The organism is Pseudomonas koreensis, from assembly GCF_024169245.1.
In the GTDB taxonomy this organism is placed as follows: Bacteria; Pseudomonadota; Gammaproteobacteria; order Pseudomonadales; family Pseudomonadaceae; genus Aquipseudomonas; species Aquipseudomonas koreensis_F.
In genome coordinates this window covers 511,162-567,689 of the sequence record NZ_JALJWP010000001.1, presented here as the reverse complement: position 1 = coordinate 567,689, position 56,528 = coordinate 511,162, and the positions used below count along the sequence as shown (strand labels likewise).

The window sequence follows — 56,528 nt, the reverse complement described above, 5'->3', positions numbered from 1 at the left end:
CGCGAAATCTTCGTTGACGCTGCCGATGTTCAAGCCCTGCGGTTCGAGCAGCACGCTGTAGTCGGCGTTGTCCGGAATGGTCCCGCCACTGGTCACGGCGGTCAGCTGCGCGCCACGCCGGCCGCGCAAAGTGCGGCTGACGGCGTCGCGGTGCAGGTAGGCGCTGCGGATGCCCTGGCGACCGTTGTAGCCTTCGGCGAGCATGCTCAGCAGGGCCTGATAGTGTTTTTCATCGACATCGCGGTATGGCCAGGCGCGACGGAACATCGCCAACAAGGCATCCTCCGACCATTCCTGACAACTGACTTCGGCAATGATCTGCTGCGCCAGCACGTCGAGCGGTTTTTCCGGGATGTGCAGCATATCGAGCTCGCCGCGGCGCACGCAGTCGAGCAGAGCGGCGCATTCGATCAGGTCGTCGCGGGTGGTGGCGAACAGACGGCCCTTGGGCGTGCCGCCGACCTGGTGCCCGGAACGGCCGACCCGTTGCAGAAACGCGGCAATCGAGCGCGGCGAGCTGATCTGACAGACCAGATCGACTTCGCCAATATCGATGCCCAACTCCAGCGACGCGGTGGCGATCAACACTTGCAGCTCGCCGCGCTTGAGCCGTTGTTCGGCGTCGAGGCGAAATTCCTTGGCGAGGCTGCCATGGTGCGCCGCCACCGCCTGCTTGCCGAGACGTTCGCTCAGATGCCGGCTCAGGCGTTCGGCGAGGCGTCGGGTGTTGACGAAAATCAGTGTGGTGCGGTGCTCGCGAGCGAGCTCGGCGAGGCGGTCATACACCAAGCCCCAGACATCGGTGGCCATCACCGCCGACAACGGCACCGGCGGCACTTCGATGCCCAGATCCCGAGGGCGGGCGTGGCCGATGTCGACGATTTCGCAGGGGCGATCATGACCGACCAGAAACTGCGCCACCGCCTCGACCGGTTTCTGTGTGGCGGACAGGCCGATCCGGGTCAGCGGCTCGGCGCAGAGTGCTTGCAAACGCTCCAGGCTCAAGGACAGATGACTGCCGCGCTTGCCGGCGGCCATGGCATGGATTTCGTCGATGATCACCGTACGCGTGGTGCCGAGCATCTTGCGCCCGGATTCCGAGCCGAGCAGCACGTACAGCGATTCCGGCGTGGTCACCAGTATGTGCGGCGCGGTCTTGCGCATGGCGGCGCGGTCTTTCTGCGGCGTGTCGCCGGTGCGTACGGCGGTGGTGATGGTCAGCTCGGGCAGGCCCATTTCGCGCAATTGCGCGGTGATGCCGGCGAGCGGATTCTGCAGGTTGATCTGGATGTCGTTGGACAGCGCTTTCAACGGCGAGACGTAGACCACCAGGGTTTCGGCGGGCAGGCCGTCGGGGTTTTCCAGGCCGCGGTGCACAAGCTCATCGAGCACGGCAAGAAACGCGGTCAGGGTTTTCCCCGAACCCGTGGGCGCCGCGATCAGCGTCGACCGGCGCTGGCGGATCAACGGCCACGCACGGGCCTGAGCGGCAGTGACCGCCGGGAAAGTCTTGCTGAACCAGGCGCTGACGGCGGGGTGAAAGCCGGCCAGAGCGCTGTCGGCGGGGAGGGGCAGATTCATGACAGAAGTTATGCGGGCGGGGGCGGGAAGATGCAAGTACCGCTGGGGATCTTCAGCGGCTGGCAGAGCCCCTTCGCGAGCAAGCTCGCTCCCACAGGGGAACGCATCTCACTTGTGGGAGCGAGCTTGCTCGCGAAAGGGCCAACCGGAGCGCTGCAAATCTGCGGATCTACACTTTACGGATGACGGTTGCGCACTAAACCCGCAAAATGCAACGATTCCGGCAATGATCGACCACGGCGCCATGCGTGCCGTCGTCAAAGCCATCGTTCCAATCAGACTGGGCCTGCTGACTCTATGCGAATGCGCCTTATGTTACTGGGCGGCGGAAATGCCCTTGGGCAGGCGCTGATTCGCCTCGGTGCGGAAGAAGACATCGGTTTCCTCGCCCCCCGCCCGCCCGAAAACGGCTGGGATGCCGCGAGCCTCACACAACTGCTCGACGACACCCGTCCCGATGCGTTGATCAACCTCGCCTACTATTTCGACTGGTTCCAGGCCGAGAGTGTGAGCGAAAGCCGCATGACCGGCCAGGAACGCGCCATCGAGCGTCTGGCCGAACTGTGCCAGCACCACAACATCGTCCTTGTGCAACCATCCAGCTATCGCGTATTCGATGGCTCGCGGGCCACGGCTTACAGCGAAAAAGACGAACCGGTGCCGCTGGGCCTGCGCGGTCAGGCCTTGTGGCGCATCGAACAAAGCGTTCGCGCAACCTGCCCGCAACATGTGCTGCTGCGCTTTGGCTGGCTGCTCGACGACAGCCCGGACGGCACTCTCGGACGCTTCCTCGCTCGTGCGGAAAAACCAGAAGAGTTGCTGCTGGCCGATGACCGTCGCGGCAATCCCACGCCGGTCGATGACGCGGCGCGGGTGATCATTTCCGTACTCAAGCAACTCGACTGCGCCGCGCCGCTGTGGGGCACTTATCATTACGCCGGCCACGAAGCGACCACGCCGCTGGCGCTGGGCCAGGCGATTCTCACCGAAGCACGCAGCCTGCATCCGCTAGCGATCGAAGCACCGACCGCGCAGGCACACGCCGCGCGACCGGACGCTGCCGAAGAGCCACAACACGCGGTGCTGGCCTGCAAGAAAATTCTCCACACTTTCGGGATCAAGCCGCGCGCCTGGCGTGCCGCACTCCCTGGCTTACTGGACAGGTTCTACCGACATGGCTGAAGGAACGGTTTTAATCACTGGCGGAGCCGGATTCATCGGTTCGCACCTCACCGATACCTTGCTCGCCAAGGGCTATTCGGTCCGGGTGCTCGACGACCTGTCGACCGGCAAACGCAGCAATCTGCCGCTGGACAATCCCAGGGTCGAACTGGTGGTCGGTGATGTTGCCGACGCCACATTGGTCGCCCGCGCCATGCAAGGTTGCAGCGCTGTTGCGCATCTGGCGGCGGTGGCCTCGGTGCAAGCCTCGGTGGACGATCCGGTGAAAACCCACCAGAGCAATTTCATCGGCACCCTGAATGTCTGCGAAGCCATGCGCCTGGCCGGGGTCAAACGTGTGGTGTATGCCTCCAGCGCGGCCGTGTATGGCAACAATGGCGAGGGCGAGTCGATCGATGAAGACACCCCGAAGGCGCCACTGACACCGTATGCGTCGGACAAACTGGCCGGTGAGCAGTACTTCGATTTTTACCGTCGCCAGCATGGCCTCGAGCCGGCGATTTTTCGCTTCTTCAATATCTTTGGTCCACGCCAGGATCCGTCCTCGCCGTACTCCGGGGTGATCAGCATCTTCAGCGAACGCGCGTCGAAAGGTTTGCCGATTACCGTGTTTGGCGATGGCGAGCAGACTCGCGATTTCCTCTATGTCGGCGACTTGGTCGATTTGCTCGTACAGGCGCTGGAAAAGCCCGAAGTGCAGGAAGGCGCGGTCAACGTTGGCTGGAATCAGGCGATGAGCCTCAAGCAGATGCTTGAAGCGTTGAAATCGGTGGTCGGCGAGCTGCCACCCGTGAGTTACGCGCCGGCACGTTCGGGCGATATCCGCCACTCGCGGGCGGATAACCGGCGTTTGCTGCAGCGCTTTGAAATGCCGTCGCAGACGCCGATGAGTGTGGGCTTGGCGCGCTTGCTAGGGCGCTCCTGAGAAGCCCCTCACCCTAGCCCTCTCCCAGGGGGAGAGGGAACTGACTGAGGTGTTTGTGAGAAGTACCCCGACTTGCGATACCCAGTCGAACTCAGGTTTTGAAGAACACATAAATCGGCTCCCTCTCCCCCGGGAGAGGGCTGGGGTGAGGGGCCTGGACCTAAAACGCACCACCAATCCCCAGACATGAAAAAGGCGCCCTTCATCAGGCGCCTTTTTCACGGCCGGAATATCGCTATCCCTGTGGAGAGGGAATGTTATCCCCCGATCAACTGCGTACGGTCGTCGTCAGGTCTGTGCCCGCCCGCCACCAAGCCTCATTCACCACCACGTGAACGTTCGGTATAAATCGACTTAGAACTTATAGCCCAGACCGACCATGTAGATGAACGGATCGACGTCTACATTCACGCGCGCGCGGGTGCCCGGTGCGACGGCGTTGTTCTCGACGGTCGCGCGGGTGTCGATATCGATGTAGCGCACCTGGGCGTTGAGCATGATGTTGTCGGTGATCATGTAGTCGGCGCCGACCTGCCAGGCCAGGCCCCAGGAGTTTTTCGCCTTGAAGTTGCTGAAACCGTTGGCGCTGGCTTCGCTGCCGACGTGTTCATCGTAGATCCAGGTGTAGTTGATGCCGCCACCGACATAGGGCTGGAACGGCGATTTCGAATCCAGTGGGTAGTAGACGACGCTAAGGGTCGGCGGCAGGTGTTTCAGGGTGCCGAGCTTGCCGTTGGCGGCGGGCAGGGCGGTGCCCTTGAGCTTGACGTCATGCTCGAACGGCGTCGCCGCGAGCAGCTCGATACCAATGTTGTTGGTGAGCATGTAAGCGAAGTTCAGACCCAGTTGGGTGTCGCTGCTCATGGTCGCCTTGCCGCCCAGGTTGGCGCCGCTCAGTGGGCCCTGATCGACCTTGACGCTGGAGCTGTCGGCCTTCGGGTTGACGGTGATCGCGCCGGCGCGCACGAGAATGTCGCCAGCCTCGTGGGCGTGGGCGAGCGGGGCTGTGAGCGCGAGGGCAAACAGCGAGGCGCTGAGCAAGGACTTGTTCATGGGGGCTCCGAAAGACATGAAAATATTCGATGTCCAAGGGTACGAAGCCGTCTGATACGGTGTTTTGACTCAGCTCAATGAAACAGTGATGCCCCCAAAAAGATCGCAGCCTTCGGCAGCTCCCACAGTTGAAATGCGATCCCATGTAGGAGCTGCCGAAGGCTGCGATCTTTTGATCTTGAAATCTACCGGAGTCTACTCCGGCAGCTCATACGCATAAATCTTCTCCGCCTCCATCTGATACCCGGCATCGGCCAGCTCACTGCTCGAGGCTTTCACCTGTAACGGTCCTTCAACCCAGTACGGCTGATACAGCTCATCGAGCTTCACGCCGAGTTCGCTTTTCACGTGGACGATCTGGTTCGACGGCGGTGGCGGTACGTGGATGCAGGCGCCGAAGTACGGCACCAACAAGAAGTCCGTGGTGCGTCCCTCTTCGCTGACTTCCAGGGGCACGATGTAACCCGGCAGGCGAATGTTCTGCCCGTCGAGGCTCTTCACTACCGGCGCGTTCGGCATGTCCTGCTTGGCCGCCGGCGCGGATTCGGCGGAGAGTGCGTCGCCCATCTTCGACAGGTCGTGCAGTGGGGTCATGTTCGGCACTTCCGGCGCGGCGTCCGGCGGGATCATTTCCGACCAGGTCAGGTCTTTCGGCGCCGCGGCCCACACGGGCAGGGCAACCAGCATCAGCAGCGCAAGGAGGGCGCGGGGCATGGTGAACATCCTCATAAACGAATCGACAGGCCATCGGCCAGGGATTGGCGATACGCGCGCCAGGCCGGCACGCTGCCCATCAGCAGCGCGGCCGCCAGAATGCCACCGAGCAGCGTCCATTCATACTCGCTTGGCCACGCCAGCGGCAGGAACAAACCATAGTTGGCCTGCACGTAACCTTGCGCAGCGGCGATGCCGACGTACAGCAACGCCAGCCCGGCAATCACCCCGGTCAGCGCCAGGGCGAAAGCTTCCAGCACCAGCAGACTTGCGATGTGCCACGGCCGCGCGCCCACCGAACGCAGAATCGCCATCTCGCGGCGGCGCTCGTTGAGGCTGGTGAGAATCGCCGTGAGCATGCCGATCAACCCGGTCAGCACAACGAACAGCGAGACCACGAACAGCGCTTTTTCGGCGGTGCTCATCAGGCTCCACAATTCCTGCAAGGCCACGCCCGGCAGGATCGCCAGCATCGGCTCGCCGCGGTATTCGTTGATCTCGCGTTGCAACGCAAAGGTGGAGATCTTGCTGTTGAGACCGAGCATGAACGCGGTGATCGCTTGCGGCGTCAGGTCCATGTTGCGCGCCTGATCAGCGCTGATCCTGCCGTTGCCGCGCGCCGGCACACCGTTGTGCCAGTCGATGTGAATCGCCTCCATGCCGCCGAGGCTGATGTGCAGCGTGCGATCGACCGGCGTGCCGGTGCGCTGGAGAATGCCGACCACGGTGAAGGGTTTGTCGTCGTGCTTGACCAGACTGATCGCCGCCACGCCGTGGGCCAGCACCAGTTTGTCACCGAGCTTGTAATGCAGCGCATCCGCGACCTCGGCACCCAGCACCACTTCGAAAGGATCTGTCGCAAACGCGCGACCGTCGGCCAGCGCCAGGTGTTGTTGGCGCCCGTACTGGTAGTGCTGGAAGTAGGCTTCGGTGGTGCCCATCACGCGATAGCCGCGATGGGAATCGCCGAGGGACATCGGGATCGCCCATTTCACTTTCGGGTTGCTGGCGAAGTGTTCGAAGCTGTCCCAGCGAATGTTGTTGGTGGCGTTGCCGATGCGGAACACCGAATACAACAGCAGATTGACCGAGCCGGAGCGGGCACCGACGATCAGGTCGGTGCCGCTGATGGTGCTGGCGAAACTGGCCTTGGCTTCGGTGCGCACGCGCTCGACGGCCAGCAGCAGGCACACCGAAAGAGCGATGGCGAAAGCGGTGAGCAATGCGGTGAAACGGCGGTTGGCCAGACTGGCCATGGCCAGACGAAACAGATACATCTCAGACCTCGGCAGACGTGGCGGCGCGGTTAAGCTCGGCCAGGGACAGGTGACGGTCGAACAGCGGCGCCAGGCTCTGGTCGTGGCTGACGAACAACAGACTCGATCCGGCCTCGCGGCATTCGGCGAACAGCAGGCGAATGAAGTTCTCGCGGGCGTCGTAATCCAGCGCCGAGGTCGGTTCGTCGGCAATCACCAGTTCCGGTTGGCCTATCAACGCCCGGGCAGCGGCGACGCGCTGCTGCTGGCCGATGGACAAGGAATCGGCGCGGCGACCGAGCAGGCTTTCATCCTTCAGGCCCAGGTGCGCGAGCAGAGTGGCGGCGGCTTGATCGACGCTGCCGTGGCGCTGTTTCGCCCGTTGCGCGCGCAGTTTCGAGAAGTGACACGGCAACTCAACGTTCTCGCGCACCGAGAGAAACGGCAGCAGGTTGAACTGCTGGAAAATGTAGCCAGTGTGATCGACACGGAACGTATCGCGCTTGCCGGCAGAAAGCTGGGTCAGCTCCTGGCCGAGCAGGCGAATGCTGCCGCGACCGGGCTTCTGCACCCCGCCAAGCAGGCCGAGCAGCGTGGTCTTGCCGCTGCCGCTGGGGCCTTTGAGAAACAGGGTTTCGCCGGCTTCCAGACGAAACGCCGGGATGTCCAGCAGCGTCGGGTGACCGGGCCAGTTGAAGCCCAGGTCGGAAAGTTCGATGAGTGCTTGGGTCATGGCACCGATTTCATGGTTGGTCATGGGCCTTGTAGGAGCTGACGAGTGCAACGAGGCTGCGATCTTTTGATCCTGGTTTTTTACAATCAAAAGATCGCAGCCTCGTTGCACTCGTCAGCTCCTACAGAGGCTCTTCATTCGCTTCAGAATTTCAGCGCAGCCGATTTCGCCGTCACTTCCGTGCCTTGCTGGCCGGTTGCGCTGATCAGTTGTACCTGAATCTTCTGCGTCGCCGGGAAGGTCTTGAAAATGTTCGCCAGATTCAGCGTGTTCAGCGCACCCGGTGTGGCGCAGGAGAGCTGGTAATGCGCATGAATTTCGCTGTGGTCGTGATGATGCTCTTGACCGTCCTTGTCCGCTTCGTCTTCGTCGTGATCATCGGTGTCCGGCTTGTCGCCGAACAGCGGGCTTTCCAGTTCCTGGCTGACCACTTTGCAATCGGCCGCAGCGGGCAGGCTGAAAAGGGCCAGCGGTTTTTCCAGTTGCGCACGAGCGGCGGCGACTTTGGCCTTGTCGGCGTCCGACGTGGCCGCGTGTTCAAAACCCACCAGATTCACCGCCGGGCTTTCCAGCTCCAGCTCCAGGGTCTGACCGTCGAGCGCGGCATTCAGGCGACCCACGCCATGCTCGTGGGCGCCGAGGCTGCCGTGCTCATGATCGTGATCATGCTCATCAACCGCATGGGCAGCGGCCAGCGGCAACAGGGCAAACGGCAAAACAAGCAGCAAACGACGCATGACGAACTCCGAAAAAATGAAAAGTTTGTTATGTGATCTTATAACGAAAGTGCGCAGAGTGTGCCCGTGCACTTGGGATTGCGCAAGACATGGCTAAGCACCGCCCGGGATGAGTTCGCGGGCGGTGCTGGGATTGGATGTCATGCTTGCAGAATCAGAAGCCTGCGCCGGGATAGTCGAACCAATAGCGTCCCGAAAGAACATCGTTGATCAGATTTGCGTCGAGCACGCTCGGGGCATCGCGACTGAAACGCTGTCGCCAAGCCGGAAGCCACCAGTAGTTGATGGCTGTTCCGCGCGGAAATACCACCAGAGTCAGCACCTCCTTATCCATTTTGCCCTGCGTGTAGAGTTGATGACTGCGATCCATCAGGGCCATGTACTGGTCGATTGGCAGTCTGAACATCAGTGCCATGGTGAAGATTTTTTCACTCTGACTGAACGCCGGACTCTGCAGTACCCGCAATGCTTCGCAAGTGTGTGAATTCGGTTGACTCGCTATGCTCTGGCCTTCGGGGGTTGAAAGTATGTCGAAACGATCATCCATGTCTCGCCAGTCGGTCCGGCTATTGCGCTCAAAGTAATCACGAATAACAAGGGTCAGTGGACCTGCAGTTTCCCCGTCAGCGGGACAAGCCGAAAGATCGGCAGGCAACCAGATGCGCCATGCCACGATGAGCAAGAGTGGGGTCATCAATAGGGCGTAGTAACTTCGTTTCATTACAGGGTGCTGTGAGAAAAAGGACACTGTAGATGAATGCTCGATAACCGCCACACTGGACAACGTTACTTGGCGTTGCACAAGTCCCGTGGGAGCATGCACATCAGAAAATTGCAGGAGCGAACTCGATGTTGCGGATACGCGGAACGGTCGGCGAGGTGCCGGTGGATTTGACGGTGGAGCTGGATGACAGCGATTGGGCCAGGCTCGGTTCGGCGCTGAACGGGCAGGCGCCGGTTGCGCAGTCTGAGGCGGATGCGCCGGCTCCGGCGGCGAAGCCGGTGAATCAGGACGATGCGTTGTGGCAGGTGGCCAAAGACTTGTTGCGCAAGGCCGGGCAACTCAGCGGGCCGGATCTGCTCGATCAGTTGGAAGCGCTGACCGGCAGTGCTGCGGCGGGCAAGCGTTTGCTGGTGCGCCTGCGCCACAGTGCGGACGTGAAAGTGGTGAGCGGCGGGGATACGCCGCTCTACAGCTGGATCGAGTGAACCGCAAAAGATCGCAGCCTGCGGCAGCTCCTACATTGGAATGGAGTACACCCCTGTAGGAGCTGCCGAAGGCTGCGATCTTTTGATCTTAATAAAGCGCAGCAAACATCTTGCGGCGATACACCGTCACCAGCGGATGATCATTGCCCAGCAGCTCGAACACCTGCAGCAAGGTCTTGTGCGGCAGGCCTTCGCCGTAGCTGCGGTTGCGGATGAACAGTTTGAGCAAGGCGTCCAGCGCCGCTTCGTATTGCTGGCGCGCCAGTTGCTGGATCGCCAGTTGATACACCGCTTCATCATCCTGCGGATTTTGCGCCAGGCGACTCTTCAGGTCAGCGGCGTCCGGCAGGTCGCGGGCGAGGCCGAGGAACTGGATCTGCGCCTTGGCACCAGCGAGTGCGGCTTTGTGCTCATCGCTCTTGACTGCGTCGAGCACGGTTTGCGCTTCGCCCAGCTCACCGCGTTCGGTCAGGCAGCGGGCGTAAAGGATCAACGCCCTGGCATTGGTATTGTCTTCATTGAGCATGGCGGCCAGCGCCGCTTCGGCCTCGGCGAAGCGACCGTCGTCGAACATCGCCTGGGCCTGTTCGAACGGGTCGGCAGCGGCTGGCGGGGGCATCTGCACATGCGGTTCGAGCAGGGCGCGCACGGCGGATTCCGGTTGTGCGCCGGCAAAACCGTCGACCGGTTGCCCGTCCTTGAACAGCACCACGGTCGGCAGGCTGCGAATGCCGAAGCGGGCGACGATGTCCTGCTCGAGGTCGCAATTGACCTTGGCCAGCAGCAACTCGCCCTGATAGCTCTCGGCAATGCCTTGCAGCATCGGCATCAACGCCTTGCACGGCGCACACCATTCGGCCCAGAAGTCCACCAGCACCGGTTTGTTGAAGGAGGCTTCGATCACTGACTGGTCGAAATCGGCAGTCGTGGCGTCGAAGATGTACGGCGTTTGCTGACTCATGGGGGATCTCGTCGAAGAAGCTTGAATGGAGCAACTATACGGCTTGGTGGGGGGTGGCCGGAAGCGGGCAGCTTTTGAGGAACGTATTGCCTGAGCGGATGCCTTCGCGAGCAAGCTCGCTCCCACAGGATTGAGGCCATCCGCAGATTGTGTGGGTCACCCAAAGCACTGTGGGAGCGAGCTTGCTCGCGAAGCTTTTGGCTAGCGCCGCGCATGGTAGAGGCTGACATGTCTGAATTCCTCAGGCTCGGCCAGATCCGGCAAGGTCATCGCCTCGAGCATTTCAATGCGCTCATACAGCGGATGACGAAAATCCCGCACCCGCGAGTCCGCCACCAGCGCCTCGCGCCCTCGACTGAGAAACGCATCGAGCAGCGGCAGATTGGCCCGGTCGTACAACACGTCGGCGACCAGGATCAGATCGAAGCGATCGGCCTCGGCAAAGAAATCCGTCGAGTAGTTCATCTGCACAGCATTGAGCTCGGCATTCGCCCGGCACGCGGCGATCGCCAACGGATCGAGATCGCAAGCCACCACTTCCAGCGCCCCGGCCTTCACCGCCGCGATCCCGGCAATTCCGGAACCGGCGCCGAAATCCAGCACCCGCTTGCCGCGAACCCATTCGGGAAACTCCGCCAGATAGCGCGCCACCGCCAGACCACTGGCCCAGCAAAAACTCCAGTACGGCGGTTCGTGCAGGATGCGCTGGGTTTCTTCCTGACTGAACTCGCGGGCCATGTTGTCGCCGTCGATCAGCCACAGCTGCAAATCAGTGCCCGGCAACGCGCAGGCTTTCAGTCTGGCGTCGCCGAGCAATTCGCCCAAGGCCTGTTGCAGGTCGAGCGGTGCCGTCATGGCGCTTTGACGAATTGCAGCTGGCCCAACGCCTGGGTGGTCGGTTGGGTGATGGTCTGGGACGGCAGGTGCAGTATCAGTTGCCCGGACTGGCTGGCCCGACCACGCAGTTCAACCCGTGCGCCGACTGGGAACGCTTCGGGATTGAAACGCAGGTGAAACGGCAGGATCTGGTTGTTGCCGATCAGGCTGGAACTGGCGAGCAGTTGCTGCGGGCGGTCCTTTTCGTCGATCACCAGCAGCGCCAGTTCGACTTCGGCGCCGGCCGGCACGCCTTGCAGGGTGCCGCTCAATTCGCGCTGATGCGCCGGCAGCGGGCCGAGTTCGGCGGCCTCTTTGGCTTTTTTCTGCGCCTGCTGTGGCGCGGGGCCTGGCGTCGGCGGTTGCGGCTTGGGTGCGTCGCTGCCACAGGCCACCAGCAGGCTGAAAAGACTGAGCAAAACGAGCGGACGTAACGGCATTGGAGGCTCCGGCAGAATGAATTCCATGGATCAGACGATCATGCCGTTCTGTATACCGCAAAGCCTATGGCTTGTCTTGCCACGGGGATGCGCTACCATGGCCCTCCCATTTTTTGTTGCCAGCCACCATGCACTGTCCCTTCTGCGGTGCCAACGACACCAAGGTCATCGACTCGCGTCTGGTCGCCGAGGGCGAACAGGTGCGCCGCCGGCGTGAATGCCTGGCCTGCGGCGAACGTTTCACGACATTCGAGACGGCCGAACTGGTGTTGCCGCGCCTGATCAAAACCGACGGCAGCCGCCAACCGTTCGACGAAGAAAAACTCCGCGCCGGCATGCAGCGCGCGCTGGAGAAACGTCCGGTCAGCGTCGAGCGCCTCGAATCCTCTCTGGTCCACATCAAGCACAAGCTGCGCGCCACCGGCGAGCGCGAGGTCAAATCCCTCGTGGTCGGCGAACTAGTGATGGCCGAGCTGCAAAAGCTTGATGAGGTCGCCTATATCCGTTTCGCTTCGGTGTACAAGCGCTTTCAGGACCTCAACGAATTCCGCGAAGAGATCGACCGCCTCGCCCGCGAACCGGTGAAAGAATGACCACCGCCGCCGAGCAGGCGATCCTCGACGCGCATTTCATGGCCCGCGCGCTGGAGCTGGCGCGCAAGGGCCACTACACCACCCATCCCAATCCGCGGGTCGGTTGCGTGCTGGTGCGTGACGGACAGATTGTCGGTGAAGGCTGGCATGAGCGCGCCGGCGAACCCCATGCCGAAGTCCACGCCCTGCGCGCGGCCGGTGAACTGGCCCGGGGCGCGACGGCGTACGTGACCCTCGAACCTTGCAGCCACCACGGGCGCACGCCACCGTGTGCCGATGCCTTGGTGACCGCTGGCGTTGCCCGGGTCGTGGCGGCGATGCGCGATCCCAATCCGCAAGTCGCTGGACGTGGTTTGCAGCGCTTGGCCGAGGCCGGTATCGCCACGGAAAGTGGGGTGCTGGAAGCGGAAGCACGCAAGCTCAATCAAGGTTTTCTGAAACGCATGGAACATGGCTTGCCGTTCGTGCGGGTCAAGTTGGCCATGAGCCTCGACGGGCGCACGGCGATGGAAAGCGGCGAGAGCCAGTGGATCACCGGCACGGCGGCGCGTTCTGCGGTGCAGCGTTTGCGTGCCGAAGCGGCAGTGGTATTGACCGGCGCCGACACGGTGCTGGCCGATGGCGCACGGCTGACCGTGCGCGCTGACGAACTCGGTCTCGACAGCGAACAAACTGCGCTGGCCATGAGTCGCCCGCCATTGCGCGTGTTGATCGACGGCCGTTTGCGGGTGCCGCTGGATGCGCCGTTCTTCAAGGCCGGGCCGGCGCTGGTCGCCACCTGTGTTGCGGTCGAAGAGCAATACGCCAACGGCCCGGAATGCCTGATCGTGCCGGGTGACGACGGCCAGGTCGATTTGCATCAACTGCTGATCGAACTGGCCAACCGTGGCACCAACGAGGTGCTGGTCGAGGCTGGTCCGCGTCTGGCCGGCGCCTTTGCGCAACTCGGTCTGGTCGACGAATTCGTGATCTTCATCGCCGGCAAGTTTCTCGGCTCCACGGCGCGTCCGTTACTCGACTGGCCGCTGGCGCAGATGAAGGACGCGCCGGAGCTGAAAATCACTGAAATCCGTGCGGTGGGCGATGACTGGCGAGTCACTGCGATCCCTGTCCCTTCAGCCCGCGTATAATTCCCGGCCATTGCGTTAGCGCTGGCCTCGTTCTCAAGGAGAACCCCATGTTCACCGGCATCATCGAATCCATCGGCAGTATCCGCGCACTGACCCCAAAGGGCGGTGATGTGCGGGTGCACGTCGCAACCGGCAAGCTCGATCTGAGCGACGTCAAACTCGGCGACAGCATCGCGGTCAACGGCGTTTGCCTGACCGCCGTCGAGTTGCCGGGTGACGGCTTTGCCGCCGACGTCAGCCGCGAAACCCTTGATTGCACCGCCATGAATGACCTGAAAAGCGGCAGCCCGGTCAATCTGGAAAAAGCCCTGACCCCGACCACTCGCCTCGGCGGGCATCTGGTCAGCGGTCACGTCGATGGCGTCGGCGAAGTGGTCTCGCGCAGCGACAATGCCCGCGCCGTGGAATTTCGCATCCGCGCGCCGAAGGAACTGGCCAAGTACATCGCCCACAAAGGCTCGATCACCGTCGACGGCACCAGCCTGACCGTGAACGAAGTCGATGGCGCCGAATTCCTGCTGACGATCATTCCACACACCCTCAGCGAAACCATCATGGCTGCGTACAAGCCGGGCCGTCGGGTGAATCTCGAAGTCGACTTGCTGGCGCGTTATCTGGAGCGTCTGCTGCTGGGTGACAAGGCTGCAGAAAAGACCGCCGGCAGCACCATCACCGAAAGCTTTCTGGCCCAAAACGGCTATCTCAAATCCTGACTGAAGGGGGTGCCTTGTGGCGCTCAATAGCATCGAAGAACTGGTTGAAGACATCCGCCAAGGCAAGATGGTCATCCTCATGGATGACGAAGACCGCGAGAACGAAGGCGACCTGATCATGGCCGCCGAATGCTGCCAGGCCGAACACATCAACTTCATGGCCAAGCACGCCCGTGGCCTGATCTGCATGCCGATGAGCCGCGAGCGCTGCGAACTGTTGAAGCTGCCGCTGATGGCGCCGCGCAACGGTTCCGGTTTCGGCACCAAGTTCACCGTCTCGATCGAAGCCGCCGAAGGCGTGACCACCGGCATCTCCGCCGCCGATCGCGCGCGCACCGTGCAAGCGGCAGCCGCCAAAGACGCCAAGGCTGAAGACATCGTCAGCCCGGGCCACATCTTCCCGCTGATGGCCCAGGCTGGCGGTACCCTCGCTCGCGCCGGCCACACCGAAGCCGCTTGCGACCTGGCGCGCATGGCCGGTTTCGAGCCGAGCGGGGTGATCTGCGAAGTGATGAACGACGACGGCACCATGTCCCGTCGCGCTGAACTGGAAGCGTTCGCCGCCGAACACAACATCAAGATCGGCACCATCGCCGACCTGATTCACTACCGGATGATCCACGAACGTACCGTTCAGCGGATTGCCGAGCAGCCGCTGGACAGCGAACTGGGCCAATTCAACCTGGTGACCTATCGTGATTCGGTGGAAGGCGACGTGCACATGGCCCTGACGCTGGGCACTGTCTGCGCGGAAGAGCCGACCCTGGTTCGTGTGCACAACATGGACCCGCTGCGCGACCTGCTGATGGTCAAGCAACCGGGGCGCTGGAGCCTGCGCGCCGCCATGGCTGCGGTCGCCGAGGCGGGCAGCGGTGTGGTGCTGCTGCTCGGTCACCCGCTCGATGGCGACGTGCTGCTGGCGCATATCCGTGAAACCGCTGATCAGGCGCCGACGAAAAAACCGACCACCTACAGCATCGTCGGTGCCGGTTCGCAGATCCTGCGAGACCTCGGCGTGCGCAAAATGCGCTTGATGTCGGCACCGATGAAGTTCAATGCGATATCCGGTTTCGATCTGGAAGTTGTAGAATACGTGCCCTCCGAATAATGACCGGCTGTTTCCGGACTCCGATTCGCGGCAAATAATCACTGAGGGACGCGTAGCAGACGCGTCCCGGCTCTTTAAGAGAACTGACGAATGACCCTGAAGACCATCGAAGGTACCTTCATCGCCCCTAAAAGCCGCTACGCTCTGGTAGTGGGCCGCTTCAACAGCTTCGTGGTTGAAAGCCTGGTCAGCGGTGCCGTTGATGCCCTGGTTCGCCACGGCGTGAGCGAAAGCGACATCACCATCATCCGCGCCCCGGGCGCCTTCGAAATCCCGCTGGTTGCGCAGAAAGTCGCCCAGAAAGGCGAGTTCGCAGCCATCATCGCCCTCGGCGCGGTCATTCGTGGCGGTACTCCGCACTTCGAATACGTGGCTGGCGAGTGCACCAAAGGCCTGGCCCAGGTCTCCATGGAATTCGGCGTACCGGTCGCATTCGGCGTGCTGACCGTTGATTCCATCGAACAAGCCATCGAACGTTCCGGCACCAAGGCCGGTAACAAAGGTGCCGAAGCTGCCCTGTCCGCTCTGGAAATGGTCAGCCTGCTGGCGCAGTTGGAGGCCAAGTGATTAGCGACGAAAGCGATCGTTTCAACCCGCGCGATCCGAAACCTGCGGATGCCGGCAAGCCGTCGAAGAGCGCCAAGCGTCGCGAAGCCCGTCAGCTCGCGACCCAGGCACTGTACCAGTGGCACATGGCCCGGCAATCGCTGAACGAGATCGAAGCGCAGTTTCGCGTTGATAACGATTTCACCGATGTCGACGGTGCCTACTTCCGCGAAATCCTCCACGGGGTTCCGCAGTTCAAGACCGAAATCGACACCGCCCTGACGCCGTGCCTGGATTTGGCGATCGAAGAGCTGGACCCGGTTGAACTGGCGGTTCTGCGCCTGTCGACCTGGGAGCTGCTCAAGCGCGTCGACGTGCCGTACCGCGTTGTGATCAACGAAGGTATCGAGCTGGCCAAGGTGTTCGGTTCGACCGACGGCCACAAGTTCGTCAACGGCGTGCTCGACAAGCTGGCCCCGCGCCTGCGTGAAGCTGAAGTGAAGGCGTTCAAGCGCTGATCGGCGCTTGAATACTTTTCCTCGGCCATGGGCGAGTTTGAGCTGATCCGCAATTTCTTCGCCGCCGCGCCTTGTGCGCAGGGCGGCGAAGGCGTTGCTTTGGGGATCGGCGACGACTGCGCCTTGCTGGCGGTTCCCGCTGGGGAACAGCTGGCGGTTTCCACCGATACGCTGGTGGCCGGTGTGCATTTCGCCGACCCCTGCGATCCGTTTCTGCTCGGTCAGCGCTCGCTGGCCGTCGCGGTCAGCGATCTGGCCGCCATGGGCGCCACGCCCGTTGCCTTTACCCTTGCCCTGACTTTACCGACGGTGACTGCCGATTGGCTGCAAGCCTATGCCCGTGGTTTGAACCACATGGCGCAAGGCTGCGGCGTATCCCTGGTCGGCGGCGACACCACGCGCGGGCCGTTGAGCCTGACCGTCACCGTGTTCGGCCGCGTACCGGCTGGTCAGGCCTTGACCCGCAGCGGTGCGCAGGCCGGTGATCTGCTCTGCGTCGGCGGCGAACTGGGCAACGCTGCCGGCGCCTTGCCGCTGGTGCTGGGCCAGCGTGATGCCGCGCCCGAGGTCGGCCAGCCTCTGCTCGATCATTACTGGTCGCCGCAACCACAACTGGCGCTCGGTCTGGCCCTGCGCGGCAAGGCCACGGCGGCGCTGGACATCTCCGACGGCCTGCTCGCCGATTGCGGGCATATCGCGCTGGCATCGAAGGTACGACTTGAGATTGAACGCGAGCGCGTACCGTTGTCGGATGCTTTAGTCGCATTTCTCGGTCAGCGCGGTGCCGAGCGCGCGGCATTGAGCGGAGGCGATGACTACGTGCTGGCCTTCACCTTGCCGTCCGCCGAGTTGCCGGCACTGCAGGGCGACGGCTGGCCGATCCATGTGATCGGGCGTGTGGCGTCGGGCGACGGCGTGGTTCTGCTGGATCGCGATGGGCGCGACATCACCCCGCAAATTCGCGGCTACCAACATTTTCAGGAGACACCGTGACAGATCACCCGAAACAGGTTCCTGCCGAGTTCGTGCCTCCTTCGGTCTGGCGCAATCCGTGGCATTTCCTCGCATTCGGCTTCGGCTCCGGCACCTTGCCCAAGGCGCCTGGCACGTGGGGCTCGCTGGTGGCGCTGCCGTTCATTCCGTTGTGGCAGATGCTCCCCGACTGGGGTTACTGGCTGATGCTCGGCATCACCATGCTGTTCGGCTTCTGGCTGTGCGGCAAAGTGGCCGACGATTTGCGCGTGCACGACCACGAAGGCATCGTCTGGGACGAAATGGTCGGCATGTGGATAACCTTGTGGCTGGTGCCGGAAGGCTGGTACTGGCTGCTCGCCGGTTTTCTGGTGTTCCGCTTCTTCGATGTTCTCAAACCGTGGCCGATCCGCTGGATCGATAAACATGTGCACGGCGGCGTCGGCATCATGCTCGACGATGTGCTGGCCGGCGTGTTTGCATGGGCGGCGATGCAAGGGCTGGTATGGATATTTGCCTGATTCGACTCACGTGAGGAAACAAGCAATGCTGCGACGCGGCTTGGCGCTGCTGGTTCTGGCTCTGCTGGGCACGTTCGCCCATGCGCAGGCCGCCTCGCCTGTGCCTGCGGTTATCCATCTGGCCAGCGAAGAATGGGAAGACTACACCGCCGCTGATGGTCATGGTCTGGCCTGGGACGTTCTGCGCAAAGTGTTCGAACCGGCCGGGGTGATGCTGGACATTCGCACCGTGCCGTACACCCGTTCGATCGGGCTGGTGCAGTTGAAGGAAGTCGACGCGCTGGTCGGCTCCTACCGCGACGAAGCCACGCAGGTGCTGTACCCGCAGTGGAAATTCGATTCCGATCACGTCTACGCGCTGGGCCTGGCGAGCAGCCCGCCGCCGACCCAGGCGACTTTGGGCAAATACCGCCTGGCCTGGGTGCGCGGCTACCGCTACGAAAATTATCTGCCGAACATCAAGCGCTTCAACCAGATCGAACGGCGCACCGGCATTCTGCTGATGCTCAAGCAGGGACGGGCCGATTACTACATCGACGCACTGACCGAGGTTCAGGCGGTTGTGCGCGATGCCGCGGATCCGACGCAGTACCGTTATTCGCATCTGGCTGAATTGCCGCTGTTTCTCGGTTTCGCCGATACCGCGCAGGCCCGGACGTTGATGGCGCTGTATGACCGGCGCATGGCGGAACTGGTCAAGAGCGGAGAGCTGAAACCGATCTTCGAGAAGTGGCAGCAGCCGTATCCGTTCAACCCGAACTGAAGCCGACCACATACCTTGTAGGAGCTGACGAGTGCAACGAGGCTGCGATCTTTTGATCTTGATCTACAAGCAGCAGATCAAAAGATCGCAGCCTCGTTGCACTCGACAGCTCCTACAGAGGGCAGGGGGTCAGCGGCATTGTCATCAAACATTTTGATCGTTATGCCCGATAATTCAGCCTAAGCGTCTACAGGAACCTGCTGTTACAATGCCGGCCTGCGAATTTTCAGTCTTCTAGATCAGGAGCACATCGGTGCCTGTCGTCTTCGTCGCCGCTTCCAAGCTGCCAACGCCTTTTGCGCAATTCACCATGCACGGCTTTCTTGATGAGAGCACCGGGCGTGAGCACGTCGTGTTGAGCCTCGGTGAGATTGCCGACGGTGCCCCGGTACTCGGTCGCCTGCACTCCGAATGCCTGACCGGCGATGCCTTGTTCAGCCAGCGTTGCGACTGCGGCTCGCAACTGGAAGCCGCGCTGCAGGCTATCGCCCGCGAAGGCCGTGGCGTGCTGCTGTATCTGCGTCAGGAAGGCCGCGGCATCGGGCTGCTGAACAAGATTCGCGCCTACGAGTTGCAGGACGGCGGCGCCGACACCGTGGAAGCCAACGAGCGTCTGGGCTTTGCTGCCGATCAGCGCGACTACGCCATGTGCCTGCCGATGCTCGAACACCTAGGCGTGAAATCCCTGCGCTTGATGACCAACAACCCGCGCAAGGTCAAAGCGCTGACCGACATGGGCATCGTCGTCGCCGAACGCGTGCCGCTGCACACCGGCCACAATCCGCACAACAAACTCTACCTGGCGACCAAGGCCAGCAAGCTCGACCATATGATGGGCAACGAGCATCAGGGCGAGGCCGACCGCGCGTGACCCGCGGCCAGGTGCGGCGGCGGTTGTCGGTGGCCTGGTGGCAATACCTGGCGTTGGCCCTGTTGCCGCTGTTCGTGCTCAATGCGCTGTTTGGCGAAGGCCAAGGCTTGTTGCCGGTGCTGGCGATGCCTTTGTTCATCGCTGGCGTGGCCTCGATGTTTGTCAGCCTGAAGTACTTTGCTCGCTACAAACACGCGCTGATCGCCACGCAAAAAGCCCTCGATACTGCCGATGAACCCGCCGCCTGGATTGCGCTTGCGGCGCGTCGGCGTGCGGCGTTGCTGGTGGCGTCTTTGCCGGCGTGGACTGGCGCGCTGGCGGTGTTCGTCGGCCTCGAAGCCGTGCCGTTGATGCTGCTGGCGCTGTCGACCGCAGTGCTGTTCTACCTCTACCGTATTCCGCGTCAACTCGGTTGATGCGTCGGCTGTGGCTGGCGGTTCTGCTGCTCGCCCTGAGCAGCCCGGCGCTGGCTGCATTGCGGGTGGTCAGCCTCGCGCCCTCGCTGTCTGAAATCGTCGTTGAACTGGATTCCGCCGACCTGCTGGTCGGCGTACTGGATGCGGGCGAGCGGCCGGCGGCGATTGCCAATGTTCCCTCCGTGGGGCGCTATGGTCAGCTCGACATGGAACGCCTGCTCAGTCTCCAGCCGGACTTGTTGCTGCTCTGGCCCGGCAGTGTCGGCGCGGGGCAGCGTGATCAGCTCAAACGTCTGAACATCCCCACCTTCGTCGCCGAGCCGCTCACGTTGGCGCAACTGGCAACACAGATTGAGGCCATTGCCGGACAGCTCGGGCGTCCTGAACGTGGGGCGAAACGAGCGACCGAATTGCGCAAGCAGCTGAATGATCTGCGCCAGCGTTATCGCCGTGACGAACCGCTACGGGTTTTCTATCAAGTCTGGGACAAGCCGCTGTACACCGTCGGTGGCGGGCAGATCATCAGCGATGCGCTCGAGGTGTGCGGCGCGCGCAATGTGTTCGCCGACCTGAATCTGCCGGCGCCGCAGGTGAGTGTCGAGGCGGTATTGCAGCGTGATCCCGAGGTGATTGTCGTCGGTGATCAGGCCCAGCTAGGGGCGTGGAAGGCCTGGCCGCAGGTGGCGGCGGTCAGGCAGGGGCGGTTGTTGCTGGTCAGTGATAAAGGTCTGGAAAGGCCCAGTGGTCAGATGATCAGTGCGACCGCCAAGCTCTGCCAATTGATCGCGCCGGACATGTAGGAGCTGCCGAAGGCTGCGATCTTTTGACTTTGTTTTTGGCGGTGTCGGAGCCGCCGAAGATCAAGATCAAAAGATCGCAGCCTTCGGCAGCTCCTACATTGGATCTCAGCGAATTTCCGGGGTCCATGTCACCCCGAACATCCACGCTCGACCTTCCTCGCGATAGCCATACTGCGCGCCGTCATAGCTGTAGTTCGCCCGGCTGTAACCCTTGTCCAGCAGGTTATCCACCTTAAGATCCAGCTTGATCTCACGGTTCAGTGCCCAACTGCTGCGCAATCCGAGTGTGCCGTAGCCACCCAGCGCCTGGGTGTTGTTCAAGTCGTCGTAACTGCCGCTGACCAATTGCCAACTGGCGCCCACACCCAAGCGATCGAACTGCCGATCAAGATCCCAACTGGCCGTGCGCCGCGCCCGTCGCGCCAGCGTATGCCCGGTATCGCGATCTCGCGGGTCAATGATCGCCACGCCGAGATTGCTCTGCCAGCCAAACAGCTCCTGCTTCAGCGCCGCTTCAAAGCCATTGATCCGCGCCGACGCAACGTTCTGCGGGCGTGAGTTGCTGCCGAAGATGATCGCGTCTTCCAGGTCGGTGCGGTAAATCGAGGCTTCCAGACGCGCGCTGTCGCTCAGTTGACTGCGCCATTGCAGCTCATAGCTTTTCGAGGTTTCCGGCTTCAGGTCGGGATTGCTGAAATCCGGGTAGTACAGGTCGTTGAAGGTCGGCGCGCGGAAACCTTCGCTGTAGCTCAGCAGCACGTCGTTATCCGGATTGAGCGGCAGGGTGAAGGTGCCACTCCAGGTGTTTTGGCTGCCGAACTGCTGATTGTCGTCGTGGCGCAGGCCGATCTCGGTGGAGAAACTGTCCGCCTGATAACGATGCTGGATGAACGCGGCGCGGTTCCAGCGGCTGTCTTCATCGAACGCAGTGCTGCTGTTGACCCGGTCTTCGTACCAGCCGCCGCCGAGGATCAGGCTGTTGCGTGTGTCGAGCGTCAGGTCGTTCTGCCAGTTCACCGAGTCGCGATAGGTGTTGAATACCGTGCGCTCGTCACTGAGCTTGTCGAAAGTCCTCTCGCGGTTTTCGCTGTGGCCGAATTCAACGCGGGTTTTCCAGGTTTCGTTAACCCGCGCATCGACATAACTGCTGACGCTGCTGACATTGAAGTCGCTGTAGGGCTGCTGTTGCACCGACTCGAACGTGTCCATGTCGAAGCGGCCAAACGGATTGTCGAATTCGCTCCTGCCACGGTTATCCAGCAGATTGGCGCCGACTTCGATGCCCTCGGTCAGCGCGTGGCTGAGGCTCAGGCTGAGGGATTTGTTGCGGTAAGCGTCATGATCGCTGTCGCTTGGATACGAGTCGTGGGTACGGTCGATCCCGGCAGTTTCATCAAGGCTGGCGCCGAGGTTGAAGCGGGTCTTCTCGTCGCCGCCGGACAAGCCGAGGCTGCGCTCCCATGTCTGCTGACTGCCGAAGCCCAGATGCAGGCGTGGCTGCATGCCTTGCTCGGTGCCGCGTCGGGTGAAGATCTGGATCACCCCGCCAATCGCGTCGCTGCCGTAAATCACCGAGCGCGAACCGCGCAGCACTTCGACGCGCTCGATTTGCTCGATGTTCAGGTGTTGCAGGTTGCTGTCGCCGGAGGTCGAGTTGCCGATGCGCTGGCCATCGACCAGCACCAGGCTCTGCGCCGACTGCGTGCCGCGAATGTAGATCCCCGGCAGACTGCCGCGCCCGCCGGTCTGCGCCACTTGCACGCCAGGCACGCGCCGCAGCAGATCGGGCACGTCGCTTGGTTGCAGGCGATCAATGTCTTCGCGGGTGAACACGGTGTTGGCGGCGCTGCTGTCGTTGCGCGCCTCGACCTGACGATTGGCGCTGATCAGCGTGTCCGGCAGCTTCAGCGCTTGGTCGCGTTCGAATGTGTCGGCGACAGCACTGGCGCTGGGCAGCAGGAGGAAGGGCAGGGCGAGGCGCGAGAGGTTCATGGCAATCTATGGTCTTTGCAAAACCATGTAGGAGCTGCCGAAGGCTGCGATCTTTTGATTTTGCTTTTTAAAGGTTCCGGAGCTGCCGAAGAGCAAGATCAAAAGATCGCAGCCTTCGGCAGCTCCTACAAAGGATTGCGTCAGCTGTTGAGCAAATCCAGCCGCTGGCGAATCGACGCTTCGATCCCGGCCTCATCCAGCCCGCACTCGGCGAGCATCTGCGCCGGTTTTGCGTGCTCGACATAAATATCCGGCAAGCCCAGATGCAGCATCGACTTGAGAATGTTCTCGCGGGCGAGAAACTCGCTGACCGCGCCGCCGGCGCCGCCCATGATCGCGTTCTCTTCGATGGTCACGATCAATTCGTGACTACCGGCGATCTCGCGCACCAGTGCTTCATCCAATGGTTTGACGAAACGCATGTCCACCACGGTGGCGTCGAGCTTCTCGGCGACTTTCAAGGCTTCGCTCAGTTGCACACCGAACACCAGCATGGCGACCTTGCTCCCCTGACGACGGACGATGCCCTTGCCGATTTCGATCGCTTCGAGATCTTTTTCGATGACTGCATTCGGCCCGCTGCCGCGTGGGTAACGCACTGCTGCCGGGCCGTTGTAGAGGTGGCCGGTGGTGAGCATCTTGCGCAGTTCGTTTTCATCGCTCGGGGTCATGATGAGCATGCCCGGGATGCAGCGCAGGTAAGACAGGTCGAAGCTGCCGGCATGGGTCGGGCCGTCTTCGCCGACCAGACCGGCGCGGTCGATGGCGAACAGCACGTCGAGGTTCTGCACCGCGACGTCGTGTACCAACTGGTCGTAACCGCGTTGCAGGAACGTCGAGTAGATCGCCACCACCGGTTTCGCGCCTTCGCACGCCATGCCGGCGGCGAACGTCACCGCGTGTTGCTCGGCAATCGCCACGTCGAAATAACGCTCGGGGAAACGCTCGCTGAACGCCACCAGATCCGAGCCTTCCTTCATCGCCGGGGTGATCCCGACCAGGCGAGCGTCAGCCGTCGCCATGTCGCACAGCCACTCGCCGAACACCGCCGAATACTTCGGCCCGCTGGCGGCTTTCGGCGCAGCGGCCGGGGCGTCCAGAGGTTCGAGTTTGGTAATGGCGTGGTAACCGATCGGGTCGACTTCCGCCGGGGCGAAGCCTTTGCCTTTCTTGGTGACGATGTGCAGGAACTGCGGGCCTTTGAGATCGCGCATGTTGCGCAGCGTGGCGATCAAGGTTGGCAAGTCGTGGCCGTCGATCGGGCCGATGTAGTTCCAGCCCAGCTCTTCGAACAGGGTGCCGGGGACCAGCATGCCTTTGGCGTATTCTTCGGTGCGACGGGCGATTTCCCAGGCGCCGGGCAGGCGCGACAGGACTTTCTTGCTGCCCTCGCGCATGCTCGCGTAGGTGCGGCTGGAAAGGATCTTCGCCAGATAATTCGACAGGCCGCCTACGTTGCGCGAGATCGACATGTCGTTGTCGTTGAGGATCACCAGCATGTTGGCGTTGACTTCCGGCGCATGGTTGAGCGCCTCGAACGCCATGCCGGCGGTCAGCGCACCGTCGCCGATCACCGCGATGGCCTTGCGATCGCTGTCCTGCAGGCGGGCGGCAATGGCCATGCCCAGCGCTGCGCTGATCGAGGTGCTGGAGTGGCCGACGCCAAAGGTGTCGTACTCGCTCTCGGAGCGACGCGGGAACGCGGCGATGCCGTCCTTCTGACGCAGGCTGGCCATGCGCTCGCGGCGACCGGTGAGGATCTTGTGCGGATACGCCTGATGCCCGACGTCCCACAGCAGACGGTCGTCCGGGGTGTCGAAGACGTAATGCAGCGCGATGGTCAGCTCGATCACGCCCAGGCCGGCACCGAAATGCCCACCGGTCTGGCCGACCGTGTAGAGCAATTCCAGGCGCAACTCATCGGCCAGGGTTTCCAGCTCGGCTTCGCCTAACCGGCGCAGGCCGTCCGGCGTGTTCGCGCGGTCGAGCAGGGGCGTGGTCGGGCGCTTGCGGGGAATCTCATGAAACGTCGTGGGCATCAGGCGAATCGTTATAGGTATAAAAGATGCGGCAGTTTACCTGATGCATCGCCCCCTGCCCACGCGTTGGTCTTTTTTGGCCGATACGCCGTCAGTTGCGCCGCTCGACGATATACCGGGCCAGCTCGCGCAACGGCTCGGCGGCCGCGTCAAACGGTCGCAGCGCCTGCAGGGCCTGATCGCGCAGCTCCAAGGCGTAGGCCTTGGCGGCGTCGAGGCCGAGCAGTGCCGGGTAGGTCGGTTTATCGCGGGCAATGTCGGCGCCCTGACGTTTGCCGAGGGTGGCGGTATCGCTTTCGACGTCGAGAATGTCGTCCTGCACCTGAAATGCCAGGCCGATGGCCTGTGCATAAGTCTGCAAGGCCTGTAGCTGCTCGGGTTGGGCGCGGCCGCTGGCCAGGGCGCCGAGCTTGACGCTGACTTCAATCAGCGCGCCGGTCTTGTGCCGGTGCATCTGTTCGAGGGCTTTTTGATCGAGCTTGAGGCCGACCGAACCGAGATCGATGGCCTGACCACCGACCATGCCCGCCGGGCCGGCGGCATGGGCCAGCGCAGTGACCATCTGCAGACGGATTTCGCTGCTGCAATCGCTCAGGCGCGGGTCGAGCAGAGCGCTGAAGGCCAAGCTCTGCAAGCCGTCACCGGCGAGAATCGCGCAGGCTTCGTCGAATTTCTTGTGGGTCGTCGGCTGGCCGCGACGCAGATCGTCGTCGTCCATCGCCGGCAGATCGTCGTGCACCAGCGAATAGGCGTGAATCAATTCGACCGCACACGCCGCGCCGCTGGCCTGTTCGGCCTGGCCACCGAGGGCCTCGCACGCGGCGTAAGCCAACAACGGACGCACGCGTTTGCCGCCGTTCATCACGCTGTAGTGCATCGCTTCGTAGAGCCGCGCCAGTTCCGGCAACGGCGCGTTGAACAGGGTCTCCAGCGCCGCGTTGACCCGGGCCTGACTGCTCGCTGAATACGCTGCGATCATTCTGGCTCATCCGCGTCGAAGGGTTCCTCGGCGAGCTCGCCATCGCGCTCCAGCAGCACCTGCACTTTCTGCTCGGCCTGGGCCAGCGCCGCCTGGCAGTCACGGGTCAGGCCGATGCCCTGCTCGAAAGCGGTCAGCGAGTCTTCCAGCGACAATTCACCGTTCTCCAGACGCTCGACCAGTGTTTGCAGGTCGGCGAGGGACTGTTCGAAATCCAGTGCAGCTTTTTTGCGGGCCATGGCGGCGATTTCCGGTTGACGTTAAACCGGCGCGACACTAGCAGATAGGGGGGGTATGGGCAAATGAGCGGGCCATCGCCAACCCTCTCCCTTATGGTCGGCGAGTCATTGCGGGTAGTTGATTTTGTAACGCGTACTGCGTCCGCCGCCCGGCAAGCGTCGCAGGCAACCTTTCTCCAGTAACTCGGCGAGATGTCGGGTCGCGGTGGCTTTGGACACTTTCGCAACAGCTTGATAGTGCCCGGCACTCAGGCCCTGTTCGAAACCGCGCTCACCGCCGTCGAGCAAGCGATTGAGCACCTTGATCTGCTCCGCTGAAAGGTCGGATTCGCGGTGCGCCTGCCAGAAGCGAGTCTTGCCCAACACCGAGTCTATCCGGGTGATGGCTTGCTGGAGGCTGCGCAGCAGTGTCTGCAAAAACCAGGTCAGCCATTCGGTGATATCGAGCGTGGCCTTTTGGCTGGATTCCAGAATCCGGTAATAACCGGTTCGATCCTCGAGAATGCTCGCGGACATGGCGTAGAAGCGGATCGCCTGCGCTTCGCCCTGAGCCAGTGCCAGATCGGTGATGGTGCGAGTCAGACGACCGTTGCCGTCATCGAAAGGATGCAGAGTGACAAACCAGAAATGCGCAATGCCTGCGCGCAACAGCGGATCCACCGAAACCTGGTCGCGGCTGGCTTCGAACCAGTTCAAGAATCGCTCGATTTGCTGTTCCAGCCCTCGGCGCGGTGGCGCCTCAAAGTGAACCGTTGGCCGGTCGAGCCGTCCGGACACCACCTGCATCGGTTCGTCGCCGCGCAAGGTACCGACGAGCATTGGCCGCGCGTTGAACATCGTTTCCTCGGCGGGGAAAAGCCAGCTGTGCCATTCCAGCAATCGGGCCAGAGTCAGCGGCTCGTCGAAGCCATGGGTGGCATCGAGCATCAATTGCGCCAAGCCCTCGCTACGCTGGCTGACGCTATCGCGATCAATCCATTCCAGACCCAGGCGCCGGGCCAGAGAAGAACGCACGGAGCCGACATTCAGTTGCTCACCTTCGATGGCGGAGGAGGTGACGATGTTCTGAAGCAACGCATCGAGCTCGCTCTGTGCGCTCATCGAATCGCCCACTGAGCCGGCCATTCCCAAGAGTCGGCCCTGTGTCTGCACGCACTCGCGCAGCAGCGGTGCGAGGCGCTCGGCTTGCCAGTTGAAGTCAGGCCAATCGGGTTGTTGCCAGATCCAGTGCGCGGTCATCGATCATCTTTTCCTACATGCGTGAGCCGAATAACAGCGCTATTCGGCTCATTTGGTGAGCCGAATATGCCGGCTATTCGGCTCACCGTCTACCTGGCGGCGCAATTCCTACAGCAATCACACATGTATCCGATTGTTAAAAAACTGCCGAATCGCTACTCTTCGCGGCTTCTACGGCCCGACTGTTGCGGGTCATTCAGACGAAACGCAGTTCACCGCTGTGAAGTACCGAGGATCGGGTGCAAGGTTTCGTTCAAGGCATGGCAGGAGGCGTCACATGCGTTCATTTCTTTTGCTGCTGATTGGCCTCGCCTGCGCGTCTGCGCTGTGGGCCGCGCCGACTGCGCAATTGTCCGAGCCGGTCGGCGGCTGGCGTTATCACGGCTTGCTCGATCGCTCGGAAAATCCGCAGGTCGCCTACCCGACGCCGCCGATCGATCGCGGCATCCAGCGCAATCGCACGATGATCCAGGGCCAGCTCAAGGCCCTGGGGCGCATGCGCCCGCCGCACAGCCTCGCCGTCAACGGCAATCCATTGAATTTGTACACCGACGATCAGGGGCGTTTCGCCCGGCCTTACGCATTCGGTGCGGGTTCCAATAGCGTCGAAGTGATCAGCGCCGAAGGCCAGTCGCTCAAGCGCGTGCAATTTTATGAAGCAAATAATCTGCGCACCCCGGCGCGGATTCGTCTTGTCTTGGGATGGGACGACCCGAAAGCCGAGCTGGATCTGCATATTGTCACCCCCGACGGTCAGCATGCCTTTTGGGCCCGGCCGGCGCTGAGCAATGGCGGCGGCCTCGACCCGGATGGCGTCGACGGCCCCGGCCCGGAAATGTTCACCATGACCGCGCCGCTGCACGGCACCTATCTGGTCTACGTCAACTATTGGGGCAACTACGGCGATGGTGGCTATAACTTCGAGGAGACCAGCAACCAGAACGAGGTGATCACCTCGCAGATCACCCTGGTGCTCAACGAAAACACCGTCGACGAAAAACGCGAAACCTTCATCGTGCCCCTGCGGGCGATCGGTGATCTGTTGCTGGTCAAGACTTTCAACTATTAAGCATCCCGCCACGGATGAACTCGGATGTTGTGAACATGAGCGATAACACTGTGACTCCAGCTGCCGCGACACCCGCGGCCAAACCTTCGCGGCGCTGGCCGCTGGTCGTGCTCGGCCTGTGCCTGGTGGCCGGTGTGGCGGGCGGTTTCGGCTGGCTGCTGCTCAAGCCCAAGGCGCCGCCGGCGGCACTTGCCAGTGACAAGCTCGGCCTCGGCCGTCCGGACGCCTTGCTCGAAACCCGTTCACTGAGCCAGTTGCCCAAGGATCTGCTGACGGTGCCGTTTCTCAAGGCGACGCTGACCGAGGATTTCGTTTTCTATTACGAAACCCATGCTGATCGTCTCGGCCTGATCGGCAGCTTGCGGCGGATCATCTACGAGGATGACCTCAAATTGCAGGACAGCCTGATCGAGCAGCTTTTCGATCAACCGGCCGATGTCGCGTTGTGGCGCGGCGCTGACGGTCGCTTGAAGGATTTCCTGCTGGTAATGGATCGCGGTGGCCTGGCCAAGCTGCTCGAGCCGCTGGCCAAAGTGGCGCTGGATGACGCCCAGCTCAGCGTCTTCGGCACTCTCAAAGTCGGCAGCGACGAAGTGCCGCTGTATCAGCTCAGCTACAACGCGAGCAAGTCGCTGCTGTTCGCGTCCCGTGGCGACAAACTGGTGGTGCTGTCCAATCCGGCGAAATACTACGACCCGGAAAGCGGCGTCTCGGAAGAGTCCGGCCACGTTTCGGCGCCAGCGCTGGCGGCGTTGCTCAATGGCGAAAAGCTTTTTCCCGAAGCGTTCGGCCTGCCGGCGAAAACCCCGGAAACCAAGCAGCGTCTATCGGTCAATTCCAGCGTCCTCGCCATGGGCTATCAGCGCTTTATCCCGAACTTCGCCGGGTTGCGTTTCGACATGGACGACAAGGGCTGGCACAGCTATCTGGCCATGGATGAACTGGAAAACCAGCCGGACTTCGATTTCAAACCGGTCTGGCAAGCGATGCCGCTGGGGGCGAGCGCTTGCGTGACCCTGCCGGTGGCGGCCGAACCGCAGAAGCCGATCCTGATCAAACTCGGCGCCGACGAAGCGGTGGCGCAGACCCTTACCGAACACGTCGCAGGCGCGGCGGGCCTGTGCTGGTACGCCGACTCGCGGCTGTACACGCCATTGCTGGTCGCCAGCCTCAAAGACGAAGACAGCAGCAAGCTTGATGGTGATTTGGGCAAACTGTTCGGTTCGATGGTCGGCGCGTTCGAAGCCAACGTCGCCGAGAAAGTATTCCCGGTGATCGACAAGCAGGAAGGCCAGAGCCATGTGTGGCAGCGTCAGGTCAGTTCCAGTTTCGGTCCCTACGCGGCAAAAACCGCTGAAAACCCGGAGGCGATTTCCGGCAAGGCGTTCATGAACGTCAGTCTCGCCCGTCATGGTTCGACGCTGCTGTTTTCTCTCGACGACAAACTCGTCGACAAAGCCCTCGGCACCCTCGACAAGCGCTTCCCGCCGATGGCCGACGTGTTGCCAAAAGACGTGCTGATGCCGATCTATTTTGGCCCGGACGCGATGGCGCAACTGATGCAGCGCGAAACCCTCGACAGCCTGCCGCAGGACATGGAGCCGGTGTTCTACAACGCTGCGCAAACCTACCTGATGCCGAAACTGCGCACCCTCGGCGGCTACGGCAAATATGCCCTGACCCTGCCCGAAGGCAGCGAGCCTGACGGCCACTGGCAATGGCTGCCGCTGGAATGGAAAGCGCTGTGACCGCACTGATCCGCAGCCTTGGCCTGCTCGCGATGCTGCTGAGTGCAGGCGCCCGCGCGGTTGAAGCGCCAGCGCTCGATCCGGCGCAATCGCAGATCTTTCGCGCCTGGTTCGTGCGTATTGCTCAAGAGCAACTGAGCCAGGGCCCGAGCCCGCGCTGGTATCAGCAGGATTGCGCCGGGCTGGTGCGCTTTGCCGCCAACGAAGCGCTGAAAGTCCATGACGACAAATGGCTGCGCAGCAATGGTCTGTCCAATCGTTATCTACCGCCGGAGCTGGCGCTGAGCGACGAGCAGCGCAAGCTCGCGCAACAGTGGCAGCAGGGCGGCGGCAAGGTGGGGCCGTACGTCAACGCGATCAAACTGATTCAGTTCAACAGCCACCTGGTCAGCCGCGATGTGTCGCAGGCCCGGCCCGGTGATCTGATGTTTTTCGATCAGGGCGACGACCAGCACCTGATGATCTGGATGGGCCGCTACATCGCCTATCACACCGGCACCACCACCCCCACTGACAACGGCATGCGTTCGGCAAGCCTGCAGCAACTCATGACATGGAAGGACACCCGATGGATACCCGACGCAGCCAACCCCAACTTCATCGGCGTCTATCGACTGAACTTTCTCTCCCAATGACCGGTGCCCGCATGTTGCGTATCTGTTCGCGAATTTCCTTGCTGTTGGCGTTGCTGCTGCCGTTGACCAGCGCCAATGCCGAAGACTCGGTGGAGCCGAGCAATTACACGCCGGTGGCCGGTGAGAGCTTCTTCCTGCTCGCCGACAGCAGTTTTGCCAGCGACGAGCAGGCAATGGTTCGCCTGGAAGCACCCGGTCGTGACTACCGGCGCTTTCGCATGGAGCCATACGGCGGCGCCGACATTCGCGTGTATCGCATCGACAAGCCGCTGGACTTCCTCAAGCGTCAGAAGAACCTGCACCGCGTCGTCAGTGACGGCCAGTTCAAGGGCGAGGGCCTGTCCAACACCCTCGCGTATCTGTGGGACAACTGGTATCGCAAATCCCGGCGGGTGATGCAGCGTGCCTTCTCTTACGAGTCGCGCAAACAGGTCACCGAAGAAGTGCCGGAGCTGAAGATGGGCGAGGCCATGGTTGCGCCGACGCCTTACGACGCGCAGCCGCAATTTGCCTTGATCCCGGGTCTGCCGGTGGTCAGCCAGTTCCGTTATCCGCTGTGGCAGGCCAAGCCGATTCAGCCGCCGGCCGGGGTCAATCTGGCCGGGTCTTCAAGCGATTTCGTCAGCGTCACACCCGGCAACGTCTACATTCCGCTGGGTAATCTGAAGCCCGGGCTGTATCTGGTCGAAGCGTTGATCGGCAAATACCGCGCGACCACCATGGTTTTCGTCTCCAACACCGTCGCGGTGAGCAAGATTACCGGCGATGAACTGCTGGTCTGGGCCGCGCGCAAGCATGAAGGCAGCTCGGTGGCGAAGGTCAATGTGCTGTGGACCGACGGCCTTGGCGTGATGAGCAGCGGTGCTACCGATGCCGACGGTTTGCTGCGCCTGAAACACGTCAGCCCGGAGCGCTCGTTCGTCATCGGCGAGGACGAAGAGGGCGGCGTGTTCGTCTCGGAAAACTTCTACTACGACAGCGAAATCTACGACACCAAGCTCTATGCCTTCACCGATCGGCCGCTGTATCGCCCGGGCGATTGGGTGTCGCTGAAAATCGTCGGACGCGAGTTCAAGAATGCCCGGGACTCGGTGCTGCCGGGAGCGGCGGATGTCAGTGTCAGCGTGCTCGATGCCACTGGTACCGAACTGCAGACCCTCGACCTGAAGCTTGATTCGAAAGCAGGTACCCAGGGTCGCTTCCAGTTGCCGGATAACGCCGTGGCCGGTGGTTACGAGATCCGTTTCAACTACAAGGATCAGGCCTACAGCAGCGCCTTCCGGGTGGCTGAATACATCAAGCCGCACTTCGAAATCTCGCTGAATCTGGCCAAGCAGGACTACCGCACCGGTGAGCCGGTGAAAGGCAGTCTGGTGCTGCTCTATCCGGACGGTAAACCGGTGGCGAACGCCAAATTGAGCCTGAGCCTGCGCGCCCAGCAACTGTCGATGGTCGACAACGAGCTGCAATACCTCGGGCAATTCCCGGTGGAATTGACCAGCACCGAACTGACCACCGACAGCAAGGGTAACGCAACTCTCGACCTGCCAGCCGCCGACAAGCCGAGCCGCTACATGCTCACGGTGTTCGCCAGCGACGGCGCGGCGTATCGGGTCAAGACCACCAAGGAAATCCTCATCGACCGCGGCGCGGCAACTTTTCGCTTGAGCGCGCCGCAGCGTTTCAGCGCGGTCGGTGACAAGGTCGCCTTCAGCTATGCCAACGAGGGCGGTAGCGAGCAAAGCAAAGCGGTGACGCCGAGCAGCTACGCCTGGGTACGCCTGGAAGACCAAAGCAGCGGTGAAGGCAAACTCGCTGCAGCTGACAAAGGTTTCAGCCTCGCTTTCGAGCGTCCGGGCACTTACAACCTGACGCTCAAGGATCAACACGGTCGCGTCCTCGGTGCCACCGGCCATTCGGTCACTGGAGACGGTGTCAAAGCGGTGCCGGGCACGGTGGAAATCGTCCTCGACAAGCCCGAGTACAAGGCCGGCGAAGAAGCGCTGGCGCTGATCACTTTTCCTGAGCCGGTCAGTGATGCACTGCTGTCGCTGGAGCGCGACAAGGTCGAAGCCACCGCGCTGCTGGCCAAGGGCGGTGACTGGCTGAAACTAGAAAAACTCAGCGACACCCAATACCGCGCGCGCATTGCGGTTAAGGACAATTTTGCGCCGAACCTGACCTTCTCCGTGCTCTACACCAAGGGCGGTCAGTACAGCTTCCAGAACGCCGGGATCAAAGTGGTCGCGCCGCAAATCGACGTGGCGATCAGCACCGACAAAACGGTGTACCTGCCGGGCGATACGGTCACGGTCGACCTGACCACGCAGTTCGCCGGCAAAGCCGTCCCGGCACACTTGACGGTCAGCGTGGTCGACGAAATGGTCTACGCGCTGCAACCGGAAGTCGCGCCGACCATCGACCAGTTCTTCTATCACCCACGGCGCAACAATGTGCGCACCAGCGCCAGCCTGTCGTTCATCAGTTACGACGTGGCGTTGCCGGGCAGCCCCGGCGCACCGGGCAAGGCCAACCGCAGCGAACGCGGCGTGAAAGTGCTGGAACGTCCACGCCGTGAAGACGTTGACACCGCGGCATGGCAGCCGGAGTTATTGACCGGTGCCGACGGCAAAACCCGTTTCACCTTCAAGATGCCGGACTCCCTGACCCGCTGGCGCATCACCGCCCGCGCCATCGCCGATGACGGCCAAGTCGGGCAGAAGAAGCAGTTTGTCCGTTCGGAAAAACCGCTGTACCTGAAGTGGAGCGGGCCGAGCAAATTCCGCAAGGGCGATCAGCCGCAACTGGGCGTGTTTGCGTTCAGTCAGGCAGAGAAAACAGTCAAGGCTGAATTGGTCACGCACTACGCCGGCGCCGAACAGCGCTTGCCGGTGACCCTGAACAGCGGCATCAATTATTTGCCGCTGCCGGCGTTTGCCCTGGCCTCTGGCGAGTGGACGGCGGAGCTGGTACAGGACGGCAAAGTCGCCGATGCCCTGGTTGTGCGCTTGAGTGCCACCGGTGAAGGCTGGCAAGTCACCCAGACGCAAAGCCTTGATGTGGTCAGCGGCGATACACCATTGAGTTTGCCGGCTGATGCCACGGATATTCGCCTGCGTCTGGATGACAGTCCGCAAGCGCTGTTCCGTTCCGCCCTCGATGATCTGCTCGGCTACCCGTACGGCGGCGTCGAGCAGACGGCCAGTCGGTTGCTGCCGCTGAGCATCGCTTATCCATCGCTGGCCTCGAACCCGCAGATTCGCGATCGCTTGCGCCTGATCATGCAGAACAGCCGCCTGCGTCTGGTGCAAATGGCCGGGCCGTCGGCGAGCTTCACCTGGTGGGGCTACGACGGCGAGCCGGATGCATTCCTCACCGCCTACGCCTATTACGCCGACTGGAATGCCAGCCGCGTACTCGATCTGACCCTGCCGCCGGAGCACTGGCAGCGCGTACTTGAGGTTTACGCCAAGCAGGCACCGAACACGCCGTTGCTGCAACGGGCGCTGATTCTGTCGTTCGCCAAACAGATGCAGTTGCCAGTGAACACGCTGCTCAGCGGTCTGATCGAGGATCTGGCGAAGGCCGGTGAAGGCAGTGCCGAAACCTTGCTCGACGACGGCCAGGACAGTCTGGTGATGAGCGATCCGGATTCGGCGCTCGGTCTGGCAGCGGCGCGGGTGCTCACCGCATCGTTGGCCACGCAGGCGAAAGTTGCTTTGCCGGAGGCGTTCAATCGTCAACTGGGGGCAGCGCAACAGCGTCTGGCGGTCAGTTCGCAGCCAGTTGTCGAAGCGTTGAACCTGTCGCTGCAACCGTTCGATCAGGCCCGTGCGACGGCGTTGCTGCAACGTCTGCTGCCGCAGCAATCGACGCTGGAACGTGCGCTTGCGCTGACCTGGCTGCAACGCAGCATCGCCCAGGCGTCACCGACCATCGCGCTGATGCCCGGTGAAGGCTGGAAGAAAAACTACGGCGCCAGCGGCGAGATGTACTGGACATGGCAAGGCGCGACGCCACTGCCGAATGTGCTGAGCGTGTCCGGCACGCAAGAGCGTCCGTTGCGTGCCGCGCTGAGCTTTCAGACTCAGCAGCCGCAGATCGATCCGATGGCCGTGACCATCACCCGGCGCCTGTCGAGGCTGGTGCCGGGCGACGAAGCGTTCACCTTCAAGCTGGAGACGGTCGGCACGAAGCCGCTGTCCAGCGACAGCCTGTACCTGGACGAGGTGATCCTCACCAGCAAAGCGCCGAAACCGCTGCGCTACGGCATGCTTGAAGTGCCGCTGCCACCGGGCGCCGATGTTGAGCGCACGACGTGGGGCATCAAGTTGCAGGGCAAGGACGGCACCGAACCGACCGCGCTGGAGAAGGCACGTTTCGAACCGGGTCAGTTGGCTTATGCGGTGCCGGTCGATGCGCTGAGTGGCGAATTGCGCCTGCGCCATCTGGTGCGCTTCTCGCAGAAAGGCCAGTTCAACCTGCCGCCGGTACGCTTCAAGCAAGTCTATGCGCCGCAGCATCAGGCCCAGGAAGCGAAAGCCGCCCTTGGTCAGGTCACGGTCAACTGACATGCGCCGGCCGCTGTTGTGGCTGTTGATGTGTTTGATGCCTGCGCTGGCGACAGCGCAGGACGAGCCGTTGCGCGTGGCCTATCAGGGCGAGTTGTTGTCGTTGAGTCAGACGCAACTGATCAAGCGGGAACCGTTGCCAGCGTCGCTGGATGCGCCGCTGGGCAGTCTGTGGAAGTTGTTCGTCTACGCGTGGCTGGTGGATACCGGTGCGCGGGAACCGGCGTATGAATGTCGCGGGCAATCGAAGGAAGAGGTTTATTGCTGCGCGGCTGGCGGCAGGATCGAGCGGGATCAGGCCTTGGTGAAATCCTGCGGGTTGTATTTCGACCCCGCGCGGTTGGGCATTGCAGCGGCGACTTGGCGTGAGTATTGGCAGGCGCGGCAGGCGCCGTCATGGTTGCTGGATTTGCCAGCCCTGCAACCGGCAACAAGAGTCTCGATCGCTGAATTATTGGGTGTTCTGGCGTTGCTGCCAGCGCAGGATCAGCTGCGTCGCGTGTTGCTCGATGTCGTGCTGAACGCGGCGGACGGCAATGTAGTCGGCGAGTTGGGCGGGCGTTTGCGGGTGAAAACCTGGAGCTGGCTCGGCGACCAGGATGCGCAATCACGACAAGGCGGATTCGCTGGCTGGACCACCGATGGCGCACCGATCTGGGCGGGCGGGCGCGGCACCAGTCAGATGGTCCTGCGTCACTACGGCCAAGCGTTGGCCAGCGTATTGCCGACGGCTTGGCCGGTGGACGCGGGGCGTTGCGTGGAAGTCAGGCTGTTCTCGAAATATCCGGTTTCCAAGGTTTTGTCCGGTGACCGTGTCGCCACGTCCGGGCCAATGCGCGGCGACTATCGCGTCGAATTTGCCAACGGCAACGCACTGGATATCCACAGCGACGGCGAACTGTTTCTGCTCAATGACAAACTCGTCGCAAGGCTTGATCGCGAAGAATATGTCGCCCGCGTCCTTGAGCGCGAAGCCAGACCGGAACCTGCCGAAGCCGCCAAGGCGCTGGCCGTAGCGATCCGCACTTATCTGCTGCAAAACGCCACGCGCAACGGTGATTGCCTGAGCATCGATGACAGCAGCAATCGCCAGCGCGTCGCCCCGCGCCCAGCCTCTGCCGAGTCACGCAACATCGCGGTGTGGACGGCGGATCTGGTACTGGCCGGCAGCACCGTCACCTATCACTCCGAGCAACCCGGCCCGGACAAACTCGCCTGGCAGCAAGCCGTCGAGCAAGCCAACGCCGGCCAGCGCTACGACGCGATTCTGCTGCACGCCTATCCACGCGCCAGCCTCAGCCGCTGGGACAACCCGGTCGCCTCCTGCGAAGCATTACCCGCCGCGCAAGACTGGCTGCAAAAGCAGCGACGCGGCTGGCGTCCGAGGCTTGAAAGCGAAACCGGCTACAACGAAGTCAGCACTTTCGCCGTATGCAGACTCGCCTTCGGCCGGCCCTTCGTCGACCGCGAGCGTCAGCGCATTTATGTGCGCGGCGTGCTGAGCCTGCAGGATCGCCTCGATCTGACCCACGAATATCTGCACCTGGCCTTTGAAGCACACCCCAACGGCCAGGATGAAACCTACATCGAAGGGCTCGCCCGTCACCTTTTGCTGGAATAGACCATGACACTCCGTTATCCACAGGTCTTGCTGCTGCTCTGTGCCCTCAACGTGCTGCCGCAAGCATTCGCCGCCGATGGCGTCAAACTCGACACCCCGGTCGGCGGCTGGCGCAGCGGCGCACCGCAAGGCGAGGGCGAGAGCTTCCGCCAGACTGTCAACTACCCGGCCTCGTCGGTCAACACACCGCTTGGCCAGGCCAATACCGCCAGAATCAGCGGCCAGATCAAAGCCGTGCCGAAGAACAACGAACCCGGCCGCCTGATCGTCAACGGCGTCAGCATGCCGCTGAAAATCGACCCCGCCGGCGGCTTCGATCGCCCGTTCTCCTTCCCCAACGGCAGCAACAGCGTCGAAGTGCGCAGCGCCGACGGCCAACAACGCCACCGCACGCAATTCCTCAACGCCCGCGGCGGCGCCACCCCGGCCAAACTGCGCGTCCTGCTGGCCTGGGACAGCGACGGCACCGACCTCGACCTGCACCTGATCACCCCCGACGGCGCCCACATCTGGTACGGCAACCGCGTAGCACCCAACGGCGCCGCCCTCGACGTCGACGTCACCACCGGCTACGGCCCGGAAATCGCCGCCATGCCCGCGCCGATCGAAGGGCAATATCTGGTGTATGTGAATTATTACGGCGGCGGATATCGCGGAGATGACGGAGGTGGGGATGAAGCGGTGCAGGCGCTGACGACCGCGCAGGTGACGGTTATCACCGAAGAGGGCACGCCGAGCGAGAAGATGGAGACGTTTGTAGTGCCGATGCGGACGGCGGGGGAGTTGACGTTGGTGAAGTCGTTCAGTTATCCGTGAGGGGACTATTGCCAAGCGGTCTGTTGATAAATCAGTTGGCAGATACTCACTCCGTCATTGCGTGATACCCAGACGGATCGATAGGCTGCCAGCTCAGAATTCGAGTGCCCAATTCGCTACACTTCTCCGCCTTTTTCGGTCTGTCACCTACGGGCTAATCCAATCGCAACTCAAGATGTCGAGTGAAGAAAAACCTGATTTATTTATAAAACGTTGAAGCGCGTCCTTGCCATGCCGTGCAATATCACCGGCATCCATTGATGCCGCCAGCGGAATAGAAATTGAAAGAGCTGCTGGTCGAAGAAAGGGTTGAGGTATGAGCACAGATAACGTTGACCGCAACACTTCACAGTTCATCATCTATCAGAGTGAGGATGGGCAGACCCGGCTGGACGTGCGTTTTATCGATGATTCTGTCTGGCTAACACAAGCCCTCATGGCAGAGCTGTTCAGTACGACGCCAGAGAACGTGCTGATTCACCTGAAAAATATCTTCAACGAAGCCGAGCTTGATCAAAATTCAACCACTAAGGATTTCTTAGTAGTTCGCCAAGAAGGTTCGCGTCAGGTGAAGCGCAATATCAAGCACTACAATCTTGATGCCATCATATCGGTGGGTTATCGCGTACAGAGCCGTACAGCAACTCGCTTCCGCCAATGGGCGACGCGGCAATTGCGCGAATACATCGTCAAAGGCTTCCTGCTGGACGACGAGCGCTTGAAAAATCCCGATCAGCCCTTCGACTATTTCGAGGAGTTGACACGGCGCATCCAAGATATTCGCACCAGTGAAAAGCGCTTTTACCAGAAGATAACCGACATCTACGCGACCAGCGTTGACTACGATCCGACCGAGGATGCCAGCATCGGCTTTTTCAAAACGGTGCAAAACAAGGTGCACTGGGCAATTACCGGGCAAACCGCAGCCGAGATCATTCTTCACCGCGCAGATAGCACTAAGCCTCATATGGGGCTTACCAGTTGGCGTGGAATCAAAGTGCGTAAACAGGATGTAGCCACTGCCAAGAATTACCTGACGGCCGATGAACTCAGCGCCTTGAATAATCTAGTTGAGCAATATCTCGTTTTTGCTGAGGGTCAATCCATGCGCCGGATCCCTATGACCATGGCTGACTGGGTGAGGAAACTCGATGGTTTCCTGACGCTCAACGACCGCAACATTCTTGACAATGCCGGCAAAATTTCTCACGACATAGCCAAGCAGCATGCTGAGCTGCAGTACGAGCAGTTTCATCATGCGCGCCTGCATGAAGAGACCAATGTCGCAGACGGACGCTTCGCTGACATAAGCCAACTTGCTCGCCAGCTATCAGGCAAGGCCTGTAATAGAGATTGATAGCCGAACAGCCTCCGATACTCGAGAAAGAAAATGCGCTTCGCTTCGCGATTTGCTCGTTTTGTTTGTTGCAAATCAATCTCAAAAAATCCCTTTCATAAAAGCCAACAGACGTAGATACTCGTTTATGTTGTTGTAACTCGATTTGGTTGTTTTTTGGAGGTGCTCTTATTGAAACGGTTAAAGGATTTGCGCAAAGGGATCGGATTCACCCAGGCTTCTCTCGCCGCAGCACTGGGCGTTTCTCAGCAAGCAGTAGCCCGCTGGGAAAAAGGTTCCACGGAGCCAAGTCTTGCGATGCTGCGAGATTTGGCTACCGTGATGGGAACGAGCGTCGATGATTTGGTGGAGTTTGAAGCAGGCGCTGCCCGGATTTCTTCCCAGCATTGGGATCCTGCAAGTGACCAAATGGTAGATGGATTCTGGGGGCATCTAGGAGTGCTTTTGCCAGGGCAGCAGAACCATCAATGGTTCCCGATTACGGACGGTGAACGCAAGAGAATTAGCCGGAATCTGCAGGGAGATACCGACTGTTCAGAATGGCTTGTTGTCTCGACATTGAACAACCGATTGTTGCTGATGAATCCCGCAGCGTTGCTGCGGGTCAGGCTACTTGACGACGCGGCCGATCAGCCTAATGACGACAACTGGGTTCTGCCTTGGGATGGTTATCAAGGCCTGTCTCCAGAGATCTACAACGCGATAAATGATTACTTCTGGGATGAACACGCATTTAAAAACGATTACTCGGATGCGCTGCAAAAGCTTGCGATTGAGCAGCTTGAAGAAATCGGCATAGGCGAGCAGGAGGCTGAAAAACTGTTGGAGCGCACGTTCGTTTATCTAAAATCGGGGGCGGAGATGTCACTGTGTGCGGAAGCAGATGATCTGTTCTCACTCAGCGTTGAGGTTGATTGTCAGCGCCCGGAACGCGTAGTTTTGAGGGATCAGAACAGCGGCGAGTTTAATTTTTTCCCTGCGCATAACGTTGCACTGATCAATATGCCATTGACCCAGTATCAGAGCGCAGCCCAAATATCGATGGATGAGTTGGCGAACAGCTAGCACTTGATGACGCCAAATTTGAGACATTAAAAAGCCGGCTTGTGGCCGGCTTCTCGGGGACTGGCTTGGTTTATTTTTGGTAAACCGCGCCAGCCTTCAAAACGTACATCCGGATCTGCGTCCGGCTGTGGGACTTGGTCAGACGTTGGTCTGCTGCGTCGGGCGTCATCCGAGCCGCTGGGCGGGTCGATGCGCGAATGTGGGGCGCAGGATACTGAGTTTTGCTTTGGATTCCCAGCCTCGAGTGCGGTTTAGAGCGACTGAAGCGGTACAAATCCTGGATTTGTACCGGTTATCAGGGCCCTCTTCGCGAGCAGGCTCGCTCCCACAGGTTCTCCGTAAAAATCGAGATCGGCGCGCGCATCACAGAAACGGCACCACCGGCCTGCGCTTGCCCAGTGTGGACCACCAGAATACCCAGCCCAGAATGTGAATCCGCTGCTCCTCGATCTGCGCCGGCCGGAAAACCTCTTCGGGGTATTCGGCGCTGTTGTGGCTGCGCATGCGCAGGCCGTTGCCGGGCATGCGGTGCAGGTATTTGATGCGCAGCATGCCGTCGTGCTCCACGGCGTAGATTTCGCCGTCGACGACCTGGGTCAGACCGCGGTCGATGGCGACGATAGAACCGTCTTCGATGCGATCGGCCATGCTGTTGCCGATCATGTGCGCGCAAATGGCATTGGCGTGCTGTATGTCGAGTTGATCGAGGTGGGCGCGGGGCAGGCGCAGGGATTGGTCGGGGTCGAGGATGACGTGGGTTTTGCCGTCGCCATTGGCGATCGGGGTTTCCTTGAAAAACGCCAGGTCGATGTCGCTGGGGTTGATGACGGTGTAGACGCCGCAGATCGACTGGGCATCGAACGTGTCGCCATTGCTGGCGGGTGGGTGCAGGCGCGGGACCTCCTTGACGCCTTCCCCGGTTTTCAGCCATTCACTATTGACCGACAACAGGCGTGAGACTTCTTCCATGCGATACGCCGGGACGCCCCGGGTGTACCAGTTATGAACGTTTTGGGCTTCCGTGCCCCAGAACCTTGCGAAATCCGTGGTGCTGATGTTCGCTGCTTCCAGGAGTGCCTTGAATCGTGGACCGCTAGTGTTCTTTCTCATAAACACGGAGTCTACGGCCGGACTAGAGCGGTTTGAATAAACCGGGCGTTCAAAAAAAGCCTGTATTTTGCGACGGGATGTAAGACGCGCTTGTGGGAAATTAAACAGATTAAAACTGCATGTAGGAATTTAAACGGTCTGTTTAGTCGGGCTTTTTCAAGAGCCCCTCACCCCAGCCTTCTCCCGGAGGGAGAGGGGGCCGGCCAGGGTGTATTTCGGGTTACATCGATTTGAAGAGCCGAGTCGATTATGCAGACGCCAATAACAAAAAACCCCGGAAGTCCGGGGTTTTTTTCAAGCTTCACGCAAAGCGCAATGGCTTAGCCCTTGTAGGCGGCAACCGACTTGGTGATCGCTTCGCGGGCGGCGTCTGCGCCGGCCCAGCCTTCGATCTTGACCCACTTGCCCTTCTCGAGATCTTTGTAGTTCGCGAAGAAGTGCTCGATCTGCTGGATCAGCAATGGCGGCAGGTCGGTGTATTCCTTCACGTCGACGTACAGCTGCGACAGCTTGTCGTGTGGCACTGCGATGACTTTGGCATCGCCGCCGCCGTCGTCGGTCATGTTCAGGATGCCGACCGGACGCGCGCGGATTACCGAGCCTGGCGCTACCGGGTAAGGAGTCACGACCAGCACGTCGAGGGGATCACCGTCGTCGGCCAGGGTGTTCGGGATGTAACCGTAGTTGGCCGGGTAGAACATTGGGGTGGCCATGAAACGGTCAACGAACAGGCAATCGCTGTCTTTGTCGATTTCGTATTTGATCGGCGCGTGGTTGGCCGGGATCTCGATCGCGACGTAGATGTCGTTCGGCAGGTCTTTGCCAGCCGGAATCTTGCTGTAGCTCATTGGGCGTTGCCCCCGTAGTTGACCAAAAACACTTGGCCGGATTGACCAAAAAGTGGCGGCGATTATAGGCACATTCCTACGTCGACGCCACGTACCAGAAGTCGTGCAGAGCTTAGTCGTGCGCCTGATAGACCGGGTCTGTGGCCTGAAGTTGCCGCAGTCTGCCCAACGGATCCTGCCGGTAGAAAAGCTGCAGTTGCAAGTAGACCTGTGGATAAGCCTCGTGCAGCAGATCCGGGGCGCTGAAGAAGTATTCGCTGGTGACCGCGAAGAACTCCGCCGGATTCTCGGCGGCGTAGGGATCGATGGAGGTTTCGGCGTCGGGATCGTGATCGAGCTGGCGGTTGAGGTCGTCGTAGGCGGCCTGCATCACCGTGGCCCAGTCGCTGACGCGCATGTCCACGTGCAGCGGCGGCAGGCCGTTGGCGTCGCCGTTGAGCATGTCGAGCTTGTGCGCCAGTTCGTGGATCACCAGGTTGTAGCCTTCCCAACCGCCGCTGGCCTGTACGCCGGGCCAGGCGAGAATCACCGGCCCCTGCTGCCACGCCTCACCGCTGTGTTCGCCGTCCCACTCATGCTCGACGCCGCTGGCATCGCGATGGCGTTGCGGGCTGAGGAAGTCGTCCGGGTACAGCACGATCTCGTGGAAACCCTGGTACCAGTTCAGATCACCGAGATGCATCAGCGGCAACTGCGCTTGGGCGGCGAGCAGCAGGCGTTGCTCCTGATGCAGTTCGACGCCGGGCAGGGCGGTCAGGCGTTTGTCGTCGAGAAACAGCACGCAGGCTTCGCGCAACCACTGGTCTTCAGCAGCGCTGATGCCGTCCAGAAAGGAGAGCTGATGGCGCACCCGTTGCCACAGGTCGTCGGCAATCGGGTGCCTGGCCAGGAGGCGCCGGCGACGCCAGGCGCTCAGTGACCACATCGGATCAGTGCGATTGCACTTTGGTGCCGCCGAAACGGCTGCGCACCACGCCGATGATCATCGGCACCAGCGACAGCAGAATGATTGCCACCACCAGCAACGACAGGTTTTTCTTGATGAACGGCACGTTGCCAAAGAAGTAACCCAGGGTGACCAGACCACCAACCCAGAGGACGGTGCCAAGCACGCTGAAGCCGAAGAAGCGGGGGTACGGCATCCGCGCCACACCGGCGACGAACGGCGCGAAGGTGCGGATGATCGGCAGGAAACGCGCCATGGTCACGGTCTTGCCGCCGTGCTTGTCGTAGAAGTCGTGGGTCTTTTGCAGGTAGTCGCGACGGAAGATTTTCGAATTGGGGTTGCTGAACAGCTTCTCCCCGGCCGTGCGTCCGATCACATAGTTGGTGCTGTCGCCCATGATCGCCGCCAGCATCAGCAGGCCGCCGAGCAGCACCGGATCCATGCCACCTCCGGCCGCCACCGCGCCAGCGATGAACAGCAGCGAGTCACCCGGCAGGAACGGCATCACCACCAGCCCGGTTTCACAGAAGATCACCAGAAACAGGATGGCGTAGATCCATGGCCCATAGTTGTTCACCAGCAAATCGAGGTACACATCGAGATGCAGGATAAGGTCGAGCGGGTTGAAATCCATGGGGGCACCTGTATGACGGCCCGACTCGGCAGGCCTGTGCGGATGACTTCGTGTAAGCCTACAGCGGGGTGTAGTTTTTCTTACAAGCCGGAAAGATCGGGATTATACGGTCTGACCGCTGAAAAGCGCGTCGGTTTTGTAGCGGGGAGTGTCGTGGTGTGAACAATTGTCAGCCCTCAAAAGATCGCAGCCTTCGGCAGCTCCTGCAATTGGAACGCGTTCCGCTGTAGGAGCTGCCGAAGGCTGCGATCTTTTGGGTTCAGAGCTCTTCGCTGATAGGCAGCACGTAGTTCTTGAACTCCGTGTCTTCCTTGAAACCGATCGATTCGTAGGTTTTCTGTGCCACTTCGTTATCTGCGCTGGTGGACACACGCATGCGCACAGCCTGGGTTTCCTTGGCCATTTTCTTTGCGGTGCGGATCAGGTTGTCCGCGACCAGTTGCCGCCGCGCATCTTCGGCGACGTAGATATCGTTGAGGATCCACACGCGCTTGAGCGACAACGAAGAGAAGCTCGGATAGAGCTGGCAGAAGCCCATGAGCTTCCTGTCGTCATCGTCGGCCAGCGCCAGATAGATCACCGACTCTTTGCGGCGCAGACGTTTTTCGAGAAACGCCCGGGAGGAATCCGGGTAAGGCAGTGAGCCGTAGAACTCGCGATATTTGACGAACAAAGGAGTCAGCAAATCCAGATGTTCGAGGGTCGCTTGAATAATCCGCATGATAGGTCTCGTCTTCAAGTGGCTGTCTTCAACTGCTCTGACGGCGATGGGAAACCCGGGCGGCCGTGCGTCGATCCTGCCTGAAAGCAGCGCAGAATGGCAATGCGGAAACGGTTCAGGCTGGGGGCGGATCGAGTAGGAAATTGCCTTTCATGTCGACAGCGTCGTCCGACTCCAATGTCTGAAGCTGAGCTTCGTCCTTCAGATTGACCCCCGACAGCTGCCGACGGCAGGCTTCACGCATCAGATACAGCAAGCGATGCGCCGCCATGCCGTAGCTCAAGCCTTCCAGCCGTACATTGGAAATGCAATTGCGATAGGCGTCAGTCAGGCCGACCTTCGGCGCATAGGTGAAATACAGCCCGAGGCTGTCCGGCGAACTCAAACCGGGACGCTCGCCGATCAGCATCACCACCATTTTCGCCCCGAGCAGTTGGCCGATTTCGTCACCGATGGCCACGCGGCCCTGTTCGACCAGCACCACCGGCGCCACGGACCAGCCGTCGCCGCTCATCTGTTCTTCCAGGCGCGTCAGAAATGGCAGCGTATGCCGATGCACCGCCAATGCCGACAGGCCATCAGCGACCACGATCACCAGATCGATCCCGCCTGGATGTGCGCTGGCGTAATCGCGCAAGGTTTGCGCCGATTCATCGCTGAGCTTGCGCCCCAGATCCGGGCGTTGCAGATAGGTGTGTCGGTCCGGCGCGGCGCTTTGCAGTGCCAGGGTTTCCCGTCCGCGCTCGTTCAGTTGTGCGCTGATTTCGCTGTGATCGAAGGCCAGATGCACGGCATCGCGGGCCTGCGCGTGGGCAAACTGAAAATCCAGCTGCGCCCGCGTCGGCAGGCTGGTGCCGGTGCGGCCCAGGGCAATCCGCGCCGGGGTCAGGCGGCGCAGTTCCAGCCAGGGGTTTTGCGGATCGACCGGTGGTTTTTCCATAAGAGTCATCCCAAGTGCGCCAAGGCCTGGCGGAAGGCCGGCGGCAGATTGTTGCCGAAGCGAACCTTGCCGTCCGCCTGGGTGAAGATGCCCATATTGGCCAGCCATTGCTCGAACTCCGGCGCCGGTTTCAGGCCCAGGGTCTGGCGGGCGTACAAGGCGTCATGAAACGAAGTGGTTTGGTAATTGAGCATGATGTCATCGGAGCCGGGGATGCCCATGATGAAGTTGATCCCGGCGACGCCGAGCAACGTCAGCAGGGTGTCCATGTCGTCCTGATCGGCTTCGGCGTGGTTGGTGTAGCAGATGTCGCAGCCCATCGGCACGCCGAGCAACTTGCCGCAGAAATGATCTTCAAGGCCGGCGCGGATGATCTGTTTGCCGTTGTAGAGGTATTCCGGGCCGATAAATCCTACGACGGTGTTCACCAGGAATGGCTTGAAATGTCGCGCCACGGCGTAGGCCCTTGTCTCGCAAGTCTGTTGATCGATGCCGTGGTGGGCGTTGGCCGACAGCGCGCTGCCTTGACCGGTTTCGAAATACATCAGGTTCTGTCCGAGGGTGCCGCGCTTGAGGCTCAGGCCGGCGTCGTAGCCTTCCTGCAAGACATTCAGGTTGATACCGAAACTGGCATTGGCCGCCTCAGTGCCGGCAATCGACTGGAAGACCAGATCCAGCGGCACGCCACGGTTGATCGCCTCGATCGAGGTGGTGACGTGGGTCAGCACGCAGGCCTGGGTCGGGATGTCGTAGCGCTGGATGATGGCGTCGAGCATCTCCAGCATCGCGCAGATCGAGGCGATGCTGTCAGTGGCCGGGTTGACGCCGATCATCGCATCGCCGTTGCCGTAGAGCAGGCCGTCGAGAATGCTCGCGGCGATGCCGGACGGCTCGTCAGTCGGGTGGTTGGGCTGCAGGCGGGTCGACAGGCGCCCGCGCAAACCGAGGGTGCCGCGAAATTGGGTGACCACGCGGATTTTCTGCGCGACCAGCACCAGATCCTGCACGCGCATGATCTTCGACACGGCGGCGACCATTTCCGGGGTCAGGCCGGGGGCGAGGGCACGCAGACTGGTTTCGTCCGCCGCGTCACTGAGCAGCCAGTCGCGAAAGCCGCCAACGGTGAGGTGGCTGACCACGGCGAAGGCTTGTTTGTCGTGGGTGTCGATGATCAGCCGGGTGACTTCATCGGACTCATAGGGGATCAGCGCTTCCTGCAGGAAGTGCGTGAGCGGGATGTCCGCCAGAGCCATTTGCGCGGCCACCCGTTCGCCGTCGTTGAGCGCGGCGATCTCGGCGAGAAAGTCTCCCGAGCGTGCCGGGCTGGCCTTGGCCATGACGTCTTTGAGGCTGTCGAAGCGGTAGGTCTGCGCGCCGACCGTGTGAGCAAAACTGGCCATTCAGCGTTCTCCGTGACGGCGCAGAACAGCTCTGCGCCGTGGTTTTCGACAATCAGTGCAAGGCTTGTTCAGCTTTTTGAATCGCCGCGAATTCTTCTTCCGGCGTGCCTGCTACCAAGTGATGCCGACTGTAGAAAGCAAAGTAAGCAATTAACACTCCATAGATGATCGCCGCGCCGATCACCACCCGTGGATCGACGAGGAACCCCGCCACAACGGCGATGCAGGCCAGCACCAGCGCCACACCGGATGTGAAAATGCCACCCGGCGTGCGATAGGGTCGGTCCATTTTGGGGCGACGGATGCGCAGGGTGATGTGCGCGGCCATCATCAGCACATAGGAAATGGTAGCGCCGAATACCGCGACCAGAATCAGCAAGTCGCCCTGACCGGTCAGCGACAGACCGAAGCCGATGATCCCGGGAATCACCAGCGCCAGCACCGGCGCCTTGCTCTTGTTGGTCTGCGACAGTTTGCGCGGCAGGTAACCGGCCCGCGACAGCGCGAAGATCTGCCGCGAGTAGGCGTAGATGATCGAGAAGAAACTGGCGATCAGCCCGGCCAGACCGACGAGGTTGACGAAGCTGCCCATCCAGGTCGAGCCGCCGTAGGCCTTGCTCAGCGCTTCGACCAGCGGGTTGCCGGAGGTCAGCAACGAGTTGGCGCCCGCGCCGCCGGGGCCGACAATCAGAATCAGCAGGGCGAACATCAGCAGCACCAGCATCGCCCCGATCAGGCCGCGCGGCAGATCACGCTTGGGGTTCTTGGTTTCTTCGGCAGCCAGCGGCACGCCTTCGACGGCGAGGAAAAACCAGATCGCGTAGGGAATCGCTGCCCATACGCCGACGTAGCCGAACGGCAGGAATGGACTGGCACCGACCGCAGTGGTCACCGGGATGTCAAGCAGATTGGCGACGTCGAAATGCGGCACCATCGCCACCAGAAACACCCCCAGCGCCAACGCGGCGACGGCGGTGATGATGAACATCAGCTTGAGCGCTTCGCCCACCCCGAAAATATGGATGGCGATGAAGATGATGTAGAACGCCAGATAAATCATCCAGCCGCCAATGCCGAACAGCGACTCGCAGTAGGCACCGATGAACACTGCGATGGCGGCGGGGGCGATGGCGTATTCGATGAGGATCGCGGTGCCGGTGAGAAACCCGCCCCACGGTCCGAACGCGCTGCGGGCGAAACCGTAGCCGCCGCCAGCAGTGGGAATCATCGAGGACAGTTCGGCCAGGGAAAAGCACATGCACAGGTACATGGTCGCCATCAGCAGCGTGGCCAGGAACATGCCGCCCCAGCCACCCTGGGCAAGGCCGAAGTTCCAGCCGGCGTAGTCGCCGGAAATCACATAGGCGACGCCGAGGCCGACCAGCAGGACCCAGCCGGCGGCGCCTTTTTTCAGTTCGCGTTGTTGGAAATAGTCGGAGCCGACTTTTTCGAAGTCGACGGAGGAGGTTGCCGGTTGCGGGTTTGCATGATCGCTTGGCATAAGCAGTTACCTGTTTTTATTGTTTTTGGCCCGGTGAAGGCGGGCGTGCTGATGGAGCGGTAAGTCAGCTAAAGCTTTGCTGGATGTGCAGCCGCCTTCGCGAGCAAGCTCGCTCCCACAGTGGATCTGTTGCGAACGCTGATATGTATGTTCCAAAAAACCTGTGGGAGCGAGCTTGCTCGCGAAGACAATCCAAAGGGCGAAGCAGGAACACCTGCCTCACCCCGTCTGGATCAGAAGAACCCCAACGGATTGATGTCGTAGCTCACCAGCAGGTTCTTGGTCTGCTGGTAATGGTCGAGCATCATTTTGTGGGTTTCACGCCCGACGCCGGACTTCTTGTAACCGCCGAACGCGGCATGCGCCGGGTACAGGTGGTAGCAGTTGGTCCACACGCGACCGGCCTTGATCGCCCGGCCCATGCGGTAGGCGCGGTTGATGTCGCGGGTCCACAGGCCGGCGCCGAGGCCGAACTCGGTATCGTTGGCAATCGCCAGGGCTTCGGCCTCGTCCTTGAAGGTGGTGATGCTCACCACCGGGCCGAAGATTTCTTCCTGGAACACGCGCATTTTGTTGGTGCCTTTGAGCAGCGTCGGCTGGATGTAATAACCGGTCGCCAGGCTGCCTTCGAGTTTTTCCACCTTGCCGCCGGTCAGCAGTTCCGCACCTTCGCCCTTGGCGATTTCCAGGTACGAGAGGATCTTGTCGAATTGTTGCTCCGACGCCTGGGCGCCGACCATGGTCTCGGTGTCCAGCGGGTCGCCGCGTTTGATCTGGCTGACTTTCTTCATCACGGCCTGCATGAATTCGTCATAGATCGATTCCTGCACCAGCGCGCGGGAAGGGCAGGTGCACACTTCGCCCTGGTTGAAGAACGCCAGTACCAGACCTTCGGCGGCTTTTTCGATGAAGCTCGGCTCGGCCTGCATGATGTCTTCGAAGAAGATGTTCGGCGACTTGCCGCCTAGCTCCACGGTGGACGGAATGATGTTTTCCGCCGCGCATTTCATGATGTGCGAGCCGACCGGGGTCGAACCGGTGAAGGCGATCTTGGCGATGCGCTTGCTGGTCGCCAAGGCTTCGCCGGCCTCTTTACCGAAACCTTGCACGACGTTGAGCACGCCGGGCGGCAGCAGGTCGCCGATCAGTTCCATCAGCACGCAGATGCCCAGCGGGGTTTGCTCGGCAGGCTTGAGCACCACGCAGTTACCGGCGGCCAGCGCTGGCGCAAGTTTCCACGCGGCCATCAGCAGCGGGAAGTTCCACGGGATGATCTGACCGACCACGCCCAGCGGTTCATGGATGTGATAGGCCACGGTGTTGCCGTCGATTTCCGCAGCGCTGCCTTCCTGAGCGCGCAAGCACCCGGCGAAGTAGCGGAAGTGGTCAGCAGCCAGCGGGATATCGGCGTTGAGGGTTTCGCGGATGGCTTTGCCGTTGTCCCAGGTTTCGGTGATCGCCAGCAGTTCGAGGTTCTCTTCTATGCGGTCGGCGATTTTCAGCAGGATCAGTGAGCGCGCCTGCACGGAAGTGGCGCCCCACGCATCGGCGGCGGCGTGGGCAGCATCCAGCGCCTTGTCGATGTCTTCGGCGGTGGAGCGGGGGAATTCGGCGATCGGTTGGCCATTCACTGGCGAGGTGTTGGTGAAGTACTGGCCTTTGACCGGCGCGACGAACTCGCCGCCGATGTAGTTACCGTACTTGCTCTTGAACGAGACTTTGGCGCCGTCAGTACCGGGGTGGGCGTAACGCATGATGATGTTCTCCTTGGCTTTGTACTTATTAGAGAAACGCGCAAGTGCGCTTGCTATAAGCGTAGAGCAAGGGCCGGGCCACTGCCGTGCAAGCCAGGCAAATCAAGGGCTTGGCCGGTTTGTCTCGGACGAATGGACCGGTGCTGTGACGGTTTCGGTACAGCGTACGTGACAATTTGTACCGCTTGCGACACAGCCCTGACCGAGCGGTCTTGCCAGCATTGCAATGCCGGAGCCGCTGGAGGATCCTCAGCCAACAGAAATCCGGTAGGAGCTGCCGAAGGCTGCGATCTTTTGCTTTTGTTTTTCAAGATCAAGATCAAGATCAAAAGATCGCAGCCTGCGGCAGCTCCTGCACAGGAATGCGTCGACCTTTCGGGGAGAACAATAAGAAATGCACGACAACCATTTGAGTCGCCATGCCCGCCAGGTTCTCACCGTCACCCAGGGCAAACCGCACTTGCACGGGCCGGGGGCCGATCCGTCGATCGCGCGTTCGTGGCTGCGTTGCCTTGAGGACTATCACCTCGATCCTTCTGTGACCATGGCGCCGACCGTGCTCGAGCATGGCCGGGTGCTGGAAAGTCGCGAACGTCTGCAACAAGTGCTGCAGATCGCCGGCACCGAAATGAGCAGCCTGCATCAACAACTCTCCGGCGCCGGCCACGCGGTGCTGCTGACCGACGCGCGTGGGGTGATCCTCAATTGCGTCACCGCGCCGGCCGAACGGAAGATTTTCGAGCGCGCCGGGCTCTGGCTCGGCGCCGACTGGAGCGAAGCCTGCGAGGGCACCAACGGTATCGGCACCTGCCTCGTTGAGCGCCAAGCGCTGACTATTCATCAGGACGAACACTTTCGCGGCCGCCACACCGGGCTGACCTGTTCGGCGAGCCCGGTGTTCGATCCGCAGGGTGAGCTGCTGGCGGTACTCGACGTGTCCTCGGCCCGGCCGGACGTCTCGCGGCAAAGCCAGTTCCACACCATGGCGCTGGTCAATCTGTCGGCGAAGATGATCGAGAGCTGCTACTTCCTGCGCTGTTTCGACAATCAGTGGTTGCTGCGTTTTCACCTGCAGGCCGAGTCCGTCGGCTTGTTCAGCGAAGGGCTGCTGGCGTTCGACGGCGAAGGGCGGATCAGCGCGGTCAACCAGAGCGCGCTGAACCTGCTCGGGCGTATCCGCGGTAGTTTGCTCGGCCAACCGGTGGAAGCGTTTTTCGATTGTTCGCTGGATGACCTGCTTGGTCGCGCGAGTGCCAACGCCAGCGCCAGTTGGCCGCTGCGCACCCGTGACGGGCGGCATCTGTTTGCCGTGTTGCGCGGCGAAGCGCGCAAGCCGACAGCCATTGTTCCAACGCCTATCGCCGCGCCCGCCCCACGCCTGTCAGGCATCTGTCTCGGCGATGAAGCGTTGCAGGCGGAGTTTCGCAAAGCCCTGCGCGTGTTCGAGCGTGACGTGCCGTTGCTGATCAACGGCGAAACCGGCTCGGGCAAGGAAGCGTTCGCCAAGGCTGTGCACCAGGCCAGCCAGCGCTCCGGCAACGCTTTTGTCGCACTCAATTGCGCGGCCATTCCGGAAAGCCTGATCGAGAGCGAACTGTTCGGCTATCGCGGCGGCAGCTTCACCGGCGCACGCAAGGACGGCATGCGCGGCAAGTTGCAGCAGGCCGACGGCGGCACCTTGTTCCTCGACGAAATCGGCGACATGCCACTGGCGTTGCAGACGCGCTTGCTGCGGGTGCTGGAAGATCGGCAAGTTGTGCCGATTGGCGGCGAACCGCAAGCGGTGGACGTGCGGATCATCAGTGCGACGCACCGCAATCTGCTGGAACGGGTCGAGGACGGCAGTTTCCGTGAAGACCTGTATTACCGCTTGAACGGGCTGGAAGTGGCGTTGCCGGCATTGCGCGAGCGCAGTGATAAATCGCAGTTATTGGATTTTCTGTTGGCCGAGGAGGCCGGAGGCGAAACGATTCTGATCGACGAAGCGGCGCGGCAGGCGTTGCTGGCGTTCGATTGGCCGGGCAATGTGCGGCAGTTGCGTAATGTACTTCGTACGCTGGCGGCGTTGTGTGATGGCGGGCGGGTCGGCGTTGAGGATTTGCCGGTGATGATTCGCCAGGCGCGGCCGGCGGTTGCGGTGGCGCAGATCGCCGCCCAGCCACTGGACGACGCCGAGCGTCTTGCATTGCTCAATGCGCTGGAGCAGACGCGCTGGCACATGACCCATACAGCTCAGCAACTGGGCGTAAGCCGCAACACCCTTTATAGAAAGCTGCGTAAACATGGGATTGAGCGGCGTGTCAGCTGAAAGCCCTCACCCTAACCCTCTCCCGGAGGGAGAGGGGACTGACCGCGTTGCTTGCGGTATTTACGCCGACCTGAAATATCGAGCCGAACTCAGGATTTGAAGGCGACCGAGATCGGCTCCCTCTCCCTCGGGAGAGGGCTGGGGTGAGGGGCTGCGGTCTGAAGCCGTGCGCAGATGTAGCCGCCAACCCGTCTCCATCCTTCAGCTAAAGAGTGCCATTTCCCCCTCCCTACGCTAACCTGCGGCCATGTTTTACGAGGTCGACTATGCACATTCATATTCTGGGTATCTGCGGGACTTTCATGGGCTCGATGGCGGTATTGGCCAAAGAGCTGGGCCATCACGTCACCGGCTCCGACGCCAACGTCTATCCGCCGATGAGCACGCAGCTCGAGGCCCAGGGCATTCAGCTGACGCAGGGTTATGACCCGGCGCAACTCGATCCGGCGCCGGATCTGGTGGTGATCGGCAATGCCATGTCCCGTGGCAACCCGGCGGTGGAATATGTGTTGAACAAAGGCCTGCCGTACGTCTCCGGCCCGCAGTGGCTGGCTGACCACGTGCTGCAAGGTCGCTGGGTATTGGCCGTGGCCGGAACGCACGGCAAGACCACCACCAGCAGCATGCTCGCCTGGGTGCTGGAACACGCCGGCATGAGCCCGGGTTTCCTGATTGGCGGCGTGCCGCAGAATTTCTCGGTGTCGGCGCGCCTGGGCGACACGCCGTTCTTTGTCATCGAGGCTGACGAATACGACAGCGCTTTTTTCGACAAGCGCTCGAAATTCGTCCACTACCGTCCGCGCACCGCAATCCTCAACAACCTTGAATTCGATCACGCCGACATCTTCCCCGATTTGCCGGCGATCGAGCGCCAGTTCCACCACTTGGTCCGCACCATTCCGAGCGAAGGCCTGGTCATCCACCCGACCACCGAGCCGGCCTTGCAGCGCGTGATTGAAATGGGCTGCTGGACTCCGGTGCAGACCACCGGCGCCGGCGGTCAGTGGCAGGTCAAACTACTGAGCGAGGACGGTTCGGCGTTCGAAGTGATGTTCGAAGGCGTGTCGCAAGGCACCGTCGAGTGGGAATTGACCGGTCAGCACAACGTCGCCAACGCCTTGGCTGCCCTGGCTGCGGCGCGGCATGTTGGCGTGGTGCCATCGATGGGTATCGCCGGTTTGAGCGCGTTCAAAAACGTCAAACGGCGCATGGAGAAAGTCGCCGAGGTGCGCGGCATCACCATTTACGACGACTTCGCTCACCACCCGACCGCCATCGCCACCACGCTTGATGGCCTGCGCAAACGCATCGGCGACGCGCCACTGATCGCGATCATCGAGCCGCGCTCCAATTCGATGAAGCTCGGCGCCCACCGTGACGGTTTGCCGGACAGCGTGGTCGATGCCGATCAGGTGATCTGGTACGCCCCGGCCAACCTCGGCTGGGACCTCGGCGCCACCGCAGCGTTATGCACGGTGCCGTCAATCGTCAGTGATTCGCTGGAAGGCATCATCGAGCGCGTGAAGAGCCAGGCGCAGCCCGGTACTCACGTGGTGATCATGAGCAACGGCGGCTTCGGCGGCCTGCACGGCAAACTCGCCGAGGCGCTGCAATGAACACTTTTTCCCAGGCCGGCGGCCCGGAACGCATCACCCTGGCGATGACCGGCGCCTCGGGCGCGCAGTACGGTTTGCGCCTGCTTGATTGTCTGGTACGCGAAGATCGCGAAGTGCACTTCCTGATCTCCAAGGCCGCGCAACTAGTGATGGCCACCGAGACCGATGTCTCCCTGCCGAACAAACCCCAGATGATGCAGGCGTTTCTGACCGAATACACCGGCGCCGCCGCCGGACAGATTCGGGTGTACGGCAAGGAAGACTGGATGTCGCCGGTGGCCTCCGGCTCCGGTGCGCCGGCGGCGATGGTGGTGGTGCCGTGTTCGACCGGCACGCTATCGGCGATTGCCACCGGCGCCTGCAACAACCTCATCGAGCGCGCGGCCGATGTCACACTGAAAGAGCGCCGCCAGTTGATTCTGGTGCCGCGCGAGGCGCCGTACTCGAGCATTCATCTGGAGCACATGCTCAAGCTGTCGAACCTGGGCGTGACGATTCTGCCGGCCTCGCCGGGTTTCTATCACCAACCGCAGACCATCGACGACTTGATCGACTTCGTCGTGGCGCGGATTCTCAATCTGCTCGGCATCCCGCAGGACATGCTGCCGCGTTGGGGCGAGCATCATCTGAGCAGCGATGATTAAGCTGCTGGTCATCGTGTTGGCGCTGCAGCTGGGCGGATGTGCCACCGCGCGCACGCTGGATGCGGCGAAACCTGGCGCACCGGTGGTGTATGCCGGGACGCGTCTGGATTTGTATGCGTTGAATGGCGGCTGCTGTGCGATGGATCGGTTCGGTGCCGAGGCGCCGAGCTATCCGGGCGTGGATCTGCCGGCCAGCGCGTTGCTCGATACGCTGTTGTTGCCGTTGTCGTTGTTAACGGTAATTGGCGTGGGGTTCCAGGCGACTGGCGGGTTGTAAAGATCAAAAGATCGCAGCCTTCGGCAGCTCCTACAGGAGATCGCATTCCTCTGTAGGAGCTGCCGAAGGCTGCGATCTTTTGTTTTTGTAAGTGCTTATTTGCCGAGCTTCCTCAATTCATCCGACTCGATCACCCGCACCCCATCCTGTTCTTCCAGCGCCAGGCGCCACATCGCCCGTGCCAACTGGCATGCCTCGATGCCGTGGTATTTCCCCGGAATCAGCTTCGACAACGGCCCGGCCAGTTGCTCGGCCAGACGCGGTTCAATGCGCTCGCCCAGCAGCAGCGAAGGTCGGCAGATGGTCAATTGCGGCCAGTCCTGCGCGCGCAGGGCCTGTTCCATCTCGCCTTTGACGCGGTTGTAGAACACCGAGGAATTCGGATCGGCGCCGATTGCGCTGATCACGATCAGGTGCCGCGCGCCCATCTCCCGCGCGCGTTTGGCAAACGCCACGACCATGTCCAGATCCACCGCGCGAAAGGCTTCTTCGGAGCCGGCCTGCTTGATCGTGGTGCCGAGGCAGCAGTAGGCGATGTCGACCCGGCCACTGAGTTGCGGCAGAAAGGTTTGTGGATCGCCAACCGGGTTTTCCAGATGCGGATGCTCGGCCAGCGGCCGGCGTGAAGGGGCGAGGACACGGGATATCGTTGGCTCGTTGAGCAAACGGTCGAGCAGATGTTCACCGGTCAATCCGGTGGCTCCGGCAAGTAATACGTGCTGAGGCGTCAAGTACATAGTGTCTCTCCCTTGATACTGTTCAGCTTAGTTGCCTTTTGTCGCCGCGTCGTTCAATGCGCTGCTTTGCAAAGCTTTGCGCGCTTGCTGTTTACGCAGCAGTTGCCAGTGCGACAGCACGGTCTTCGGTGCCCAGATCTGCGGCTCCGAGGCTTCGAAACCGTCGGCCAGTTCGCGTTCGGCGACAGTGGCTTTGGCCAGTTTGAAAGCCTGTTCCAGATCGTCGGTCTGGTTCAGCGCCTGGGCGAACAGGGCGTCGCCGAAGTAAGTGAAATTGGCTTCTTCCGAACAGCCGAACGACACCCGATCTGCACGCGAGGCGGTCATGATCAATGTACGTTCGTCCTTCAGTGCCGGGATGAAGCCGCCGGAGTAGCACGAAGAAATCACGATGACCTTGTCGCGATGCTTCAGCGGCGCAAGCACCGCGGCGAGCTCATCGGCTGGCAGGTCAGCCAGTTCCATGCGCGGCTGATCGAGCACCAGTTCATGTTCGGCGGTGCCGTGGCTGGTCAGATAGATGAACAGCAGATCTTCCGGACCGCTGCGTTCGGCCAGAGCCTGCGCGGCACGGCGCAGGTTCTCGCGGGTGGCCATCGGCCGGTCGCCGAGATGATCGCGATGGTTGACCAGACGGATCTGGCCGAAAGCGCCGAAGCGTGTGTTGAGCATGTTGGCGACGTAGTCGGACTCGCGCAGGAACACGCTCTGCTTGCCGTCGCCACCGAGGGTCAGGGTGTACAGCTCGACTGCCGGGGTCGAGGCGGGAATCGCCGCCAGCGCCTCGTCGAGCAGACGACCCTGGGCGAGCAAACCGAGTTCGAGGGTGTCGGGCAGCAATTTGCCGTCAGCATCGCGCACACGCTGGCCATTGATCCAGGTGCCACTGAGCACGCTGCCATCGGTCAGCACCAGAGTACCGCGGCCGGAATAGCTGTCGTTGTCGAAACCGCCGACGTAGAAGCTGCCGTCGGCCAGGTTCAAACGGCCCTGCCCGGTAAAACGCCAGTCGTTGAACACACCGATGTAATGGCTGCCGTCAGCGCCGATCAGTTCGCCCTTGCCGGTCAGCGCGCCTTCCTTGAACTGGCCGAGCCAGACGTC

The 56,528-nt window shown here is 61.4% G+C and carries 53 protein-coding genes (2 of these 53 only partly in view); 27 read left to right on the top strand and 26 right to left on the bottom strand.

The annotated features are described in order from the left end of the window. A protein-coding gene (locus J2Y90_RS02640; RefSeq protein ID WP_253496249.1) for a DEAD/DEAH box helicase crosses the window boundary here: on the bottom strand, positions 1 to 1,581 show its 5' portion. 2,706 nt of this gene lie to the left of the window's left edge; 1,581 of the gene's 4,287 nt are visible here — the first part of the coding sequence; its start codon is at positions 1,579 to 1,581; its stop codon lies beyond the left edge, outside the window. Between the two features lie 297 nt (positions 1,582 to 1,878). On the opposite strand from J2Y90_RS02640, the gene J2Y90_RS02635 reads away from it, so the two are divergent. Beyond that, a complete protein-coding gene (locus tag J2Y90_RS02635; RefSeq protein ID WP_041477681.1) occupies positions 1,879 to 2,763 on the top strand; it encodes a sugar nucleotide-binding protein in 885 nt (294 codons plus the stop codon). After that, on the top strand, positions 2,756 to 3,688 hold the full coding sequence (locus J2Y90_RS02630) for an NAD-dependent epimerase/dehydratase family protein (RefSeq protein ID WP_253496247.1): 933 nt from the start codon (positions 2,756 to 2,758) through the stop codon (positions 3,686 to 3,688). The genes J2Y90_RS02635 and J2Y90_RS02630 overlap by 8 nt, the downstream gene beginning before the upstream one ends. A 354-nt stretch (positions 3,689 to 4,042) precedes the next feature. Here the strand turns inward: J2Y90_RS02630 and J2Y90_RS02625 are convergent, their stop codons facing one another. The 6 genes from J2Y90_RS02625 to J2Y90_RS02600 all read right to left on the bottom strand — a co-directional run bounded on the left by J2Y90_RS02625 (position 4,043) and on the right by J2Y90_RS02600 (position 8,902). After that, on the bottom strand, positions 4,043 to 4,741 hold the full coding sequence (locus J2Y90_RS02625) for an OmpW/AlkL family protein (protein ID WP_253496245.1): 699 nt from the start codon (positions 4,739 to 4,741) through the stop codon (positions 4,043 to 4,045). Positions 4,742 to 4,936: 195 nt separating this feature from the next. Beyond that, the gene (locus J2Y90_RS02620) at positions 4,937 to 5,455 is read right to left on the bottom strand and encodes a DUF3299 domain-containing protein (protein WP_024014502.1); all 519 of its coding nucleotides are present in this window, start codon (positions 5,453 to 5,455) and stop codon (positions 4,937 to 4,939) included. An 11-nt stretch (positions 5,456 to 5,466) separates the two neighbouring features. Beyond that, a complete protein-coding gene (locus J2Y90_RS02615) occupies positions 5,467 to 6,732 on the bottom strand; it encodes an ABC transporter permease (RefSeq protein WP_253496243.1) in 1,266 nt (421 codons plus the stop codon). 1 nt (position 6,733) lies between these two features. Continuing rightward, entirely contained in the window at positions 6,734 to 7,444 is a 711-nt protein-coding gene (locus tag J2Y90_RS02610; RefSeq protein WP_253496242.1) for an ABC transporter ATP-binding protein, read from the bottom strand. A 143-nt stretch (positions 7,445 to 7,587) separates the two neighbouring features. Then, on the bottom strand, positions 7,588 to 8,181 hold the full coding sequence (locus tag J2Y90_RS02605) for a DUF2796 domain-containing protein (protein ID WP_253496240.1): 594 nt from the start codon (positions 8,179 to 8,181) through the stop codon (positions 7,588 to 7,590). Between the two features lie 154 nt (positions 8,182 to 8,335). Beyond that, entirely contained in the window at positions 8,336 to 8,902 is a 567-nt protein-coding gene (locus J2Y90_RS02600; protein WP_253496238.1) for a hypothetical protein, read from the bottom strand. Positions 8,903 to 9,030: 128 nt separating this feature from the next. Between J2Y90_RS02600 and J2Y90_RS02595 the strand changes: the two genes are divergently transcribed. Continuing rightward, positions 9,031 to 9,390, top strand: coding sequence for a hypothetical protein (locus J2Y90_RS02595; protein WP_253496236.1), 360 nt, complete (start codon positions 9,031 to 9,033; stop codon positions 9,388 to 9,390). An 88-nt stretch (positions 9,391 to 9,478) separates the two neighbouring features. On the opposite strand, the gene trxA is transcribed toward J2Y90_RS02595, so the two are convergent. The 3 genes from trxA to J2Y90_RS02580 form a co-directional block, all read right to left on the bottom strand. After that, entirely contained in the window at positions 9,479 to 10,351 is an 873-nt protein-coding gene (gene trxA / locus J2Y90_RS02590; protein WP_253496234.1) for a thioredoxin, read from the bottom strand. Positions 10,352 to 10,552: 201 nt separating this feature from the next. Continuing rightward, positions 10,553 to 11,206: a class I SAM-dependent methyltransferase gene (locus J2Y90_RS02585; protein WP_253496232.1), complete on the bottom strand. Its 654-nt coding sequence runs from the start codon at positions 11,204 to 11,206 to the stop codon at positions 10,553 to 10,555. Next, on the bottom strand, positions 11,203 to 11,667 hold the full coding sequence (locus tag J2Y90_RS02580; protein ID WP_123420068.1) for a YbaY family lipoprotein: 465 nt from the start codon (positions 11,665 to 11,667) through the stop codon (positions 11,203 to 11,205). Before J2Y90_RS02580 ends, J2Y90_RS02585 begins: the two co-directional genes overlap by 4 nt. A gap of 128 nt (positions 11,668 to 11,795) precedes the next feature. On the opposite strand from J2Y90_RS02580, the gene nrdR reads away from it, so the two are divergent. From nrdR to J2Y90_RS02520, 12 genes are all read left to right on the top strand, one after another. After that, a complete protein-coding gene (gene nrdR / locus J2Y90_RS02575) occupies positions 11,796 to 12,260 on the top strand; it encodes a transcriptional regulator NrdR (protein ID WP_007910946.1) in 465 nt (154 codons plus the stop codon). Then, positions 12,257 to 13,390, top strand: coding sequence for a bifunctional diaminohydroxyphosphoribosylaminopyrimidine deaminase/5-amino-6-(5-phosphoribosylamino)uracil reductase RibD (ribD, locus tag J2Y90_RS02570; RefSeq protein WP_253496230.1), 1,134 nt, complete (start codon positions 12,257 to 12,259; stop codon positions 13,388 to 13,390). The genes nrdR and ribD overlap by 4 nt, the downstream gene beginning before the upstream one ends. A 47-nt stretch (positions 13,391 to 13,437) precedes the next feature. After that, entirely contained in the window at positions 13,438 to 14,103 is a 666-nt protein-coding gene (locus tag J2Y90_RS02565) for a riboflavin synthase (protein ID WP_253496228.1), read from the top strand. 16 nt (positions 14,104 to 14,119) lie between these two features. Next, on the top strand, positions 14,120 to 15,211 hold the full coding sequence (gene ribBA / locus J2Y90_RS02560) for a bifunctional 3,4-dihydroxy-2-butanone-4-phosphate synthase/GTP cyclohydrolase II (RefSeq protein WP_186546749.1): 1,092 nt from the start codon (positions 14,120 to 14,122) through the stop codon (positions 15,209 to 15,211). Positions 15,212 to 15,301: 90 nt separating this feature from the next. Continuing rightward, complete coding sequence (ribH, locus tag J2Y90_RS02555) at positions 15,302 to 15,778, top strand: 6,7-dimethyl-8-ribityllumazine synthase (protein ID WP_253496226.1); 477 nt, start codon at positions 15,302 to 15,304, stop codon at positions 15,776 to 15,778. After that, positions 15,775 to 16,275, top strand: a complete 501-nt coding sequence (nusB, locus tag J2Y90_RS02550; protein WP_024014489.1) for a transcription antitermination factor NusB — start codon at positions 15,775 to 15,777, stop codon at positions 16,273 to 16,275. Before ribH ends, nusB begins: the two co-directional genes overlap by 4 nt. Before the next feature lie 27 nt (positions 16,276 to 16,302). Beyond that, positions 16,303 to 17,268, top strand: coding sequence for a thiamine-phosphate kinase (thiL, locus tag J2Y90_RS02545; protein WP_253496224.1), 966 nt, complete (start codon positions 16,303 to 16,305; stop codon positions 17,266 to 17,268). Beyond that, positions 17,265 to 17,768 carry a phosphatidylglycerophosphatase A family protein gene (locus J2Y90_RS02540; protein ID WP_253496222.1) on the top strand — a complete coding sequence of 168 codons (504 nt, stop codon included), beginning with the start codon at positions 17,265 to 17,267 and terminating at the stop codon, positions 17,766 to 17,768. Before thiL ends, J2Y90_RS02540 begins: the two co-directional genes overlap by 4 nt. A 25-nt stretch (positions 17,769 to 17,793) precedes the next feature. After that, positions 17,794 to 18,531 (top strand): substrate-binding periplasmic protein, encoded by a 738-nt coding sequence (locus tag J2Y90_RS02535; protein WP_253496219.1) that lies wholly within the window; start codon positions 17,794 to 17,796, stop codon positions 18,529 to 18,531. Positions 18,532 to 18,784: 253 nt separating this feature from the next. Continuing rightward, a complete protein-coding gene (gene ribA, locus J2Y90_RS02530) occupies positions 18,785 to 19,402 on the top strand; it encodes a GTP cyclohydrolase II (protein WP_041477692.1) in 618 nt (205 codons plus the stop codon). Next, positions 19,399 to 19,818: an MFS transporter gene (locus tag J2Y90_RS02525; RefSeq protein WP_253496217.1), complete on the top strand. Its 420-nt coding sequence runs from the start codon at positions 19,399 to 19,401 to the stop codon at positions 19,816 to 19,818. Before ribA ends, J2Y90_RS02525 begins: the two co-directional genes overlap by 4 nt. Continuing rightward, entirely contained in the window at positions 19,818 to 20,618 is an 801-nt protein-coding gene (locus J2Y90_RS02520) for a cobalamin-binding protein (RefSeq protein ID WP_253496215.1), read from the top strand. Before J2Y90_RS02525 ends, J2Y90_RS02520 begins: the two co-directional genes overlap by 1 nt. A 105-nt stretch (positions 20,619 to 20,723) precedes the next feature. On the opposite strand, the gene J2Y90_RS02515 is transcribed toward J2Y90_RS02520, so the two are convergent. The 5 genes from J2Y90_RS02515 to J2Y90_RS02495 all read right to left on the bottom strand — a co-directional run bounded on the left by J2Y90_RS02515 (position 20,724) and on the right by J2Y90_RS02495 (position 27,106). Next, entirely contained in the window at positions 20,724 to 22,610 is a 1,887-nt protein-coding gene (locus tag J2Y90_RS02515) for a TonB-dependent receptor domain-containing protein (protein WP_253496213.1), read from the bottom strand. A 140-nt stretch (positions 22,611 to 22,750) separates the two neighbouring features. Next, positions 22,751 to 24,649, bottom strand: coding sequence for a 1-deoxy-D-xylulose-5-phosphate synthase (gene dxs, locus J2Y90_RS02510; protein WP_253496210.1), 1,899 nt, complete (start codon positions 24,647 to 24,649; stop codon positions 22,751 to 22,753). Positions 24,650 to 24,740: 91 nt separating this feature from the next. Further along, positions 24,741 to 25,628, bottom strand: coding sequence for a (2E,6E)-farnesyl diphosphate synthase (ispA, locus tag J2Y90_RS02505; protein WP_253496208.1), 888 nt, complete (start codon positions 25,626 to 25,628; stop codon positions 24,741 to 24,743). Next, on the bottom strand, positions 25,625 to 25,867 hold the full coding sequence (locus J2Y90_RS02500; RefSeq protein WP_016772991.1) for an exodeoxyribonuclease VII small subunit: 243 nt from the start codon (positions 25,865 to 25,867) through the stop codon (positions 25,625 to 25,627). Before J2Y90_RS02500 ends, ispA begins: the two co-directional genes overlap by 4 nt. Before the next feature lie 105 nt (positions 25,868 to 25,972). Further along, on the bottom strand, positions 25,973 to 27,106 hold the full coding sequence (locus J2Y90_RS02495) for a Fic family protein (protein WP_253496206.1): 1,134 nt from the start codon (positions 27,104 to 27,106) through the stop codon (positions 25,973 to 25,975). A 277-nt stretch (positions 27,107 to 27,383) separates the two neighbouring features. Between J2Y90_RS02495 and J2Y90_RS02490 the strand changes: the two genes are divergently transcribed. From J2Y90_RS02490 to J2Y90_RS02455, 8 genes are all read left to right on the top strand, one after another. After that, positions 27,384 to 28,175 carry a YfaP family protein gene (locus J2Y90_RS02490; protein WP_253496204.1) on the top strand — a complete coding sequence of 264 codons (792 nt, stop codon included), beginning with the start codon at positions 27,384 to 27,386 and terminating at the stop codon, positions 28,173 to 28,175. A 35-nt stretch (positions 28,176 to 28,210) separates the two neighbouring features. Continuing rightward, on the top strand, positions 28,211 to 29,923 hold the full coding sequence (locus tag J2Y90_RS02485; protein ID WP_253496202.1) for a DUF2138 domain-containing protein: 1,713 nt from the start codon (positions 28,211 to 28,213) through the stop codon (positions 29,921 to 29,923). Continuing rightward, on the top strand, positions 29,908 to 30,558 hold the full coding sequence (locus J2Y90_RS02480; RefSeq protein WP_253505031.1) for a DUF1175 domain-containing protein: 651 nt from the start codon (positions 29,908 to 29,910) through the stop codon (positions 30,556 to 30,558). Before J2Y90_RS02485 ends, J2Y90_RS02480 begins: the two co-directional genes overlap by 16 nt. Further along, positions 30,555 to 35,129, top strand: a complete 4,575-nt coding sequence (locus J2Y90_RS02475) for an alpha-2-macroglobulin family protein (protein ID WP_253496200.1) — start codon at positions 30,555 to 30,557, stop codon at positions 35,127 to 35,129. Before J2Y90_RS02480 ends, J2Y90_RS02475 begins: the two co-directional genes overlap by 4 nt. Position 35,130: 1 nt before the next feature. Then, positions 35,131 to 36,750: a DUF2300 domain-containing protein gene (locus tag J2Y90_RS02470; protein WP_253496198.1), complete on the top strand. Its 1,620-nt coding sequence runs from the start codon at positions 35,131 to 35,133 to the stop codon at positions 36,748 to 36,750. A 3-nt stretch (positions 36,751 to 36,753) separates the two neighbouring features. Continuing rightward, the gene (locus tag J2Y90_RS02465; RefSeq protein ID WP_253496196.1) at positions 36,754 to 37,566 is read left to right on the top strand and encodes a YfaP family protein; all 813 of its coding nucleotides are present in this window, start codon (positions 36,754 to 36,756) and stop codon (positions 37,564 to 37,566) included. Positions 37,567 to 37,882: 316 nt separating this feature from the next. Next, on the top strand, positions 37,883 to 38,923 hold the full coding sequence (locus tag J2Y90_RS02460; protein ID WP_253496194.1) for a virulence RhuM family protein: 1,041 nt from the start codon (positions 37,883 to 37,885) through the stop codon (positions 38,921 to 38,923). Between the two features lie 171 nt (positions 38,924 to 39,094). Then, entirely contained in the window at positions 39,095 to 39,988 is an 894-nt protein-coding gene (locus J2Y90_RS02455) for a helix-turn-helix transcriptional regulator (protein WP_253496193.1), read from the top strand. 363 nt (positions 39,989 to 40,351) lie between these two features. On the opposite strand, the gene J2Y90_RS02450 is transcribed toward J2Y90_RS02455, so the two are convergent. The 9 genes from J2Y90_RS02450 to exaC form a co-directional block, all read right to left on the bottom strand. Then, the gene (locus J2Y90_RS02450; protein WP_253496191.1) at positions 40,352 to 41,098 is read right to left on the bottom strand and encodes a S24 family peptidase; all 747 of its coding nucleotides are present in this window, start codon (positions 41,096 to 41,098) and stop codon (positions 40,352 to 40,354) included. Positions 41,099 to 41,418: 320 nt separating this feature from the next. Continuing rightward, a complete protein-coding gene (gene ppa / locus J2Y90_RS02445; protein ID WP_003205933.1) occupies positions 41,419 to 41,946 on the bottom strand; it encodes an inorganic diphosphatase in 528 nt (175 codons plus the stop codon). A 112-nt stretch (positions 41,947 to 42,058) separates the two neighbouring features. Beyond that, on the bottom strand, positions 42,059 to 42,871 hold the full coding sequence (locus tag J2Y90_RS02440) for a zinc-dependent peptidase (protein WP_253496189.1): 813 nt from the start codon (positions 42,869 to 42,871) through the stop codon (positions 42,059 to 42,061). Between the two features lie 4 nt (positions 42,872 to 42,875). Next, the gene (locus tag J2Y90_RS02435) at positions 42,876 to 43,526 is read right to left on the bottom strand and encodes a DedA family protein (protein ID WP_253496188.1); all 651 of its coding nucleotides are present in this window, start codon (positions 43,524 to 43,526) and stop codon (positions 42,876 to 42,878) included. A gap of 259 nt (positions 43,527 to 43,785) precedes the next feature. Next, positions 43,786 to 44,247: a GNAT family N-acetyltransferase gene (locus J2Y90_RS02430; protein ID WP_039771887.1), complete on the bottom strand. Its 462-nt coding sequence runs from the start codon at positions 44,245 to 44,247 to the stop codon at positions 43,786 to 43,788. 115 nt (positions 44,248 to 44,362) lie between these two features. Next, positions 44,363 to 45,187, bottom strand: coding sequence for an ethanolamine ammonia-lyase subunit EutC (gene eutC, locus J2Y90_RS02425; RefSeq protein WP_253496186.1), 825 nt, complete (start codon positions 45,185 to 45,187; stop codon positions 44,363 to 44,365). A 5-nt stretch (positions 45,188 to 45,192) separates the two neighbouring features. Further along, the gene (locus J2Y90_RS02420) at positions 45,193 to 46,587 is read right to left on the bottom strand and encodes an ethanolamine ammonia-lyase subunit EutB (RefSeq protein WP_253496184.1); all 1,395 of its coding nucleotides are present in this window, start codon (positions 46,585 to 46,587) and stop codon (positions 45,193 to 45,195) included. Positions 46,588 to 46,639: 52 nt separating this feature from the next. After that, positions 46,640 to 48,088 carry an ethanolamine permease gene (gene eat, locus J2Y90_RS02415; RefSeq protein ID WP_253496182.1) on the bottom strand — a complete coding sequence of 483 codons (1,449 nt, stop codon included), beginning with the start codon at positions 48,086 to 48,088 and terminating at the stop codon, positions 46,640 to 46,642. A 233-nt stretch (positions 48,089 to 48,321) separates the two neighbouring features. After that, entirely contained in the window at positions 48,322 to 49,842 is a 1,521-nt protein-coding gene (gene exaC, locus J2Y90_RS02410; protein ID WP_110646090.1) for an acetaldehyde dehydrogenase ExaC, read from the bottom strand. 394 nt (positions 49,843 to 50,236) lie between these two features. Between exaC and J2Y90_RS02405 the strand changes: the two genes are divergently transcribed. The 4 genes from J2Y90_RS02405 (at position 50,237) to J2Y90_RS02390 (ending at position 54,687) form a co-directional block, all read left to right on the top strand. Beyond that, a complete protein-coding gene (locus tag J2Y90_RS02405; RefSeq protein WP_253496180.1) occupies positions 50,237 to 52,150 on the top strand; it encodes a sigma-54-dependent Fis family transcriptional regulator in 1,914 nt (637 codons plus the stop codon). Positions 52,151 to 52,416: 266 nt separating this feature from the next. Continuing rightward, complete coding sequence (mpl, locus tag J2Y90_RS02400; protein WP_253496178.1) at positions 52,417 to 53,766, top strand: UDP-N-acetylmuramate:L-alanyl-gamma-D-glutamyl-meso-diaminopimelate ligase; 1,350 nt, start codon at positions 52,417 to 52,419, stop codon at positions 53,764 to 53,766. Continuing rightward, on the top strand, positions 53,763 to 54,410 hold the full coding sequence (gene ubiX, locus J2Y90_RS02395) for a flavin prenyltransferase UbiX (protein WP_253496176.1): 648 nt from the start codon (positions 53,763 to 53,765) through the stop codon (positions 54,408 to 54,410). The genes mpl and ubiX overlap by 4 nt, the downstream gene beginning before the upstream one ends. Further along, positions 54,403 to 54,687: a YceK/YidQ family lipoprotein gene (locus tag J2Y90_RS02390; protein WP_253496174.1), complete on the top strand. Its 285-nt coding sequence runs from the start codon at positions 54,403 to 54,405 to the stop codon at positions 54,685 to 54,687. Before ubiX ends, J2Y90_RS02390 begins: the two co-directional genes overlap by 8 nt. A gap of 95 nt (positions 54,688 to 54,782) precedes the next feature. Here J2Y90_RS02390 and J2Y90_RS02385 read toward each other — a convergent pair whose 3' ends face one another. After that, positions 54,783 to 55,424: an oxidoreductase gene (locus tag J2Y90_RS02385; protein ID WP_253496172.1), complete on the bottom strand. Its 642-nt coding sequence runs from the start codon at positions 55,422 to 55,424 to the stop codon at positions 54,783 to 54,785. A 27-nt stretch (positions 55,425 to 55,451) separates the two neighbouring features. Next, on the bottom strand, positions 55,452 to 56,528 hold the 3' portion of the coding sequence (locus tag J2Y90_RS02380; RefSeq protein WP_253496170.1) for a C13 family peptidase. 651 nt of this gene lie beyond the right edge of the window; the window shows 1,077 of its 1,728 coding nt (coding positions 652–1,728); the start codon falls outside the window, past its right edge — the gene reads right to left on this strand; its stop codon occupies positions 55,452 to 55,454.

Bases quoted from the DNA above. Each gene is read 5' to 3' on its own strand.
- J2Y90_RS02635 (WP_041477681.1), top strand. From the start codon at position 1,879: ATGCGAATGCGCCTTATGTTACTGGGCGGCGGAAATGCCCTTGGGCAG.
- J2Y90_RS02630 (WP_253496247.1), top strand. From the start codon at position 2,756: ATGGCTGAAGGAACGGTTTTAATCACTGGCGGAGCCGGATTCATCGGT.
- J2Y90_RS02625 (WP_253496245.1), bottom strand. From the start codon at position 4,741: ATGAACAAGTCCTTGCTCAGCGCCTCGCTGTTTGCCCTCGCGCTCACA.
- J2Y90_RS02620 (WP_024014502.1), bottom strand. From the start codon at position 5,455: ATGCCCCGCGCCCTCCTTGCGCTGCTGATGCTGGTTGCCCTGCCCGTG.
- J2Y90_RS02615 (WP_253496243.1), bottom strand. From the start codon at position 6,732: ATGTATCTGTTTCGTCTGGCCATGGCCAGTCTGGCCAACCGCCGTTTC.
- J2Y90_RS02610 (WP_253496242.1), bottom strand. From the start codon at position 7,444: ATGACCCAAGCACTCATCGAACTTTCCGACCTGGGCTTCAACTGGCCC.
- J2Y90_RS02605 (WP_253496240.1), bottom strand. From the start codon at position 8,181: ATGCGTCGTTTGCTGCTTGTTTTGCCGTTTGCCCTGTTGCCGCTGGCC.
- J2Y90_RS02600 (WP_253496238.1), bottom strand. From the start codon at position 8,902: ATGAAACGAAGTTACTACGCCCTATTGATGACCCCACTCTTGCTCATC.
- J2Y90_RS02595 (WP_253496236.1), top strand. From the start codon at position 9,031: ATGTTGCGGATACGCGGAACGGTCGGCGAGGTGCCGGTGGATTTGACG.
- trxA (WP_253496234.1), bottom strand. From the start codon at position 10,351: ATGAGTCAGCAAACGCCGTACATCTTCGACGCCACGACTGCCGATTTC.
- J2Y90_RS02585 (WP_253496232.1), bottom strand. From the start codon at position 11,206: ATGACGGCACCGCTCGACCTGCAACAGGCCTTGGGCGAATTGCTCGGC.
- J2Y90_RS02580 (WP_123420068.1), bottom strand. From the start codon at position 11,667: ATGCCGTTACGTCCGCTCGTTTTGCTCAGTCTTTTCAGCCTGCTGGTG.
- nrdR (WP_007910946.1), top strand. From the start codon at position 11,796: ATGCACTGTCCCTTCTGCGGTGCCAACGACACCAAGGTCATCGACTCG.
- ribD (WP_253496230.1), top strand. From the start codon at position 12,257: ATGACCACCGCCGCCGAGCAGGCGATCCTCGACGCGCATTTCATGGCC.
- J2Y90_RS02565 (WP_253496228.1), top strand. From the start codon at position 13,438: ATGTTCACCGGCATCATCGAATCCATCGGCAGTATCCGCGCACTGACC.
- ribH (WP_253496226.1), top strand. From the start codon at position 15,302: ATGACCCTGAAGACCATCGAAGGTACCTTCATCGCCCCTAAAAGCCGC.
- thiL (WP_253496224.1), top strand. From the start codon at position 16,303: ATGGGCGAGTTTGAGCTGATCCGCAATTTCTTCGCCGCCGCGCCTTGT.
- J2Y90_RS02535 (WP_253496219.1), top strand. From the start codon at position 17,794: ATGCTGCGACGCGGCTTGGCGCTGCTGGTTCTGGCTCTGCTGGGCACG.
- J2Y90_RS02520 (WP_253496215.1), top strand. From the start codon at position 19,818: ATGCGTCGGCTGTGGCTGGCGGTTCTGCTGCTCGCCCTGAGCAGCCCG.
- J2Y90_RS02515 (WP_253496213.1), bottom strand. From the start codon at position 22,610: ATGAACCTCTCGCGCCTCGCCCTGCCCTTCCTCCTGCTGCCCAGCGCC.
- dxs (WP_253496210.1), bottom strand. From the start codon at position 24,649: ATGCCCACGACGTTTCATGAGATTCCCCGCAAGCGCCCGACCACGCCC.
- ispA (WP_253496208.1), bottom strand. From the start codon at position 25,628: ATGATCGCAGCGTATTCAGCGAGCAGTCAGGCCCGGGTCAACGCGGCG.
- J2Y90_RS02500 (WP_016772991.1), bottom strand. From the start codon at position 25,867: ATGGCCCGCAAAAAAGCTGCACTGGATTTCGAACAGTCCCTCGCCGAC.
- J2Y90_RS02495 (WP_253496206.1), bottom strand. From the start codon at position 27,106: ATGACCGCGCACTGGATCTGGCAACAACCCGATTGGCCTGACTTCAAC.
- J2Y90_RS02490 (WP_253496204.1), top strand. From the start codon at position 27,384: ATGCGTTCATTTCTTTTGCTGCTGATTGGCCTCGCCTGCGCGTCTGCG.
- J2Y90_RS02485 (WP_253496202.1), top strand. From the start codon at position 28,211: ATGAGCGATAACACTGTGACTCCAGCTGCCGCGACACCCGCGGCCAAA.
- J2Y90_RS02480 (WP_253505031.1), top strand. From the start codon at position 29,908: ATGGAAAGCGCTGTGACCGCACTGATCCGCAGCCTTGGCCTGCTCGCG.
- J2Y90_RS02475 (WP_253496200.1), top strand. From the start codon at position 30,555: ATGACCGGTGCCCGCATGTTGCGTATCTGTTCGCGAATTTCCTTGCTG.
- J2Y90_RS02470 (WP_253496198.1), top strand. From the start codon at position 35,131: ATGCGCCGGCCGCTGTTGTGGCTGTTGATGTGTTTGATGCCTGCGCTG.
- J2Y90_RS02465 (WP_253496196.1), top strand. From the start codon at position 36,754: ATGACACTCCGTTATCCACAGGTCTTGCTGCTGCTCTGTGCCCTCAAC.
- J2Y90_RS02460 (WP_253496194.1), top strand. From the start codon at position 37,883: ATGAGCACAGATAACGTTGACCGCAACACTTCACAGTTCATCATCTAT.
- J2Y90_RS02450 (WP_253496191.1), bottom strand. From the start codon at position 41,098: ATGAGAAAGAACACTAGCGGTCCACGATTCAAGGCACTCCTGGAAGCA.
- ppa (WP_003205933.1), bottom strand. From the start codon at position 41,946: ATGAGCTACAGCAAGATTCCGGCTGGCAAAGACCTGCCGAACGACATC.
- J2Y90_RS02440 (WP_253496189.1), bottom strand. From the start codon at position 42,871: ATGTGGTCACTGAGCGCCTGGCGTCGCCGGCGCCTCCTGGCCAGGCAC.
- J2Y90_RS02435 (WP_253496188.1), bottom strand. From the start codon at position 43,526: ATGGATTTCAACCCGCTCGACCTTATCCTGCATCTCGATGTGTACCTC.
- J2Y90_RS02430 (WP_039771887.1), bottom strand. From the start codon at position 44,247: ATGCGGATTATTCAAGCGACCCTCGAACATCTGGATTTGCTGACTCCT.
- eutC (WP_253496186.1), bottom strand. From the start codon at position 45,187: ATGGAAAAACCACCGGTCGATCCGCAAAACCCCTGGCTGGAACTGCGC.
- J2Y90_RS02420 (WP_253496184.1), bottom strand. From the start codon at position 46,587: ATGGCCAGTTTTGCTCACACGGTCGGCGCGCAGACCTACCGCTTCGAC.
- eat (WP_253496182.1), bottom strand. From the start codon at position 48,088: ATGCCAAGCGATCATGCAAACCCGCAACCGGCAACCTCCTCCGTCGAC.
- exaC (WP_110646090.1), bottom strand. From the start codon at position 49,842: ATGCGTTACGCCCACCCCGGTACTGACGGCGCCAAAGTCTCGTTCAAG.
- J2Y90_RS02405 (WP_253496180.1), top strand. From the start codon at position 50,237: ATGCACGACAACCATTTGAGTCGCCATGCCCGCCAGGTTCTCACCGTC.
- mpl (WP_253496178.1), top strand. From the start codon at position 52,417: ATGCACATTCATATTCTGGGTATCTGCGGGACTTTCATGGGCTCGATG.
- ubiX (WP_253496176.1), top strand. From the start codon at position 53,763: ATGAACACTTTTTCCCAGGCCGGCGGCCCGGAACGCATCACCCTGGCG.
- J2Y90_RS02390 (WP_253496174.1), top strand. From the start codon at position 54,403: ATGATTAAGCTGCTGGTCATCGTGTTGGCGCTGCAGCTGGGCGGATGT.
- J2Y90_RS02385 (WP_253496172.1), bottom strand. From the start codon at position 55,424: ATGTACTTGACGCCTCAGCACGTATTACTTGCCGGAGCCACCGGATTG.